Below are 46,214 nucleotides of genomic sequence, written 5' to 3'. Positions count from 1 at the left end.
ATCCCAGCTGCTGCTCGAGGACCTCGCCCTTGAGCCAGTTCCTCTGCCAATGGGCGTAATCGGCGTACTGGATTTCCAGTTCGGGCAAGGGATCGGGTTTGTCCTGGCTGAAAGCGCTGTAGAGGGCCGAGACTTCCCTGACCAATATCCCGATGGACCAGCCATCGGAAACGATGTGATGCTGCGTTACCAGCAGGACATGCTCGTGCTCCGCCAGCTTGAGCAAGGCGCCACGGATGAGCGGACCCGTGCCCAGGTCGAACGGACGGCTTCGCTCTTCTTCGCCCAGCCGCACCACCTGTTCCTCCTGCTGCGCCTTGTCCAGCGCGGTCAGATCGATCCGCGCAAGGGCAAAGCCCACGGATGGCGCAGCGATCCGTTGCACCGCTTGTCCATCGAGTTCGACAAAGGTCGTGCGCAGGCTCTCGTGGCGGGCGACGATGCGGTCCAGCGTCGCCTGCAGCGCTTGCGTATCGAGCTTGCCGGTCAGTCTCACCGCTTCTGGAAGATGGTAGGCGGCGCTGGCCGAGGGATCGAGCTGTGCCAGGAACCACAGGCGTTGCTGGGCAAAAGATGCGAATTTAACTTTATCGTTAACTCGACCAACCTTCTTTATGTGAGATTCGCTCCGTGCACTTTTTGCGATTCTGTCAGCCATCTGACTTATCGTTGGACACTCAAAGACGAACCGGATGTCAACTTCGATTTCAAAAATAGTTGAGATTCTTTCTACAATTTGGCTTGCAGCAAGAGAATGTCCGCCGAAGGAGAAAAAATCGCCATCTAAAGAGATATCTTTAACACCTAAAACTTCTACCCATATAGAAAATACTATCTCAGAAATAGAAATGAGTTTTTCCGAAAAGTCACGGTCCGCATACTTCTTATTTTCTACCCCAGTTGTTTCTTTTTTCCATTGCCAAACAAACTTGAACTCGTTTGACAAGAAGAGCTCTCGGCATTTCAAGCGCTGAATTTTTCCGCTAGAGGTTCTTGGAAGATGCCCGCCCTTCAGGAAAGTTATAGCGCCTAAATGCAAGCCAGGATATGACTCAGCGAGCATTATGCTGACTTCGGTTTTTGCCAAATAAAAGTCAGAGGAAAAATCTACATCTATTTCTTGGAAGACGGCTACCTCACAATTTTCTTCGTCCCCAATAAGAACAACAGCGCACCCATTGGCCTTGAAGCCACGGTTTAAATTTTCAACATCAACTTCGACGTCTTGAGGGTAAATATTCGCGCCATTTACTATTATTAATTCTTTAATTCGCCCTGATATAAATAACTCGCCCTCATATAAAAACCCAAGGTCTCCAGTTCGCAAGTAGAATCCCGTGGGACTACGGCTGTCTTCCACAAATGCGTCGGAATGTTTCTTCCCCCAATAACCAGTACTTACCGATTCTCCTGCCAGCCAAATTTCGCCTACCGAAGCCTCAGAGCATTCCATTAGCGTTTTAGGCTCTATAATCTTCAAACCCATACCCGCGGGCACATGCCCAACCGAAACATGCGATAAAGAATCACTATTAGACGACAAGCGAATAGTATTCTTTCCAAATGCTTCCTTATCCACCCTAATTATCTTAGGAGGTACATCGCCACGAGCCATCGTGCTTGCAGTAACAAGTAAGGTATTCTCTGCCAATCCATAAGCAGGAGTAATTGAGGCGCAGCGCAAGCCATACGGAGCGAAAGCTTTCAAAAAAGATCTGATAGTCTCTTCGCGAATACGCTCAGCACCATTTACTACAATATCAAGCGAATCAAGTTGTAGGGCAGAAGCTTCACTCAAACTTACACGCTTTGCGCATAACTCATACGCAAAATTTGGAGCTCCAGTCATTCGGGCTTTATATCTGGATATAAGCTCGAGCCATCGAACAGGGGATCTTAAAAAGACAGATGCGGGAAAGAGGATTGAGTGCGCGCCCACAAAAACGGGAACGATAATACCTCCGATTAGGCCAAAGTCGTGGTGAGGAGGTAGCCAAGAGACTATGCGATCATTGGTACGCAGACCATAAACCTCTTTGCACATCTGCACATTCGCTAAAATGTTTTTGTGCCGGACAATTACACCACGAGGGTTCGTGGTGGATCCAGAGGTATATTGCAAAAAACAGGGGTCATTCTCATCCACGTCTGGATCTTGCCACATGCAGTTACCACTAATAAGTGATTCCATTGAAACCCACTTGCATGTGAGATTGCCCAAACTCTCCTCGACGCCTAGATCCCTAACTTTTTTCAGGTCGCGAGACGACAAAACGGCAACTTTTGCATCAGAATCATCAATTATGTGCGCAAACCTAGAGAGAGCGCGCTTGTTATTAACCGGAGGAGATGGGACAGCAATCAATCCAGCATAAATGCAGCCAAAAAAAGCCGTAACATAATCAAGCCCCATAGGAAGGGCCAGTGCAACCCTGTCACCTTTACTACATATAGTTTGCAAATTCCCTGCTATAACTTTGGCGCGGCTGTGTAATTCGGCGAACGTAAGCTCATCGCTAACACTACGTCCGTCAGAGAGAAAAGTGAATGCGAGGGAGCCGCTAAGACCCGATTCCGCAGATGCCTGATAAAAAAGCAACTCCACCAGCGTGCCAAATTCAGAATTTACCATATGTATACCGCTCTATTTAACTGTTTTGCCGAATTTTCTTACAGCGTATGTTTTAAGTGCAAATGAGGAAAAAAGTAACTCGATACTCACATTCTGTTTTATTGATATAGATGAGATTCAAATCTGGCAGCGCAGTGTAACAATCAATAAAAGCCAAACGATTTCGCTGCTCGAAGGCTTTCTGCTGCATTTCCCAAATACTCACAAAAATTCAAAACTTCGCACAAACGCTCACGGACGACCGCAAATCTCAACCACTCTAAGCATTTAAGTGCGCTGATCCATCACCAAAATTATAGTTTAACACCTATAATAGAATATTTGTTCAAAATCTAAAAACAAAAGGCGGTAATTATACCGTGTTGATGCCAAAAACGCAAGTTTTCCTACCTAGTACAAATTTGGCTCACAGTTTTTGCAGTGCGCACGAACTCGCGGGTGTTTTTTGTTGACTAAGCGAGGAAAATCCACATATCATTTTTCCCTGCGAAAATTATCATCAGTCTTGGAGTTACTATCGCAGGTGAACTTCTACTTACAAGATGGTCGATGAGCCTTTTAGAAAAGTCCGCCGTCATTCTCTTAACAATAATGCCCGTTATGGTCTCGAATCAAGAAAATAAATTCATGAATTTCGATTAACACTTAATATGGTTTGTGCATTGGTGTGGTTATAACGTATGAACATCGCTCATTGTATTCGACAGCAAGAAAACTAACCTGATGCGAGTGACGGGGCTTACGCTCCTTTTGTCCGCTATTAATCGCTCGCCGACTTGCCATAACTAGTTGCTCTCCTTGTGTCCCTAGTAAAGTTCTGCCCTTTCGTCACAACAAAGCACCTGATTATGTTCTTGCTTCAGAACTCTGCCGCTCCTGCTGAGTCAAACCTTCAAGATGGCTGAGTTACTGAGGAGACGGTGATGGCAATCAACGGAATTCAGTTTCAAAAAGGACTGTCCCTGGCGGCATTCCTGAAGGACTACGGCACCGAGGACCAGTGCGAGACGGCGTTCATCAAGGCGCGCTGGCCGCACGGGTTTATTTGCCCGTGCTGCAGCCATACGGCTGCTTACGAATTCAGGCGGCAGGAACGGCGCTACTGGCAGTGTGGCGCCTGTCGGCATCAAACCAGCCTGCGCTCGGGAACGGTGATGGAGCATGGCCACCTGCCGTTGACGAAATTGTATCTGGCGATCTACCTGATGACGCAGTCGAAGACGAACATCGCAGCACTTGCCCTGATGCGCCAGTTGGGCATTTCCTGGAAAGCTGCGTGGTTGCTCAAGCACAAGCTGATGGAGGTAATGGCCCAGCGCGAGGCCGATCATCCGCTGGAGGGAGATGTCAGTGTCGATGACGCCTACCTGGGCGGTGAACGCACCGGCGGTGGGCCAGGACGCGGATCGTCGAACAAGGTGGCCTTTGTCGCGGCCGTGGAAATGCGAGAGGGACGTCCCCAGCGCGTGCGTTTCGATCCGGTAGCAGGCTTCTCGTTCGCAGCCCTGACGCCTTGGGCGCGGTTGGCTGTGGCGCCAGGCAGTTGCGTGGTGTCCGACGGACTGTTGGGTTTTGAAGTGCTCGAGCGGCTAGGCTACACGCACAAGGTGGTATTGGCTCCGCGCGGCAAAGCGGGAACGGAGATCGAGCCATTCAAATGGCTCAATGTCTTGCTGGGGAACCTCAAGACGAGCTTGTCTGGAACTCATCACGCGTTCAAGTTTGCGAAGTACGCCCGGCGCTACCTCGCCGAGGTGCAATACCGCTTCAACCGACGCGCCGACATGGCTGCCATGGTGCCGCGGTTAGCAGTCGCGGTAGCACAGACCAGGCCGTGTCCGAAAAGGATGGTCTTGGGAAAGGCTGAAGTACGAACATAATCAGGACAAAGCATGTTTGCTCACGCATTGTAAATAATGCCTGAACTAGGAAAGGAGCCAAATTTATTATTAGCTTACGTTAGGATTGGTGGGTAGAAGCAATCCTAGCTGGGCCTAAAGTTCGATACACTCGTTTCAATTGTAATTGTAATTGTAATTGTAATTGTATTAAAGCAATGAGATCCGATGAGAAACAGTCGCGGGTCGCGGTCGGCCAGGGTGTGACATTTTGTAAAAGTCCAGTACTGGAAGTATACCTACCAAGTCGGCGCTCGCGAGTTATGCTGTTCATTGTTTTTTTGGCTTTGTCGCACCGACCTGTTGCCCACTTTGGGTGCAAGTGGTCGAACAGCAATTCTTGCAGAAGTAGGGGGCCAATCACTATTAACGTACTCCGGAACTGTCTGTAATCGATGGCAAGATGTTCGACCGCAGCGGCTTGGTGCTGCCGTCATCAATGCCAGCGAAAGCCGTCTGGGCGATTCCTGAAGACTTTAAGCGGGCATCGCCCGATACGTTGCACGCGCTGGCTGGTCTGCTCGAGATGCCGCGATCCGAGCTGCTCAAGAAACTCGACTCCGACCGTAATTTCGTCTATCTGAAGTGCCAGGTCGAGATGGAGACTGTGTACAAGATCGAAAAGCTTGGGATATAGGGTTTGGACACTCGCAAAGAATATAAGCGTTATTACCCGTAGGGTGAAGTTATCGCACACCTCGTCGGTTTTACGAACGTGGAGGACGTCGGCTAGGAAGGCATCAAGTTGGCACAGCAAAAAATAATGACTGGTCGGGCCGTTGAGCGGCGCGTTATTAAGGTTTAATCTTAGACAGTCGCATTGCACTGCATAAAAATAAATGGTCCGGTCACAAATATTTCAACTATAGTTGAAGCGAAACATACCTCGAATTAGCATTATTCTTATGCTAAATTTCCTTCAAAAAGCTGTACGCTTGCGTGACTAAATCTCATGTGCGACAGCAATCACAAAAACAATTGCAATTTCCCTTTTTATCACTCTTTGTTGAAAGGTCTCGGGCGGCTAGTTATTTGCAGCTATATGGGCTAGCATATCCAAGAAAATTTTATTTTGAATCTCAAAATTTTTAGGCCAAAGATTGTTCGTTTATTCCTCCTATTAAGTGCATTTGGCATTATTGTCTTAGGATTGCAATACGACAATATCAGGATGTATCAACCTATAGCGGAATCCACGTGTTTAAAACCTGATCTATGTATCAAAATAGACAATTATGGTGTTCCCGAGATAAATGCAGGCTCCGATAAGGACGTATTCTTGGCGATGGGCTATTTACATGCGAAAGATCGGCTTTGGCAACTTGAGATCATGCAACGTACTGCCAGCGGGAGCTTGAGTGAGTTGCTTGGTGAAGATGCCTTATCATCGGATATATGGATGCGCTCACTACAGCTTTACAACTCCGCCAACTCTGCGTTTTCCAGTTTGAGCCCTGATGCGAAGAGCTCTTTAGAAGCCTATGCGGAAGGCGTAAATACTTGGATCAACGAGAAGCACCTTCTACCGCCAGAATTTAAAATCTTCGGAATATCTCCTCATAAATGGACGGCCATTGATTCTTTAGCGTGGATGAAGATATTCGCTTTGAATTTAAGCCACAATTTCAATGATGAAATTACACAGGCATATGCGGCAGAAATTATGTCTAGCGAGCAATTTAAAGCAATATTCGGAAAAACAAAGCCGTCATTGAAGGCTGACGCTATTGGAAATAATTACGACGGCAGCCCCAAAAAAAGCTTTTCGTCAATTGACTTTAGCGGCATCAGCTCATTGACTCCAGGCTTGAATGTCGCGGGCAGCAACGCATTTACTGTTGCCGGGCGCTTAACCAAAGATGGAGCGTCAATTCTTGCAAATGATCCACACCTCGAACTTCAAATGCCGTCGATATGGTACGTAGTGAAACAACGTGGAAAAGTGTTGCGCTCCGTAGGAATGAGTTTAGTTGGCCTACCAGTGGTCGTGTTTGGGCGAAACAACTCAATCGCATGGGGTGGTACAAGCATGATAGCAGACGTCCAGGACTTATTCGTTGAAAGTCCAAAACCTGATGACCCTAATTTATATAAGTTTGGGGAGCACTGGGAGCGATTCCAGAAACGAGTGGAGAAGATTATCGTTAAGCCTCGAATGCCCGCAATACTTCGCGACGAATATCCACCGGTCATGCTTAGCTTACGAACTACCAGACATGGTCCTGTCATCACCGATACGCAAACGAATAATGACCAAGTCCTTTCCCTCAGTTGGGTGGGGTTGCAGGGCGGCGATACCACATATGAAGCGCTATTTAATGTGAACTACGCTAAAGACTGGAGGACATTTCGCGCAGCGTTGTCACAGTTTGTTACGCCGGCTATTAATTTTGTTTTTATCGATAAAGATGGCAATATAGGTTTCCAAGGTGCTGGAAAGATTCCCGTTAGGTCGGGCTATCGCGGTGATTTTCCTGTGCAAGGAAGTGATGCAACCTTAGGCTGGCATAGGTATATCCCTTACGATAAAATGCCTTACGAATTCAACCCGCCACGGGGGTATATCGTATCGGCAAACAATCGGAATGTACCGGAGGATTACCCATACTTAATATCAAATAAATTTGCCTCTCCTGCTCGCGCTCAAAGAATCTCCGAGTTAATAGAGGATACGAAACGTAGATATGGCTATGTTTCAATCGAGGCAATCAAGCAGATACAAAATGATTTAACGAGTTTGCCCGCACGACGATTGTTGCCTTTGTTATTGAATTTGCCTCCTCAGACGCAACAACAGAGCGCAGCAATTAACATGTTAAAAAAATGGGACGGACGAATGACTAAAGACAGTTCCGCTGCCTCAATTTTCAATGTATGGATGCGTCACTTTGTGGAGACGGCTTTTGTGCGGCCAATCCAATTTCATTGGAACAAAAAAAATGCAAATGAAAAAGTAATCACGATGGTCAAATCTATGTCCAATGACCAGATATTCGACATCCTTACTAAGAATCCGAGCGTTTTTTGCCTGGATAAGACATCCCAAATAAAATTGCCATGTCATGAAGAACTTTTGAGTTCGTTAAACGATGCGTTAGAAGAACTTGAAAAGCTTCGTGGATCGAAAATGGATGAATGGACATGGGGTAGCATCCATTCTGCCACCTTTTCTAGTGTGCCATTTAGTGCGTTCAACGGAATTAAGGAGGTTTATCAACGTAAGATTTCGACTGGTGGAACTCCTGATACAGTTAATGTAGCCAATTATGATTTTCATCAGTCGGTTGGTTATGTACAAAGCTTTGGTCCGACGTTTCGTCAGATAGTTAAGTTGAGAGGCCAAGGTATCACGCATCTTTATATAAATTCGACAGGACAATCGGGAAGCCCGTTTTATAGGCATTATGATGACATGCTTCCGTTGTATGAAAACGGAAGTTATTTAAGTTTAAGCATCGATCATATCGACGTTCCTTCAAATTTGAACGCCAGAGCGAAATGAAATTTTTCTTTAAAATATTTTATAGATCTCCAAAAACAATCATTTTCTCAACAATTCTGGGAATTTTAGCTGGTTTTATTTATTCTTTGTTAATACCGTTGGTTACTAGTTCCCTCGATAATTTCGAAGGTACGGTGAAACATCATGAAGTGAGCTATTACAAAATACTGGGACTTAGTGTCAGTAACCCAAAGTTTGCAGCAACATTCGTCTGTATGTGTATATTCGTTTTGCTCGCGAAAACCTCTGCTCGAGCCTTACTTGCAAGAGTCGCTACTCGTGCCGCTAGCGACATTAGACAAGAGTTGTATCAGAAGATTTCTATGACGCCGATTTCGGATATGGATCGTATCGGGGCCAATCGTGTCCATACGGTATTAACAGACGATGTGGCCCGTGTGGTCTCGAGTGCACAGCGGGTGCCCGACTTGATCACCGCTGTCGTGTCACTTATATCGATGCTGTTATACATAGCTTATCTTAATACCCAAGCGTTTCAAATAATCATAAAAGCCCTGCTCGTTGGTGCGCTAACTTACGGAGTACTGCTGAGATACACTTACAAGGAGGCATCCAGACCGAGAGCAGCAATCGATGGCCTGTACGATGCGATACGCGGCTTAGTGCGGGGTGCTAAAGAATTGAAGCTCAACGCAATTAAGCGCAATATGTATTTAAATTTGACGCTGAAGGAGCGGGAGGATGAGTTTAGACGCAGTTACAATAGATTGGTTTCGATTAGCGCAGCTGCTGAGAATTACGGCGATTTGCTCGCTTTTTTTACTATAGGTTATATCGCATTCGCGTTTACGAGTGATCACTTAATAAGTAAGCAGGATTTAATCTTACTTATTATGGTTCTACTTTACATTACTGCCCCTGCAGCTATGATTTTCAGTGCTGCGAATCAGTTTTCTTCAGCAAATGTATCGATGTCCAGAATCAAGTGGCTGATGTATGATTTGCCATCTGAGATTTTATCCGAAGGCATTGAGAACGTCCCTAGATGGAATGAAATACATCTTTCTAATCTAGTATTTTCATACGATGCGGTCGGAGGATATTCTGTTGGACCGATAAACTTAACTATCCGTAAAGGAGAACTTATTTTTATAGTGGGTGGGAATGGTTCAGGTAAGTCAACCTTAGGAAAGATACTGGCGCTTCATTATCACCATGATGGTGGTGACTTTAGATTTGGAGATACATTTTTGTTAGATTCAAATCGGGATGACTTTAGGCGGCAAATATCGGCGATATTCCCCGACTATTATCTATTCGATAACTTGCCAGCGATATTTAATAGGGGTAATTACAGTATTGCGAAGAACCTGTTGACGGAATTTGGTTTATCGCCAGCAGTTGACATCAAAGCTGACGGAGCATTTTCTACACTGGATTTGTCTGAGGGACAAAAAAAGAGGCTGGCTCTACTAATGGCCCTAATGGAAGATAAAAGCTTATACATTTTCGATGAGTGGGCGGCTGAACAAGATCCGGAGTTTCGGGAGTATTTCTATACAACGATACTTGCACGGTTGCGTTCGCAGAATAAGTCGGTGATCGTAATCAGTCACGACGACCGTTATTTTCATTTAGCAGATCGTGTGTTTAGGATGAAGAAAGGTTTAATCTTTGAGGTTTAAAAAAAATATTTTTCAGCGAAATTTGACGCAGGGTGATGAGTTCTTGGACGTTTGGGTATATTCGATAGAAGAATTCCATGACGTGCAGTACATTTGTCAAGTCGGTGCCATATTATCGGCTGATGAGCGAGAAGCTGCAGGCCGGTATCGTTTTGAATCTGATCGAGTCCGATATGTTTTTACTCGTGCGCTTGCTCGCGAAATCCTCGGGGCCTACTTAAAGAGAGAGCCTGCCAGCTTAACCTTCGAGTTTGGCCCATACGGAAAGCCATACTTGAAATTATTGGAACGAGATAAAAAGATACAATTTAATATTTCACACACTGATACAACGATTGTTATAGCGGTCGCAGAGGGAAATGAGGTTGGAATTGACATTGAGAAATATTCAAGCCCAACCTTGAAATATGTTGAACTGCTCGACATGTTTATGCTACAAGAGCGTGAGTATATTATTGGCGAAGCCGGTAGCGTTGCTAGTGAACGATTCGCAAGAATATGGTCACTTAAAGAAGCGTATCTAAAAGCTTACGGGGTAGGATTGTCTCGTCCGCTCAGGAGTTTCGGATTTCAAATTAGGGAACATATTCATATATTGGAGACTGATCCGGCTTTTCAAGCGTCCCCTTTACCCCAGTGTTGGCAGTTGTGCTTCGATCCTAAATCCATAATTTCCATTTGTAAGATAGGTGGTCATCGCAATAATCCTTTGAGAATATTCGATATCGGTCAAGAAAGTGGAATCTCGATACGGAATAGTCTGGAACATTCTAACGAGTTAAATATATTGAAGTCGTGAGATGTCGCTCGAAGTACTCGAGCTCCTTCACGATCTCGGCACCGTCCCGGCGCCCAACGAAAACCAGAGCGTTCCTCGTCCAGTTTCCCCTGCAGTATGAAGTCCCAGACCTGGGCCGCAGTCATGCACTCGTCATCCGAATAGTGCTCGAAAGCTTTGAGGAACAGCGCAGCGGACTCTAGGTCGTTCATGTCCATTAGCAAAAAGCTAAGACCTTTCTATACCACTGCGCTTTCTGATGCGCACCGAGCGGCGCCAGGTCTTTGCGAACGGCTGTGAGATGGGCGAGCGCATGGCGGTACCTCCTCGCCGTCAGCAGGTCGTCGGTGTGGTCCAGGTGCTCTGTCTAGGCTGCTAGCGCTCGCTTTCTGGATGCGTAACCCGGACTACCTTGCCGGCGAACTGATTTACCTTTACGAAAAAACCGGACAGTAAGAGTGGCTGACCGCTGCTACAGCAATCTTTCAGGCGGAAGAGCCAAATCTTCGATGAATACCAAAGGTCCGTTATTTCTTTGGTGCTTATGTGTTTAGTATCGTGCGATCACATTCCTCGCCGGAGCTGGCCTTTGTTTCGTGCAAAAGCTATGCTGGGCGACTTGATTGCTGGGTTCACCAGTCCCGGCATTTAGAGCCGCTAACACAAGTCATCTACGAATCGTGAAGTTATGATCGCAGCTGCGATTGATAGCAGCGCTTTGTGGATGTCGAGCCTGCGCTCGAAACGGATTCGTAATTTCCCAAAGCCAGCGAACCAGGAATGTGTCCGCTCCACGACCCAGCGGTGCCGACCCAGGCGTTCTTTGCTTTCGATACCTTTGCGAGCGATACGCGCCGTGATGCCGCGTTTTCGCTAATAACGTCGGCATCGAGCATAGTCATAGCCCTTGTCGGCGTGTAGCTTGCCGGGGCGTTTCCTCGGCCGCCTGTCCAGTCCCGGCATGGCCGCAATAGCATCCAGTGTGCTTTCGAATGCTATCGAATCGTGTCGGTTCGCCCCCGTAATCGTGATTGCAAGCGGAACGCCCCTCGCGTCGACGACGATGTGCCGTTTGCTGCCTAGTTTTCCGCGGTCGGTTGGGCTTGGGCCAGTTTCCTGGCCCCCCGGGGGCTGGCCACGCTGGCCCCGTCGATAGCTGGTACGTGACGATGTACAGGATCGCTCGCACCGCGCTCACACGCTGCATACGACCTTGAGCCAAGGCCAGGAGGCCATTGTCCTGGCACTGCGTCAGTCGCTTTACCTGCCGCTCGACGACCTGCTGTTCATTACCAAGCAGTAAATCAATCTGGCCGTGTCGCGCGCGGGCATTGCGCGCCTGCTAAAGCGTGAAGGGATGTCGCGCCTGACGGGACTTGATTGCGACGACCGAGGGGGAGAAGATCACGCCGAAGAAGACCTTCAAGGGCTACGAACCGCGCTTCATCCACATCGATATCAAGTACCTGCCGCAGATGCCGGACAAGACCTCGCGACCTACCCGTTTGTCGCCATCGACCGTGTGACGCGCTGGGTTTTCATGCATATCTACGGCGATATGACTGAGGCGAGCAGTGTCGATTTCCTGCGTCGGCTCAAGCTGGCTTCGCCCATCAAGATCAACAAGATCCTCACCGACAACGGCTCGCAATTTACCGACCGTTTCGCCACCAAAGACAAGAAGCCCAGCGGCAAGCATGCCTTCGAAGTCGCCTGCGCAGCTCTGCCTGCCGAACATCGCCTCGCACCGCCGCGCCACCCGCAAACCAATGGCATGGTTGAGCGCTTCAATGGGCGCATAAATGAATTGCTGCAGCAGACCCGTTTCGATAGCCGGGCCGACCTGCAGGCCACTTTGCCGAACTATCTGAAGCTGTACAACCACTACATTCCACAACGCGCCATCGGCAGTAAAACATCTATCCTCGCACTTAAGGAATGGCAACAGAAGCGGCCGCAGTTATTCGTTAAACGCGTTTTATGATCAAACGGGACTCGACACCTGGGCAAGGGCAGGCACGCGTTTCCGATCATTTCCAATACAGGAGATTTAACTTGTGCACCCAAAAGCTATCCCGTTTTCGTTAGTCAGAACCTGCAGAGAAATTAGCGTGCAAAGGCGCGCAGATAAAGATGGCCCTGGCCATGCACTCTTGCCTTCATACGGGTGTCAAGCTGCGGCTCGGACGGGATCGCCCATCATGACGAAGACGCGGCGCGCCCCTTTGTACGGCTGGCGGCCGTGCGCCACGAGCATATTGTCTGCGATCAGGATGTCGCCCCGATGCCATTCGAAGACCGAAGTACTGCGTGCATAAGCGTCATGAATGTGGGACACGGTGTCAGGCGCGATCGGCGCGCCGTTTCCGTAGTAGGAGTTGCGAGGCAAGTCTTCTGGGTTGAACAAGCTGAGGAGGGCGGCGCGGGTGTCCGCATCCAAGCTGCCTATATTGAAGAGATGAGCTTGGTTGAACCAAAGCTCTTGACCGGTCTGCTGGTGATTGGCAAAGGCGGGGCGCAATTGGCGTGTGCGTAACTGTTGTGGACTAGTCCATTCCCATTTAATATCGTTCTCGTAACAATACTGCTCGACCTCGCGCCGATCGGAGGTCTGGAAAACGGTCTCCCAAGGTAGGTCAATGCCGGAGCCATAGTTACGCAAGTAGAGTACACCTTCTTGGCGGAAACGAGACTGCACTGCCTGGTCAATCAGACTCGTCGCGCGTTCCACATCCGCCAATGGTGTGGCCCCGCCTTGTTGGGCTGCAGTCTTGCAGTAGAAGAAAATCTTGCTAGGCCAACTGCGTTGATAGGCGTTCTCGCAGTGGACTGGAATATGCTCAGTGGCGGGGAACTCGGTTGCCGTGTAGAGCTTATTGCCAACGTTCGTGCGCGGCGTAGAGCGGTACATGTAGTCGAGTGGTGTGGTGACGCGGCGGACGAAAATTTCAAAAGTTTGCTCTTCGGCCGGCGCACAGCCACGAAATACCAGCGCCCGATGGGTCAGCAAGGCTGTGTTCAAGGCTTCGCGGTGTGCTTCAGCCCAGCCAGGTAAATCGATGCTCTGGCGCTTTGGTTGCAGCAGTAAATACGGAGTGCTATCTCCGCACAATGGCGTCGCAATGAAGTCTTCGAACATCTAATCTCCTAAATGGGCTGGCCTGCACCCGCCTCGTTGAACGGCGCGTTCTCGTAAAAATACACGGTCTATAAAATCGCCATCCTGCCACCCCTCCGGATTTTTCTTGAGTGGCGACACGGCGCACGCTGTGCGGTGGGCGCGGCCAGCATAGTATATGCGAAAAGGATTTAGTTATTGAAGGGAATTCACCCCGCTGGATGAGATTAATTCGGCGGACGTAAACGGCTTTAATGGAATGGACGCATCCTTCCTAACGCGGCATTTAGGTGCCAAAGTGCATGTGTAATTTGTCCACGACAAGAAAGGAGCGTCCGAGATGAAGCTGAGTGCATGCGGCATTGATCTGGCAAAGGCGGTTTTTCAGGTACATGGTGTCGATCTTCATGGCAAGCCCTGTCTGCGCAAGCAGCTCAGGCGTGGCGAGATGTTGACATTTTTCGTGAAGCTCGAGCCTTGCCTGATAGGTATGGAAGCCTGCGGCAGCGCTCACTATTGGGTACGCAAGCTGAGCGAGATGGGGCATACCGTGAAGCTCATGGCCCCGCAGTTCGTGAAGCCCTACGCGAAGACGAACAAGAACGACGCAGCCGATGCCGAAGCCATCTGTGAAGCGGTCACCCGGCCCAATATGCGTTTCGTGGCGATCAAGACAGAGCAGCAGCAGGCGTTGCTGGCGATCCACCGAGCACGACAAGGGTTCGTCAAGGCAAGGACTGCCCAGGCCAATCAGATCCGTGGCCTGCTGGCTGAATTCGGGATCGTCATGCCACAGGGACTTTGCAATCTCGGCCCGAGGTTGGCATCGCTGTCTGATGAGTCTACCGGACAGCTACCCGGCAGTTTCTGTAGTCTGCTGCAGCGGCTCGCCGAGAATCTGAAGGAGTTGGATCGCCAGGTTCGGGACCTGGAAAAAGAGATCCAGCTCTGGCACGCGCAGAATCAAGCCAGCCGCCGACTGGCCGAGATCCCAGGAATTGGCCCGATTACCGCAAGCGCGTTGGTCGCTTCGATTGGCAATGCGCGCTGCTTCAGGAATGGCCGGCAGTTGGCTGCCTGGATGGGATTGGTGCCCAGGCAGCACTCGAGCGGAGGTAAGCAGGTTTTACTGGGCATCAGCAAACGGGGCGATGGCTACCTGCGCGCGCTGCTGATCCATGGTGCGCGGGCTGTGCTTCGACACGCCGAGCACAAGTTGGAGACTGCCACCAGTTGGCTCGGGCACTTGCTGTCGCGGCGAAACAAGAATATCGCGGCTGTCGCGCTGGCCAACAAGAACGCGCGTCGGGTATGGGCACTTCTCATGCATGACGAAAGGCGGTTCCGTGCGGATTACGTCCCCGCTGGCCTAGGCACGTAATCCGCACGGCGAGGTTACTTCTCAACCGAATTCAAGGAGGATTGGTAAGCCATCGTTCTCATAGCAAACCTCGCTTGTACAGGAGAGGTGGGAGGCGTCCATTACATTCAGGTATTTCAACGAGCGAAGCTTCGTTAAGTCAGGAAGCCATACCTGCTCTTAAAGTTCACGAACGGCCCGGTGGGAAGCTGCGTAACCGTCTAGCGTAATAGTCTGGGGTGATCGGCGATGGAAGCGCACAGCCTTGCGAAAGAACGCTTTGGCTGAAGCGACGTTGCGCCTCGGGCTCAGCCTGAAGCCGACCGTCTTGCCTGACGCATCCACTGCACGGTAGAGATATGCCCATCGGCCACGGATCCTTACGTAGATCTCATCCACTCGCCAGGACGTGCCAGCCGACGTCGCGAAGCGACTCCAGCGTTTGTTGAACTCCGGTGCATACTGCTGAACCAGCGAAGAATTGTCGTGTGAGCGATCGGCAGACGTCGCTCGGCCATTATCTCGACCAGGTCCCGATACGACAGCTTGTACCGCAGGTACCAGCGCACGCACAGAACGATGATCTCTTGCTCAAAGTGCCGACCCTTGAAGAGGTCGCTCTTGCTTGAGTGGGGACGCATGTTGGGCAAAGACCACCATTCTAGCCGAGCGGGACGTTTGCACTACAGCCTTTTATTGTAGGTAATCTCAAGGCAGGTGTCGTATCACCAATTTAAAGAAAGATAGGCGGTTCAGCATGTGGAAAGCAACCGTCATATGACCGCTTTCCACCAGGTTCTTCGTAATGATGCGCGATTGAAATTTGTAAGTCTTTGAATAATAAGGTTGTTCTAGTAGAACAATCAGCTTTTGCCCGACTTGAGATGTTCCGCCCGGCTCCACAACACCTCCGCAATGGCGCTTTCGATCACCTGCGCCTCTTCCGCCGACTTGAACTCAAGACGCAATACCTTGTCGGCGCGGCGCATCGCACAATAGACTGCTTTACCGACTTTAATCGTCGTCGGGTCCGGCTTGCTGCTCCTTGGCCGTTCCATGGGCGGCGATGCAAATTTCACGGCCCGGATTTGGTCTACCTCGCCGGCGATAAGTTTCACGATCGCTTCGATCACCTGCTCTTCCCGCCCTTGCCGTGCCAACTGAGCTAGTTCTTGTGCCGCATTGGCTCCCAGGGCGTGGACATGCACGCGCAGTCGATCGTGGGCCGCTTCGGGTAGTCCAGCGAAAGCCATGAGTTTGGTGATCTGTGACCGCGAAACTCCCGCCATGTCCGCGATCTGTTCGTGCGACAGGCCGGGGCGCTGACGCTGGATCATGCAAAAGCCTAGGTATTTCTCGTAGTCGGGAAGATTGGGTTGCAGCAGGTTCGCATAGAATGCATGGAGGTCCGCCTGCTCGGCTTCTGTATCACGTACTACGGCCGGAATGGTTGCTCGTTCCAGCTCACGGTATACTGCCACCCGGTTGTTGCCGGAGATGATCTCATATTCGCCCTCGGCAAGGCGACGCACGACAATCGGCGTTACCAATTCGTTCTGCTTCAGGTTTTTGCGCAACTCGGCGAATTCATCGTCGGATAGCTGGCGCCGGCGTCCTGGTACCTCATGCAACTGATCGAGAGGCAGTTCAAGACTCGTGATCTGGGCTTCGGCGGTACGCAGCTTGGCTTCCAACTCCTCAACCTTTTGTTCGGCCGCGTCCATGCGCTGCGCTGCGTCGAGGAACATCGCCGGAGCGGTCCGCGGTGATTTATCAGCGACGCGTTCGACGGTGCGCGCCTTGATGCCGGCGGTCTTGGCGCCGAGTTTGTCGTAGATGCTCATGCTGCGCTCCATGCCAGTGCGAGTTGTTCGATCACATAATCCGCGAGACGGTCCAGTGGCTCCTTGTAGCGCCTGTAGGCTTCGGTACTGCCGTCGGGCTTGCTCAAGTCGTAGATGGTCTTGAGCTGGGCGGATGCCGTGCGCGCCGCCGTCGATTCCGGAATCTCGATGCCGTTGACATGCGTGCCGTAGGCCTGGGTCATCCAAGTCTTGACTAGGCGCGAGATTTCGTTGGCCTGCACCTTTGTATAGACGATGGAGATGAAGTCATAGTGCTTTTCCTTGGCGCATGGGAGGCTGTCCGTCAGCTCTGAGAAAATGCCCCAGAACTGTACGCTCGACGCGAAATCCAACGCGTCCGGCGGGCAGGGCATGATCAGCGCATCAGCTGCAATCATCGCGTTTACCGTCAGGTGCGACAGGGAAGGGGAAGTATCGATCAGGATCAGGTCGAATGTTTCGCGCAGCGGCTCGACGCCGGTTTTTAAGACTTCCCAGAATCGGAAGCCCCGCTGCGCCATTGCCTTAGCTGGTAGCGCGAATTCCGCAGCCAAGAGACCACTGGATGCCGGGATCACGGACAGCGCATGCCAATACGTTTCCTGCACCGCATAGCGCAGGTCCTCTTGGTCCCCATGAATAAAGGGCATGATCGTGTGCTCTATCTCGACATCCTGCTCAGGGCTCAGGCCCGCCAGCTGCGTTGCGCTACCCTGGCCGTCGCAATCAATGATCAACACCTTGAGGCCACGGAGCGTTGCTGCCTGTGCGATGGCAACCGTCGTGCTCGTCTTGGCTACGCCGCCTTTATAGTTGCAGACCGCAATTACCTTGCCCGACTGTCCGCCGGGACGAGTCGGGCGCTGCCCGATGGCTTTAACCCAAGTGATTGCGTCTTCAAGGCTATACTCCTTGGCCTTGGAGCCATCGATCTTGCGCCCGGTCGGCAGATCATGCTTGAGCGCCAAGTACTTCATCTGCGTTCTTTCGATACCGCACATTTCGGCGATCGCGGCACTGCTGAAGGTCGGGGCTTCCTTGCGGGGGTGCGGCTCCATCATCGCGTCGCGCACTTGGGACAAGACATCCGCTGCCGTAACCGCCAGCGTGTCGAGATCGTGCATGCTTATCTTTTTCATGTAATTCCGAATTCCATATTTGACGTGGTGTTCTGCATTTTGTTAGTTCTTCTCGATAATGCAGAATTTTAACCAATTAGAAAGATTTCTGGAAGGGCCCAGCTTGATTGATGGACATTTGAGCCCGTCGGATGCCGGATCGGTTCGGGTAGACGAACCAGCACTAGGCGTTCGTGGAAGAGCCGCAACCGTTGGCTATACATGCGAGGACCGAACGGCTGGAGGCGCAATAAATCACCGTTGCAATCTATGGCTTCGACCATGAACTGGCCCTTGCGGACTATCTGTATGAGCTCGACGCCGGCGCGCACGCGGCCCGTAGACCGAAAGGCCTTAAGTAGAGCGTTGGCTTGGTCACCCGCATGAAAACTCGGTGGGCCCATTCCACTATGTGGTTCAGATACTTTATCTGGTGCACACTGATCAGGACGACCGTGCTGCCATTGATCTAATCGATGGCAGTCTTGTTGGCGCTACTCTTGTTCATCGAGACCTTTTCTGGCGCGACGTTCCCACGGATGGCCTTATCGAAGAACCGTTTTGCAGCAGCTGGATCGAGGTGAGCCGTCAGAAGAAAATCGACTGTCTTTCCTTGCTTGTCGGCCGCAGGGTAGAGATACTTCCAGGTGCCCTTGACCTTGATGTACGTCTCGTCCATCCGCCAGCTGGCATTGATATGGCACTTGTTGAGCAGATCAAATCGTCAAGGGTTCAAGCGGTACAGTCTACTCGATTGGGTAGCCTCATCGCTAAGGCCACATAACGCCTTTAGCGTGCGGTTTTGTGAGAATCGTGAGTTGGAGTGGTACTGAAAAAGGGGACGGAAAGGGAGGCGCGGCCAAGGTTGTTTTGTTGGGTACTAGATGGCATTCCCAAAGGGGAAACTCAACGATGACAGCCCTCTTGCTGAGCTCTTCGGCGCTCGGTTCACGGTCATTTGGCTAACGCAGCTTGTGCCTGCTTTGTCGCCTTGACTGCTTTCTGGAAGCGGCCGGCGACGAACATCCCAAAGCTGCTTCGAACTCGTGGTTCGGACAGGTGCTCGCGAAGCTCGGACAGCTCGACGTTGATGGCGCGGGCAAGCAGTTTCGCTATTGGAGCCTGGCAGAATTCCGACAGGGCATCAGCCTGTTCGGATGGTGTCAGCTTCTCGTATGCGTCCCACCCCAAGTCTGCCATCCGTTGATCTCGATCTGTCACAGCGTCATGCGCACGTGTCTCCCTTTCGGTCGCATCCTTGTTTGCGGCGGCTGCCGCGTTGCTCGCATTGGCAATACGAGAGTGAATTTGCTTGTCCAGGGTGCCGAGCAGGTAACCTTCCCGAAGAGCCTTCATGAGATAGCCGCCAGCGCGCAGTTTGATCTTGCCGAGGTTTGCATTATGCCGCGTGTAATCGATTGCCTGCTGGATGCGTTCGTCCGTGTACAACTCCCGGTTTGTGATGATTTCGTTGAATTCTGCCTGGGTCAGGGCAAACTCGGTGCTGAGGGTTTCGTACTGGGAACGTAAAACAATGAATTCGAGTTTTTGTTCATTCTTCGAGTGCGCTTGCACTTGGGAGAGCCGAAATCTGACCTGGCCAATCCGCTTTGAGCCAGGAACGTTCATCGTCTGCATCTCGATCTCCAGCTTGGTGACTTCGCGGATTTCGGAAATCGCGGGGTCAAGCACCTTGCTGCGGAAGTGCTTGAATAGGTCGTATGTTTTCTTGTCGCACTCGAGCCATTCGCGCAACGCCCTAAGGTCGAGCCAGGGAGTCACCCCTTCTTCGATGTATTCTTGTAGGCGGTCGTACAAGACCTTCGAGTGGATGGACTTGAAGACGTAGCGCAGGCTCAGGAAGTGGAAGGTCGTCGGGTTCTTTATGGCAACCTGCAGCCGTTCTGAGAGTTCGAACTGGAATTCGCCATTACGTACAAAGGCCGGGCCCATCAGCGGCACAGCGCCGTACCAGTCCCGTGATGAGTCTTCGAGGTCGATCTCGTTGAGTTCGATCGCCGCCTTCTGGGCTTCCCGGATAATTTTCTGGAGGTGCCGGGAATTGCGGCTAGTCGTTCCAAGCAGCCAGCGAAACAGGCCAAGATCCACCCGGTATTCCTTGTGCAGTTCTGTATCCTCGGCCGCGAGAAAATATGCTACGTCGATGAGTCGGCGGCCAGCCAAGCTCAGGTCGACAATCTTGACCAATGCATTGTTGCGGCGGAATCCCAGATCCATCGGCGCTTCGACGACTCCTCTGTCAGAGAGCGAGAAATCGGAAAACAACGCTAGGGCCAGTTGTCGTGACGGGTTGCTCATGCATTTCCTCCTTTTGCCGTGAGAATGACAGCGAAAGGTCGAACTGTCAAAACAAATCTGGTGACTTTGCTTCCACATTTTGCAGATCTAGGGTCATGCCAACAGTGCTTAGGGACTGTTGCAGTGTCTTGTCGTGCTGTGTCAGCGCGTAGGCGCACATTTTTTGTGACTTTGCTTGGTTATGTTGTAGATTTGTCACTATAAGTGCAGTGGACTTTACATGACTTGTCCACAGAACCTTTAGCGGTAGTAGGTTTTTTTTATAAACAAAACACTACAAACAGGCGAAACGAATACTTAACAAATTCAATGGGTTAGGTAGGCTAAGCTACAAAAAGGTGACTCAAGGTCGCCGCGGATGTGCGGTAAGGTCATGTTTTTCCGTCACAAAGTAACTGAATTTGTGTTTTGTTTGCGGGTCCGTGGATTGGTTTAGCCACGAAGGTCACAACAATTGTGCTAAAGGTTACTGAAATTGTGTTGGATCCGCTGGGAGCCACGAAGCATGGGGGATCCGGCCGTTTTTGAACGCGAAAGGTCACAATAATTGTGCCGATGCTCCTTCATTCAAACTGACTTTAGCTCTGGCCCCATCTGACGATGCAATGGTCGGGAAAAGTCACAACTATTGTGCAATTCATCAGGCTCTTGGTATGGCAAGGTCACTGTATTTGTGCAAAAAACCGGAATTTCCGCATCAAAGTCACATAAATTGTGCTGAGCTGTCAGCTGGGTTGTATAAAAAGTTGACGTACGTTACCAAGGGGCGCCGAATCTGCACCTAAGGTCACCGGAAATGTGCAGAAAACGTCAAGTCGGCCGCCGCGCGGATAGAAGATTCTAATGCTGTGCCGGGCAGTCTAAAGTCAAAGTCACAAAGATTGTGCTGAACTTGGGAGACGCACGTCATCTGAAGCCAAATGTCTAGACCGAGCCATCTTAGCCGTAGCAAAGTCACCAGGAATGTGCAGGAAGAGCCGCATTGGCTAATGATCTGGCCACGAAAATACTGGAAGACACCCATACAGCTTAAGCAAAGTCACCCGGATTGTGCTGACAGGATTATGCCAACGGCGGGGCAGCACTCAACCCTTGGACAGCCACAGCACAAGGGCAAAGTCACTAGAATTGTGCCACTTGAACCCAAAAAGGCCGAGAACCGTCGCCCTTTCCAGTACTTCAAGCTGCAGATAAGCCACTAAAGTCACAAAATTTGTGCAGGAAGGCTGTCTGGCCGTACGAGAGGGCTGATTTCGGTCCTGACTGCACCTGCCGAAGGGCGGGGTAGCCGGAAGTCGGTTCTTACCTTGCACATATATTGTGACCTTACCTTCGGTGCCATGCATCGGTTGCACAATTGGCGGTGACCTTTCCCGCTAAGCATACTTTGGCCCCCTTGGCCTTGGCAGCATGCATATTCGTCCAGTGGCATGAGTCATCGACCAAGCAGGAGGCCCGCTAACCTGCCGTACCGCTGCTTTACTACGAAGGTGGTGCAGAGCGTGTTGCTGCTGCCGGCGCATGACGAGGCCTCCGCTTGAAAGTGGCGCGTCCTGCGGTATATGGTCGCCTTGTCGAGCTGGTTGCTCCTACATTTGCCAAGGTTGACGGGGATGTGCAGGCCCGCGCGTGTTTCGAGCCAAGCTACGAACACCGCGACGCTGGGTGTCGCGAGCACCGTCTTATGGTCGCAGCTGATTCGACGCTTGCGAACCGGGTGATGTTTAGGATGACGGTACCATCTAACTCCCGGCCGACCTCGTCCAGCGGCAAGCCGACGGTTTCGGCACCTTCTGTCTTCCGAGTGCCATCATGACGTGCATGGCGGGTTCCCGCCGTCGCCTCCACGCACTTGGCTCGTTATTTCCTGGCCCCGCATAGGGGAAGGGAAGGAGGAATCGCTCGAGTTCCTCGTAGGTGAGCCCGTCCATGCCGGCGTTCGACGATATATGGCCGCGGTTCATGCCGCATAACGCCACCTGCGCGGGATTCTCTCCTATGCCGAGATGGTCGAAGCCCCGTTCCAGAAGCCGCAGGCAGCGGTAGGCGATCTTACCGTTACGCGGGCGCTAACCAACGTCCGTGCGGGCAATGAAACGCATCAGATTGGTCTCATGCAGCGTCGACATCGGCTTCTATTTTGCCTGCACACACGCTGCGAAATTGCTAAACATGGCCCGGTACACGATCGCTGACTCTTCCGAGAGTTCCGGTTTGCAATGACGACTGGTGAGAAAACGCTCAATCTAATAGCCATAACAAAGGTACCCCAGTGCACTGCCGCAATTGGATCGCGATTAGCGGCACGTCATTGAGGCCATGCGCTCAACCATCGAATGAATATCGTCGATCCGTAGGTGAGGTTCGTTAAGCAGCAGCTGCTTGTAGAGCAATGACACCATGGAAATTGCATCTACAGGTCTCACTGGCACCGAAATAGCGGCTCGGCCACGCTGGATTAGTCGAAAAAAGTAATGGGAGTCCTGAAATTCCATCTGCAAGGACTTGTCGTGCTCACGACCGTGGCCGTCGAAGCGAAGAGACTTTGTCTTGTTTTCCAGTAGGGCCAGTACCTGATAAGCTTCCTGCACGGTCAGCTGGACGACGATCTTATTCGGCCAGTCGAATACTTTGCGAGCACTGTCGCCGGCGAGCACTACCGCGCCCTCAATGTTAATCGTGTGCCTGCGATCCGCCTTGGTTATGGCCTCCGCGATGCACAGCGCAGCCGAAGCACCGAAAATCTTGAAGCTGTAATAGGGTGGCTCGACCGGCGCAACCGGTGCCGGCGCCGCTGTCGCGCCCTTGCTCATCAACTGCAGTCCAGCGCCCTGGAGGTAGACGACAACCCGGGCCCGGTTGCCGGGGTTCGCATTCGCAGCCTTAATCGTGTCGATGCCTGCCGACCCGTCGAGCTTGGCCGCGGCGATGATCGCCGATAGGTCAAAGCGGAAGCCCAACTGCTCGACCGTGCGGCGTACGCCTGGCGCCAGCGCGTGCACAACCGCAGCTAAGTGCTCGCGGCGCCGGGTTTCGCCAGCAGCATACCACCTCAGGTCGTTCGCGAACGCCTTACCTTCGGCGGTGCCGACAAGCTGCTTCAGCTGCTTGCTGGTCACGGACGGCAGGCGCGCGGCGGCGAGAGTTTCGAGGATGATGGACAGCTTCATTTCAGGTCGTCTTTGATTCGCGTGAACTTGTAGTCGGCGGCTGAACGCTCGAGCGCGAGGCCAAGCACATCTTTCAGTTCGTCCGGCCTGGCGCCGCTGTCCAATTGTCCCTTCGCGAACGTGTTGCGCAAGGTTCGGCCGCCAGATCGAGAGGTGTCCAGGTCTGCGCGCTCGAACGTTGCGCGGATCTGTTTGTAGACTGTTTTCTTGGTCATTTTCCCGCCTTCGAGATTGGCCGGGAAGACGAAGTCGCCAGGCAGCGCCAGCTCGTTCACCATTCGCGACCGCTCGTCCAGCCATGACCGCAGCTCGGCGACGCCTTCGCGGGGCAGGGGAGCGATGTGCTCATAGCTGGTGTCGTGCTTTTCAGCAGGCGTAATGGTCAGGTTGATCGAGCCATCCAGTGCGACCTGATTGCCGATTTCATGGACGAGAAGCCCGATCGACTCGGCTACGCGCAGGCCGGCCAGCGCCATCACGACCTGCATGGCCCGATCGCGCCTGCGCTTCCAGCCATCGAACGGGGTCACGCGCCGCCGCCTCGGTGGATCTGCCGGTAGGGCGTCGAAGAACCGCTGCAGCTGCTCTGGCGAGAGCGCACGGCCGGCGTCGTCTTTCGGCAGTTCAGTTCGGTCGGTGGCGAGGATCGCCTGCTTCGCTGGATTGGGTACAACGCCCAGGTGTTCGTAGCATCGTTCGAGCAGGCGCAGGTAACGGTACCCGATCTTGCTGTTGAGGACCGGCTTACCGCCGTCGACGCGGTTGACGAAGCGCACCAGGTCGCGATGCGTCACAGTCGAGAGCGTCTTGCCCTGGCCAGCGATCCAGGTGGCCACGTTGGCAAACATGAAGATGTACGTTTTGGCCGATTCCTTCGACACGGACTTGAACGTGCCGTCGGCGCGCAAGCGCCGACCTGTCTTGGCGAAATCGTGGGTGGTGACAAATTCCTTGAAGGCCTGGATCGGGTCTGCGTCCCAGGAAGTCAGGTTTTTCATGAGCTGAAAGGAAAGTGGAATTACAGCCAAGTATACCATAAAAGGTAACTAACCCACATACCCTAACCATTACCCCAAGATATGCAACTGCCACGAACTCTGGCGAAACCGGGGACCTCTCTCTGCTCTCTTTTTGCTCTTTTCTCTCTCTTGGCTCTTTTAGCACTGGGGCCGGTGAGTCGCCAGGGACGTGCGGACGTTGAGTAGCTTGTGGCGTATCTGGAGAGTAGGGGTGGATTCTGATCCGTTAGTTAGTTACCTTTTATGCGCTTGATGAGTTGCTCACTGCAAAGATAGGGCGAATATCGCTCTGCAGCGCAGATCGCTGTAATGACAGAAGTGTTACGAATTCACTACGAATTAGGGACTGATACAACATTGATTGAATCGATAACAGACGTCTTTGTGAAGGAAGAAAGGTATCTTGAACCGATACGTGATCGTGCAACGAGAAACTGCATCTCATCAATGACAAATGGTTTCCTATTAAGCAACAATCGGACACCGTGTCCAAACATCTGGTGTTTTGTATAGGCCGCAGCAGGACACTGTGTCCCATCAAAGGTTTGTCATGAGACGATCTACAACACGATTTACCTGCACACGCGCGGAGAACTCAAGCGCAAATTAATTGCCTGCCTGCCTGCGCCATCATAACCAGATGCGCAAGCCGCGCAGCCGTGGTGTCGAACGCCGCGGCGTGATCAAGGATATGTAAAACACGCACATCCGGCCACCCGAGATAGAGGACCGTCTCATCCCTGGTCACTGGGAGCGCAACCTAATCAAAGGCGAAGCGAATCGCTCATCGGTCGTTACGTTGGTCGAGCGTACCACCCGTTTCGTGGTGCTGGTCAAAACGGACACCGTCGGCACCCGCTCAGTGGTCGACAGCTTCTCAGACGTGCTCAACCGCCAACCTGCGGCAATGCGCAAGTCCATGATCTACGACCAGGGTCGCGAAATGCATGACCACAAAGCCTCACTGAACGCACTGTCGTGCAGATCTACTTTGCCGATCCGTACAGTCCCTGGCAACGTCGCTTGAATGAAAATACGAACGGTCTGCTACGCCAATACATGCCCAAAGGCTCGGACCTGTCGATCTACTCGCAGGAAGACCTCGACGCCATCGCGCTATCGCTTAATACCCGGCCTCGAGAAACGCTCGTGTGGAAAACACCCGTCGTGGTCTATACCAAGCACATTGCCCGTCTACAATTACAAGCCGATTCGGTTCATTAATCCGCCGTTACACTTCGTTCTTGAGAACGCCCAAATAGCAAGCGACGAGGGCGGCGCAGTCCACACCGTCAGAAAATCATTTGAGCTGCTTCTCGACGTGCTTGAGCAGTTTTTGCCGCAACGACGGTTCGAGGGTCGGGATAGCACGCATGTACGCACGCCCTATAGAAGCATCGTGAACCCACGAAAAGCTGAAGTTGCAGACGATCGACGTCAAACCGGCCGCGACGAAGATGCCCAAAACGGCTCCGGCGAGCACGCCGCGCCAGCCTCGTGGCGGACCTACTTGGCTGGACTCAACACGTCCCGCCTCACGTATGGCTTTTCTCAAGCATATGTCAACCGCATTGATGTGTGCCTTCTGCTCAGCCGCAGTTTGCCGTGCAAGAGCACTGGCATCAGCTACTACCTTACGCGCATCATCTAAGGCAACCTTCACGGCCTTTCCTGCCTCGGCAATCTGCCCAGCTGCTTCCCGGGTTGCCTCGCGCATGATATGGGCTTGGAAGAAAGCAGCTACGACGATAGGATCGTCCTCGTCCATTTTTTTACCGGTCACGGCGAATACATCGGCCGTAATAGCACGCATCTGAGCGGCGTCGTACATTTCAGACCGTGATTGTGTCAAGTTGTTCATAGAGGTCCCGGCGTACTTCGGCAAAGCGCTGCCTTTGTGAAAGTTTGAATTTATGATCGCCGACCTCGTCAAACGTAAGTTTATTTCGCAGGAGATTCGAGAAGTCGACTCCGAATGTATCGGCGGCACGCGTTTTGATATTCACGATTCCTAGCACACGATTCTCAAATTTCTTGTATAGCTGTGTTTCAGTAATAGGCTTCCCGTTCAACTCGACAACCCCAAAGTTTCCATTTAGCCAAATAACCACCTCGACATCGGTCCACTTCAATATGCTTTCCAAGGCCAAAAGTGTTTCTGTAACCGCAGAGCCCCCGACGATGGGCACATGGATGACAACCCGAACGCCTTCTTCTCTTAACATACTGAAGGTAGACGCCTCGGTAACATAACTCATAAGGGGGAAAAATGTTGTCGAGCCAGTATCGATAACGCTATATCCTTCGTGCTCGGCGACGTTGTCGACCAAATCATCGAACCGTGCACGATCGATCTGCATCTCATCGTTCGCGATATCGATATAATGGACCTGCAAGGCCTTATATCTGGCAAATGTCGGGTTGCCCGGGTCTGTATCAGCGCAATAGATATTGTAGCCCTTGAACTTGCCATATTGGGCTAAAATCCATGCAATAAAGGACTTACCAACACCACCTTTACTCGTAAGAACGAGGTTGCAAAGCTTCATATGTCCACCTTTTAAAATTTAGAAAAGTCTCTGGTCAGTACATCATGCCCCTTCCATCGGAACGGTTTAGGTTCCTCTGACTCAGTCACGATAGTACCTATGGCGTCGAGACATCCTTCAGCAAATGCGCTATTAAGATCGAGCGCATTTGCAGCGCTACCTTGCTGCGCTTGTGGTTCCGGCGTCTTCTCCCGCGTCGGAGTCAGTCCAAACCCTGCAAGCCGGCGCTCGGCTCGAAGCTTGTGCAGCACGCGGTGGTAATACGGCAGACTGATGTTGATTCCCAGCACAGGCAGCTCGGCATGCATTGCGGCATGCGAATAACCTTTAGCAAGACCATCCTCGATCTGCGGTAGCAGATCTTCGATCCGCCGAAGAACTGACCTTTTATCCGCTGGGATGCCTTTTGTTAACATGTTGACCATAATTCTCCTGAGGCTGCTTCTGGTATAAGCAGAAATATCAGCGATGTGCAAAAAATGTACATTCGGTGTACACGGCGAGTTTATTTCGGATATATGTGATGCGAAAATGACTGTGCCATGTGTATTCAGTGTATGAAGAACGTATAGGCGTTGTACATTTCGTATATATAAAGAAGGATAGATGAATGGCGCGCGCTGTCACGAGCGAATGCCGCACAAAAAAATGAACGATTTAATTTGACGCGCTAGTAACCTTGCCCTAATATAACTTCGCCACCCTGTGGCACGTTGTCAATCAAGTTCTTTAGTTCATTGGAAGAAAATTTCTTCAAACTTGCTGCATCGCGGCACTCGCACGTCCACTAGCTCGCTGGTGTACAGTCGCGTCTCAAGTAACATCTTTATCGCCATCTAACCTTTCATTTTCCCCGGAAATGAAAGGGTTTCTTAGCTGCCGCATTTGCGGCACCCTCCCAAGTTCGCCTGTTCACCGGCGCAACGCGTTCTCGAAATTAGTTTTCAGAAGCCATGTGGGCTAATTTTTTTCGCATACTTCCATCACAGTTCAACACAGAGTGTCGAGCAAACCCAGCATCCATGCGGGTTTGCGGACGTTTCTCAACACCGAAAAGCCCCAGAATTGAATGTGGAATGCTTTGGCAAACCGCTTTGATATAGGGCATCACCAATGCGTTCGGAATAAAGAGCATCTCCGTCACAATTAATGGGAACAAAGAGCGGACCTCCGGTACCACCGGACGCAGGATGCGCTGGCCATAGGCCGGGCTACTGCTGACCTCCGCGACGCTTTACGGCGGGAGAGAAACCACTGGGTGCTAGCGCCACCCAAAACTTGCCTGCGGGCGAGAAGCGCTACGCGAGAAACTGCGTAAATGTTCCGGGCCCGACAGTAGTCCGTTTGGCGATCGGTTACCGCAAGGTGGCGACATGTTGTCGAAGAGCCATGAAGGCGACAGCGTGAAATGAGTGTACTTAAGTTAGGGCCCTTCACCCTGGCATATATCTCGTGGCAGCACGGTATCTCCCTATGCATGGTCTTCCGTGCATAGTGAAAGGTCGTGGCATGCGCCACTTAACTTGGAGCTTGATATGGACCTGCTGATGAAATCGTTAGACGTTTACCTTGATAAATACGCAGGCAAGCGCGTGAACGGGAACGTTGCTTCCTATGAAACAGCCACTAGGCACGGAGAAGCCCTACGGGGGTCTTTCCGGCGTCTCTATACGCTGAATTACAAACTGATGCACATAAACAATATTGGCGACCGACACATTCAGGTCCTATGTCAGGACTACCATGATCGGAAGCTCGCTCCCCATACGATCTCGGGTTACCTTTCTCATCTTCGGATTTTCTGCAATCGAATTGGAAAAAAGGGCTTGGTAAAAAGTATCTATTACTATCTGCCGCACGTGCCGAAAGAGGAGCTACGAGTAGAAACCGTTGCGAAAAAAAGCAAAAGCTGGTCGGAGGCCGGCATAAACCTACCTGAGAAAATACTTGAGGCTTACACCATTGATCCACGTTTCGCCGTCATGATCATGCTCCAAGTGTCGTTCGGTTTACGTCGAAAAGAAGTTTTACAGCTAAAGCCATGGGTAGTGGATCGAGAGGACAAATTAGCGCTCACTGAAACGAAGAACGGCAGGCCGCGAAGCATCTATATCGATACACCAGAACAACGGTGGGTTCTGGACCAGGCAAAGGCACTAACTAAAGGAAAAAACGACGCATTTGGCTGGCGAGAGCGTCTGGATGGGAAGCCCATGGAGGGTAAAGATAAAAAAAGTGCGTCATTTAAGTATTCCACAAACCACTACAACTATCTTATGAGCAAGCTCGGTATTTCGAAAGCGGTGTCGGATTGCACAGGCCATGGCCTGCGTGCCCAATTTGCAGAAAACTCGACGTTATTACGCGGTCTGGTCCCGCCAACTTTAGGTGGTACCGGTGGCCAGATGCCGGCAGGCGATCGAGACGTAATTCGACTACAACTCAGCGAGTCGATGGGTCATTCGCGGCTTTCCATCACAGGCCCTTACGTGGGCAGTTTTGGCCGTGATGTCAGCCCTGATGCTCCGGACACTTTGAGGGAGGCGATTGAAAAAGGACTCAATGCAATTCGACCAGATCAGCTGCAGCCTATTTCACCGGAACGTAACATTGACTGCGCGTGTTTGTCCGCCGAACTTACCGCGATAGTGATTTACGCCGATCCACGAAAAATTCAGCTTCTCTGGGAAAATCATAGCCAGCGTCATGGGTTCGAATGGGTTTCGCCACGCAATGGTTCGAACCTTGCCGCCCTCCAAGCGGCCGCTATCTCCATCACGCGGGTGGACGACGATCCGCTAGGCCAGGCGCAGGAATAAAAAGAAGCGCTCGTGGGAGATGTCTCGCACGGGGGCTATTCGATGATAGCTGAATTACTTATGCTGGGCATTCTCTAAAACCAAGCCCAACTCTCTTTCCGGCAGAGTGCTGCCATGCCGAGTATCTATACCCATCTGACGACACAGAAGCGTGCTGTCGTGACCACGATGCGCGACGACCAGAACAGTATTCGATCCATTGCCGGACGCCTTATCGTGCGCCCAACTCGATCCGCCATGAACTACGCCGGGCACCTGCATCGGCTACCTATAATGCCAATCTTGCTCATTAGCAGAGTTATGTCCGGCGCATTGCACCGCAGCGTACACCCAAGCTTGACGTCAATGGTACGCTGTTCGAAGTCGTACGGCATTATCCGAAGCTACTCTAGTCGCCGCAGCAAATTGCGGACATACATCCAAGCCATGTCGCCTGACGACTCAGAAAAAACGGTCGTTTACGAGACGATTTACGAAGCAATCTACCTACACCCACGTGACGAACTCAAGCGCGAATTGACCGGGTGCTTTCGCCATCACACCCAGGTGCGCAAGGCGCGTAGCCGAGGCAGTGATCGCCGCAGTCAAATTAAGGACATGCAAAGCATCTACATCTGCCCTCCCGAACTAGAGGACTGTCTAATCTCTGGCCACTAGAAAAGTGACCTGAGCAAGGACGAAGGCAACCGCTCCTCGGTTAACACGTTGCCCGAGCGCACGACCCGATTCGTGGTGCTGGCCAAAATAGACAATACCGGCACGCGCCCGATGAGCAACTGTTTTCGGCCGTGCTGAAACGGTAGCCTGCGGCGTTACGCAAGTCGATGACCTACGATCAAGAGCGTGAAATGCATGGCCACAAAATTCTGACCGAACGCACTGGTGTACAGATCTACTTCGCCGATCCGTACAGTCCTTGGTAGCATCACTCGAACGAAGCATGAACGACCTACTGCACGAATACATGTCCAAAGGTCAAACCTGTCGATCTAGTCCCAGGAATACCCCAACATCATGGTGCTCTTGCTCAACACCTGCTACCGAGAAACACTTAGTTAAAACTCTGCGCGCTGTTATACCAAACACATGGCGCAACTACAATTGCAGGCCGATTTGATCCATTAATTCCGTTGTTGCATTTGATTCCTGAGACCGCCCACCAAAAACTTAATGGCTAAAAATCTCACCAGCAGCTGAATCATCGGTATCGATATTCTCCATTAAATGTACATGCTTTATGATTGCCTTCAAGACGATCGTATCGATGATTTCTGCAATAAAAAGTGCATTTGCGTAACCTTCGAGATAAGCGGGAGCTATGTCAGTGCCACAGCGGTCAACAAGCTCAGCAAGTCTCTGCACCGCGGGGTCCTTCAACGGGTCATAGTAATTACCGTCGGAAGCAATATTTTCGATGGCAACATCAGAGTTTGCGTCACGAATATGCTGAGCGAGCTTAATTATCCAATTCTGCTCATCGTCTTCATCATGATCAATTGTATTAACAAGGTTACTCATATTTTCCTTAAGTGGCTTTGGATAAAAATAATTTAATCTTAAAATTTAATTTAACATGGAACCGGATCGTTATTTCAGATAACTAGCCAGCTAAGCATAAAGCCCTTTTCCTTGCAGGCAATTCCAACGAACAACGCCTCGTATATCGTAAAACACGTTATCAATCCCCCCAGAAGCGTAATGTGTTTTTAAAGCTTCGGATGCTATTGGTTGTACTTAGCTTTGTTTTTTCCGTGATTGTGTACCGAAACATTTAATCCATTTTTCATCGGCTCCGCATTCCCAAATAATTACATTATCGAAAAAGCGCGCATGGATTAGAAAACATACGCTCGACGTATTTGACCACGCTGCTTCCTTTCAGCATCTCAAACGACGCCTCCCCATTTTTCAAGACTTTATCCAATAGAATGCTGGTTATCCAAGATTCTTTTGTCAGCGAAGGACGGCGCCAAGGGTGGATCTCTTCGTCTTTAGCGAGGCGGTACTCCGCACAGCGTCGAATAGTTCCAGGGATCATGTTATAGATATGCTGCCGGGTGTATTTGCCCTCTTGTGCGAGCGCTGCAAGATTTTTGATTGAGTAGTGGATAATATTCCACATCTGCCCAATTGAGCAGCGGTCCAGATAATGGCGGATAGATGTATCAACATTTGAAGAATATATACTGGGATGAATAAACCGGAATCGTTCACATTGGCTGATGAAATATCTCTTGCATTCTTCTACTGCTACCAAATACCAAAGTTCCTCTACAGCTTTCGGATCAGGTTGATCGAGACGCTGGAACAGCGCTAATAAAATCTCGTCAATTGACCTGCCTGTGACATCATGGGGAAGCATCCAGGCGCATGTTCGGATGTTGAACGTCAAGGCACCAGTTTCTTTCTCAAGGCTTATCGCATCTGGATTGGAAGACCAGTAAGGCAGCAAGATTCTGTCCATATAAAGGCGGACATAGATGTCGTTTGTTAGCTCTGCAGAGGGAGCGAGTGCTTCCGACTGTGATTGGAGCGGTGGAATTACACGGTTGTCCGGTCCCGCGTTTGCTGCGACGAGCGCAGAATAAAGAAAAAATGACTGCACATAGTTTAACTTCGAAAAGTCCAGTGGCCGAGCACTTTCATGCAGCTGCTTCAAGGCTGCGTTTACACGATCACGGTGTTGTAGTACTTGGAAGAAATGCGCAGCCAGATCGTCTACACGCGCTGCCTTATCACAAGCCGAACAAAGTGGCGGACGTAATCGCTTTCCGAACTTTATGAGAGATCCTGTCCGGGGAGAATAATTACTACGAGAACCTACCTCAAGAGGATTTCTGCAGAGGCCACATCGCAGGTGAGGAAGGTACGCACGGCATGCGGACTTGAGTAATGTCGTCATTTCCCATTTGCTGAGTCCGGAATCTGCCAAAAGATTGTCGAAAGGCTCGCTCCACGCCCTGGCCACATCCAATGCCCAATACCTCAGACAAAAAGCGCTGTCAGTTTCGTTGTCAGTCAAGAGACATACGAATGGTGCAAAGTCTTCGATCATCGCGATACTGCTGGTGCAAGATATAAGTTATGATGAGTTGCTTTTTAAGAAACTAAATTTGCTCAAAGCAACTAGCTCGAGTGGCCAAACCAAAATGATGACTATAGTCCGAAGACGTAATAGTAACCGAGATACATCATTTCTCCCACATAACGGGAGGAATTTTTGGATCCAGGGCTGGCGTTTGGAAAAGTATTACGGGCGGTTCGAAAGGAAGTCGGCCTCACCCAGGAGGAGCTCGCACTTGCTGCAGAGATTGACCGAACCTTCGTCAGTTTGATTGAACGCGGCGAGCGGCAGCCGACAGTACGGGTAATTTTTAGGATTGCAGCCGCATTACGTGTATCGCCGTCCCATTTAATTCTGCTTACGGAACAGAGCGTAGACAACGGTGGCAGTTACGATGGGTAGCTGGTTCGGGCTTTGCGCAAATCAGGCCCGGTCAGGGCTCTGATGCAAGCCTGCAACTAGACTAAAATGACGGCCTTTGCCCAGCATGCGCAACCGCCCGAGCAAGAGCGACCTCTTCAAAGGTCGACACTTTGAACAAGCGATCATCATCCTGTGCCTGCGCTGGTATCTGCGCTACAAGCTGTCATATCGTGACCTGGTCGAGATAATGGCAGAGCGAGACCTGTCGATCGCTCACACGACAATCCTTCGCTGGGTCCAGCGTTATGCACCGGAGTTCGACAAGCGTTGGAGTCCCTTTTCATTCCAGGCAGGTACGTCTTGGCGAGTGAACGAGACCTACGTAAGGATCCGTGGCCGATGGGCTTATCTGTACCGAGCTGTCGATGCATCAGGCAAGACCATCCGATTCCGGCTAGATCCGAGGGGCAACGTCGCCTCGGCAAAAGCATTCTTTCGCAAGGCTGTGCGCTTCCGGCACCGATCACCCGAGACTATTACCCTGGACATTTACGCAGCGTCCCACCGAGCCGTTCGAGAACTTCAAGAGCAGGGATGGCTTCCTGACTTGACGAAACTTCGACGGCGTGAAGCGGCCGAAGCTCGATAGTCAGGAATAGAAAACTGCGCCCCTCGGCGCACCGATACGGCCGGTTTGCCAATGAAAGAGATGTGATGGGACAAGCAAAACAACGTGGCAGTCGAGACGAGCGCATAGCACAGGCAGCGAAAAATGCCCTTAAAACCGACGGCGAGACGCTCCCGCGCGCAACCATGATTACAAACCTGGTTGAGCAAAAGGAAATTGCGGAGTTTGATAGCGAGATCACCAACAAGTTTGATATGCCCGTGAGCTCCATGGAAGACATACGGGCTGAGCGCATGCAGGTTGGAATCCGAAACAGCAAAGGCGAAATTTACCGCGCCATCGGGATTACCGGTTTGGGCGAATTCCTCAGCCTCGTCCAACACTTAGCGGACATTGGGCTGGTGGACGAGCTTGCGGCCGCAACTAAGGCGCGCGGAGGGTACGACGCGATCTTTAGCGCTTGAGGTCAAGGAAAAACGTCGTGATTCTAGACAGAAACCTCACCCGCTTAGCCTGTGCCTAGCCCGCACAGTTCGAGGCGCAGTTACATCGGTACCGTTAGTTGAAGGTGAATCTAGCGTAGAAGCGGTCCTAACCCGTTTTCACGTCGCGACAGATCACCCTATGGGAAAGGCCATCATGCTGGCAGTAATGCTTGACCTGGGTGAGTCTGGAGAAAGCCAGCTCGATGCGTCAACCCGTGAAAGTGCAGCGCAACTTTTGAAGAGATCTTCCGGGGCATGGCTGGCACCTGAACGCAAAGGAAAAGGGACTCAAGAATGAACAAAAAGATGCTCAGAGTCAGTCTTCGGACGAGCAGTTCCTCAAGCAGTGGGCTGACCTGAACCCGGCAGACCAGGCAATAATTTTACTTATCGCGCGCGGTGAAAACGACTTACACAGCGCGGCGGGGCTGGAACGCCTGACTCAAATGCTTGGCACCAAAGCCAACAAGAGCACTGCAGCCCATGCGCTGCGCCGGCTGCAGGCCGAGAATATGGTCACGCGCTTGGCCATCGGAGAGTACCGGGTCGAGGACGAGGCGTTCGCCGAATGGCTCAGGCGCCGCGCAGCGCGGCTGTGCTGAGTTGCCGATTCGAATCGAAAGGACGTAGCGACCGGACTCAATCCTGCCGATCCCAAATGGGCGAGGAGATCGTCCGCGTCGCTTCCGTTAGTGACATGTGCACATGGCATGCGTCGGCCGCACAGCGGGAATGTGCAGAATCGAGGTCCTAAACCTTGCGACCATGCAGCCGTAAGCGCAATTTACGTTCCTGCTGGCGCAGCCGCCCTTACATGATAATCCGTATTATCACTGAAGGCCTTGCAGCAAGCGCCGACCTGGGTGGTTGCCCAATTATCGGGCAACCACCAGAGAGCCGCATGAACGCTAGTTCTTACGACGTTATCAGTAAGGTTATCCACGAAAAATGTGGATAGCCATGCCATGCACTGAGCAGTACCCGGCCGCTCAAAGTGTAGCGATACGCCTTGTGGCAGCAGGGGAGAACCGATAGTTAGATTTTGAAATCGTCGAGCGACTTTCCACCAGCCAATCCCTCAGCAATCCACTTTGGCTGTCGGCCGCGACCGGTCCACGTCTGCGCATTGTCAGCTGGGTTCTGATACTGGGCTTGCACCTTTTTGCTGCTGCCTTTCGATTTTGCGCCACTATTCGCAAGCAGCTCTTCAACCGATACACCCAAACTCTGAGCAATAGCAAGAATCTGCTCGCGTGCTTTAGTGACTTCCTGTTGTTGGCGGGCTTTGATTTCTTTTTCAATCTCCGCCTGCAGTCCTTTGAGCTCGCTGAGGTTATAGTCTGACAGATCTACTTTTGCCATATTTCATCCTTCTTGGTTAAGTTGTTTGTGAATTGATGCCACAAGCGATTCTACTATGCGCATGCGGATCAAACGTGTTCGCGACCGTTTCCAGAGAGGGAAGAGCGCTACGGCTGTCCGCTAGCGAAAGTGGGCTTCTCTAGATAAAAGCGGTCGCTTGGCCATTAACGACCGCCGTCCTATCACTTTTCCGAGGACCTCAGCAACCGGGCCGTGCTATGCTCGAAAAAGAGCCTGCATGGTTCTCCCTCTGAACCCGTTCTCAATCCATCCTGTTCAGAGGCTAGCATGGCCCAAGCCACCACACTCCAGCCGGGCCAAATCCGTCATCTTCTGCGCGTCACCGCGGCTACCAGTCGACATCCCGAGCGCGACTGTCTGGTCCTGCTACTAGGTATAACAGCAGGGATGCGGGTAACCGAAATTGCACAGATCGAAGTTCAGGACGTGCTGTTTCCGTCAGGTGCTCTACGCGACGAGATTAGCCGTCGCGCGGCAATCACAAAAGGATGCCGGCAGCGCTGCGTGTACTTCAGCCACGCAAAGGTCATCGAGGCACTTGACCAATACCTGAACTACCGGATAACGCGGCGCCTACGAACGACTGGCGAGCCTGGACGCTATCGGGCTCTGGAACCAACGAGCATGCTGATCTTGACCCACAAAGGCTATAAATTCCACCTCAACACCAAGCGCCGTGTGAGCTTTGCCGGCGAGCGCGTCGATTATTTGGCATGCGACAGCTTGCAATCCCACATTACCAAGCTATATCGCGACGCCGGCATCAAAGGCGGTTCATCGCATAGCGGCCGACGCACGATGGCGTCGAGGTTGATCGCCCAAGGGCACTCTGTCGAGACCGTCCAGCAGCTACTTGGCCACGCCGAGCTGGACCACGTCCGTCCGTACTTGCAGGTGTCACCAAATAGGCTCGAAGAGATGTTCACGAACATCCTTTAGCTCGATGGAAAGCGAGGTGGCACTCTTGCCGATCGCTACGCGAGCTGGTTACGATCTCAACGTGCGATTTCGTTAAGTTCTCGTGGACCCAGTAAGATTGGAGATATAGAATTGCCAGGGTGAAATCTACCATTATTGGCTTGGTTATGGCACCGATGCAGACGCTGTAAACCCAATGCTCTGCAAGACGGTCTCAGGAATTGTTGCGACGAGCGCGGTGCCGGCGAACCAAGGAAAGGGACCAGCAGCATCGAACGCCCCGCTCGACGGGGCTAAGGCATTGAGAGGGTCGGCGCGGTGCCAGTCCCAGCTTTACAAAAAAGAACATGACGAATCCCATATTCCATAGCGCCTTGCGCATCACTACCGATGGGTTCAAATGCGAACAGTGCGGCGTCAAAGCAGCCGCGTCGCCGGGTGCCATCATGAGTGCCTACATGCGTGAGGTAATCACTTTCGAAGACGCGCATAAGGCTTGTGCGGTGACGGCTGGACGCGAAAGCGCATCAGGCTGAACAGGGCGGAAAAGCCCAGCAGTACCGATGCCGCGCTCGACGCGGCTGGGGCATTGAGAGAATAGCGTGATGCGTCACGCGAACACAGGGTCGGAAACGGCATCCCAATCCGGCGCGAGTCGAGAATAACGAAAGTGAGTTCAAAATGAAAAAACAACCCGGCATTCATATCAGCAGCGAGACTGTGCATGATGCGCGCCATCCTACAGTCGGCAATGGTGAGGTATTCAAAGAAAGCGTCGGCGCGCTGATCGATGCTGGTCACGCCATCGCGGTCGAATACGGCGAGTCTGAAATTGCATTCGAGGACTCGCAAAAATTCAAGGACTGGTTCGACGGCCTGCCTCAAGTCGTACTCGTCGAAGATCCACCAAAGAAGCCACTCTAACCGAGAAAAAGCGCCGCGTGCGCCCGACAGCCACCCGCCAGCAGGCGGATGAATATAGGGATGACGATGAAACAAGAACTGCCCGAAAACTGGGAACGCGAAGCGGACCTGTACTACGCCTACGCACGGCACTAATCCAGCGGAAAATCCGCACAGCAGCATCCACGGCCCGCATGACGGGCATGGTGCATTGAGAGAGCTGGCACGATGCCGGCGAAAGAGGAAAAAATTATGTACGACCCACTCAAAGAACAGGCAGATCAAGTCCAGGACGCTGTTGCAGAAATTGCCAAAGCAGTCTCGCTGATTCGATCCGAGTTTGCGATCGCAGACGAGGCCTCCGTCGTTGCCTTCGTTAGGACTAGATTCGAGCAAATTAATCGTAGTTCTCACGAATTCTTCCGCGCTGAGGACGTTGCCGCAGAATATCGCAATCGCATGTTGCGGAAGTGATCAAGCTGACTACGGAAAACGCTATGGATGAGGATTTAGTCTTGTACGTCTACAAGTGCGCTGAGTGTGGTCGCAACGGGAGCGCTCATATTGCCGGCGACACGCACGACGGCGAAAAAGCGAAGTGCAAGTTTTGCGGCGCTAAAGTGTCGCTGGAATGGGACGGTGGAGTGACTTTCGACGTTGGGCCGCATCAGACGAACTGATCGAGGAAAACACCCAGCAGTACCCATGCCGCGCTTGACGCGGCCGTGGCATTGGAAGGGATGGCACATTGCCACTCCAATGAGGAATAACACTATGGCGAAGCGCCCTGTCAAATCTTTCAACGTCCAAGTCGTGGGGAACCAAGTAGAAGTCGAGATTGTTACGGATCGACAAAAGCCGTATCAATACATTCTCTCTCAAGACGTCAACCATCCTGATGCACACGAGATCGCGCGCCACTTGCAGGCAGGTTTGGCACAAGCGGTAGCGACGTTCGATAAGGTCGAGGTGGTGGAGTTCCTGGAACGGAACTACGTCTCGATTGGTGTCCCGATCAAATATCACACCGACCGTTATACGGCTCGTAAGCGATAAGCGAACGCACATCCCGGAAAAGGCTGAACAACTGGACCCGAACGGTCGCCTTAAAAATATGGGCAACGGCCCGAGCGGCGCCTCGCGTAAACAGGGGCACTGAACGAGAAAACGAATGCGTCTCATCATTGCTTTGATCCTGCCCTGGCTGACTTTCTTCACCATCGGTCGCCCGATCGCTGGAATCATCTGCTTGATTCTGCAACTGACCGTCGTCGGCTGGCTTCCCGCAACCATCTGGGCTGTTTATGCGCTCAGCCAATACAAGACCGATCAGAAGATCGAGCGAGCACTCGGCCGTCGAGCCTAGTCTGGTCGAGGGGCAACCCATGAGAAAAAAAGTTAGTTTCGCTGTCATTGCACTCGGCCTAGCAGGGAACTCGAGCGCTCTCACAAACGAAGAGTTCGCAACGCAAGTGCAACGCCAAGAGCGGATTTTGGCAGCGGACAAAAAAGCGCTTTATGAAGCAGAGAAATTCTGCACCTTGCTATCGGAGCAGCGAAGGGGAGACGAACCGCGCTGTGTAGCAATGCAAAGGGTGAACTCGAAGGACTTGCATAGTGGCTCGTCGATAGTCAAGAGTCAGAAGCGGGTCTGGTAGGACGGAAAAGCACGAGCAGCACCGACGGCCCGCACGACGGGCCTGGAGCATTGAGTGAGCGGCACGGTGCCGGTCAAATAAGAGAACGTGATGAAAGTCCGATGCAACAACAAGCCGTGCGATTGGAAAGGTCAGGACGTGGAAGCACTAACGGCTCCGCATCCGTTTAGGCCAGAAGAAGAGATTGACGGTTGCCCTGCCTGTCTAGAGGTCAACACCGTTGTGGCTGTTTGCGATACGCCTGGCTGCTGGGAGCCGACAGCAGGTGAATGCGGCCGTGGTGTGCAATTCCTTTTGGCGTGCGCCCAACATTGGCCGAAGCAGTAGGAAAACCATGACGGACATCGAGGCAGCAAAGCAATGGCGTGAGCGGTTCGGCTATGTCGGCCGCGCCGGGGTCATCGTCGTCTACGACGGTGAGGGCCAAAGCTGGGTGAACGAGCTGCGCAACCCAGAGCACTGGCGACCTGGTTGCGTCGCGGTCGATGAAGCCGGCAATACCTGGACCGCGGTCGCCGGCGATGAACAGAATGGCGCCTCAATGTGGATGCCGAACGACGCGAACACCTGGACTGCCAAAAAGTCCATGAGGACGAGCTAGCCCAACGGAAAAGAACATGCAAAAGTTACCTTATCTCATTGCCGCAGTTGCAACACTATCGGCACCAATCGTGGCACACTCAGCGACGAAAACCGCTCCCCTTTCGCCGGCCGAAGAACGCCAGTGGATCAACTCCGTCAAGGCGCATAAGACGGCTGATGGGCGCACGGTCGTGGAGGCGCTTGCATTGGTCGAGAAACGTGCTCACGGTCGATTTAAGGTTGCCTCTTATGATGTTATGTACGACTGGAAAGGGCAGCCAAGTTCGGTTTCCATATCTTATTGGATCGGCACGAAGCGTGCCCGAGATTTGACGTTCTCGGACCTGGACTACCCAATGAATCGAAACGGAACGATCGCAAAACTTTCGTTCGCCGACCGGCCAACCTTGTCGTCGCTGGAAAAGGGCGCCGACGCAATGCTGGCAGAGGTAGAAGAACACTACCGGCTGGACTGTCCGGCAGACATGCCATCGGATCACTGCTGACCAAGGAAAAATGACAGGCATCCTCAAATATGCAGAACGACTCATGGCTCGCGAGCCGTCGCTCACGAGAGACCAAGCGGTCGAGCGAGCAGTCTTGGTTCTCACGGGCCGGACAACGATCCCGGTTGAACTGATGTCTCCAGCCCAGCGCGCAACTGCTGAAGCGGCAAAGAAGGCGAAGAAGGACGCGAAAAACAGGGTTCCTGAGCATGTCCACCGAAATATTTCCCGAGTGCGAGCCGCGAAAGTTGATCGCCAAAAGACAGGAGGCACTTTGCCGACAGCTACGTTTGTAAGTGGCGGTAAGGTGTCACCGAAGTAAAAGGTCTACACCCAAGGAAAAGACCGCCATTATGGCCGAGCCCACAGACAAACCAAGTCCTCGTCTATGCCGCATTTTTTGAGCCCAGGGTGAGCCAGAAGGCGCTGCGGGACCGGCCAGACAGTCTGCCACCGGCACCCAAAGTCGAAAATTTCTCTGTCGATGTGTCAGGTCGCTGTCGTTCCGTCAGCGAAACAAGTAGTATGCTGTCATCTTGTCATAAGCCAATTTTTTTGGTTGCCGATCTTCGTCCGTAGCCTTGTGAAAGCGATCGCCCACTTCAGAAAAATTCCTGGTAGCCCGAGCTATGTCCACTACTTGAAGTTGCAGGTACGCGTAGCAGGGGACATTTCTTCCATACTGGACGATGCGAGCGTTATGCGACGCCCAGGCCCCAAGCACGTGCTCGAGATGCGGCGCTGGCTAGGCGACGAATCGGAAATCGCAGCTGCGCTTCGCTGGATCCTACGTGGTTTTTCCGCCAATATGGCGATCCGAAAGGTGATCGCAGACACCCAGGAGCGAGAATTGCGAACGGACGCAGTACTCCGGCGCCGGCCGCCTCGTATACTTACCGCCGCGCGAGGTGGCGTTCCTTTTCGTGAGAACGGCGCCTACCTAGCACGCATATGGCAGGGTTAGGTGAACGCATGTGTCTCCGGGAAACCGGAGAATACTACCGCTCCCTGATGCGGACGTTCGGCGATATTGGCAAGCAGTAGGGTTGCAGGCGCAGTTGTTTCCAATTTCGTTACGTCAGTCTATAGTCGAGGTTTCGTCCGAGCCTGATGTCCTTGGATTAAATGCAGTGTACCTTGAATAGAGACAGAATGACCATAATCGAACTGATTCGACAACTTTTGCCTAACGGAACCGACGCGTTCGCGGTCGGCGAGGAGCCGGCGGCCCAACACGATGCCGTCGATTACACCAAGTGCCCGACATGGCCTCCCGACCTATTCGCGGTTATCGGGTCGATCATCGACCGGTCGGGATGCTATACGTTAGCGAGTCCGGACCGAGAAGCACTCGCGGCGCATCAGGAACGTCTCGACGAGATCTCAACCTGCACACAGGCCTGGAACCATACCATCAGCGTCATTCCCGAGATTGTTCAAGTGCTATGGGCGGAAACGGCCACGACCTATGCGGACGTGCGACTCGCCGCGGTGAGCAAGAACGCGACACTTGTCAACATCCTCTTGATTTTGTTCGCGGCGGCCGACGAAGCAAGCGTCGGCATGGGTTGGGACGTCGATCCAGGGGAAGCGATGCGCCGAAAGTTTGCCTCGGTTGCGTTTGCCGCTCTGACCCGTGGCGACGCCGAGGTTTCCTTGCCGTATGAATCGCGGTCCCTGTGTGTTATGGTGCCTGCCGAACAGGCGATTGTGTTACCGAAGTCGATCACCTCGTCGGTTGGTTGTACGATTCGCTCGCTGAGTCACCATCTTGCGTTGTTGCCGCCCGTGTCTGTACTCGAACCGCGGTGGATTTTGTCCAGTAAAAAAGCGCAGAAGGACGCTGACGCGGATCCTGCGGCCCCTTATCCGCTCCGGTTGCTGCTTGTTCCGTTCCCGTTCACGATCCACGCGAGCAGCTTTAAACTCAGTTCACGCCGACAAAAGCTGGGGACGAGTGAGAACCACGTGCCGGCATATTTCGAACTGCTCCAGAACTGGCTAGAGCCTAGTGGTGAGACATTGACAGCCGAGCGCCTGGCGACCCAGCTGATACTAAAGCTTATCGATCAGGCACGGGACGAGACCGGCGCTGCGCCACACGGCGTGATTCTCCCAGAGTGCGCGCTGTCGACTGAATTGGCCGGGCGGCTAGCAGAAGCGCTTGCGGGGTCCGGCATCGATTTCCTCATCACGGGCAGCCTCGACACGATAGACGGCAAACATCGAAACCGTGCGCTTACGTTCGTGTATCAGGAGGACGGCCGGATCACGATGGACGATCAAAACAAGCATCACCGTTGGCGCTTGGACCGTAGTCAAACCGAGCGCTACGCGCTTGACTTCGACGACGACCACGAGAACAACCAGTGGTGGGAGGATATCGACGTCAACGAGCGCAAACTGCCGTTTTTCGGGCTGCGCAAGGACATGTCGCTTGCCACCTTAATCTGCGAAGACCTGGCCCGGACCGACCCGGCCATGACCGCAATCCGGGCAGTGGGACCGAACCTAGTGGTCGCGCTGTTGATGGATGGTCCCCAGCTTGCCGTTCGTTGGCCTGGCAGGTATGCCACCGTTCTCGCGGAAGATCCCGGCTCGGCGGTGTTGTCGTTCACGTGCGCGGCGATGGTCGACCGCTCCAATTGGGTGGAGGCCAAGCCGGCCAGGTCGATCGGATTGTGGCGCGACGGCGGCGGCCGCACGCAGGAGATCGGGTTGCCGGAGGATGCGCTGGGAGTCATGTTGACCTTGCAATCCAAGCAAAAACATCAAAATACGTTGGACAACCGTTCAGACAATTCGCTGTCGCGTCAACTGACCCTGCGCACCGTCGTGCCGCTTTTTCTTGCGGACCGCCCGACTTGGATATAGACTGGATTCATCATGGAAGACAAAAAACCTACTTTTCATAGCGGCAGCAGAAAGCCATTCCCCGAGGAAAAGCCGGTCATGGACGTCGTACGCCATGCAAAAGACTCTGTCGCGCAGCGTCATGGCGGGCGTGTCGTTCGGGGTGCCGCGCTTTTCAAGTCGTTTGCGCAGACCTCTGCCGCTGCGACGGTTACTCCGCGAGCTATCGATATCGTCAATGCCGCCGTAGGCAACGCAGTGGCCGGTGGATTTACCGCACGCATTGTCTCGGACGCGACAGGCGGTAACGAAGCGGCGCCGAGACGTTCTGGAATCTCCCAAGCGCAGGGCGAAGTGGCCGCGTCGCTGCGCCGGCTCGGCGTTCTAAGGTAATCTGTAGATGTCAAACGGCCGCAAGGCCGTTTTTTCTGGGTGATCCCTTCCGTGATAATTGTTATTATCAGTCAAGCATTTTTGCGTTGTCTCGATTATCAGCCTTCTAAGCTGAGGGGCGCCGGTTCGAACCCACCTGAGCAAGCCATGAAAGTCTCTTAAAATCAATTGCTTGAAAATTCCAGTGAGCCTGCATGCCTTCGGTCCTACCGCTCAGATAATCGATAAGTAAGCGGTTTGAACCGGCGTTACGTCTAGCATGTTGGCGAAGAACTGTCGTGGCAACTACCTACATAGAGATAAGTTTGATAAGCGCTGCTCGACCACCTTCGGTTACCCAAAGCAACTCTCTATCGTTGCTACAAGACACGTACTCCATCTTTTCAGCCTGATCAAGAGCGTGATCGAAGAACAGTTTCGACTTTTGCATCGCTTGGCGTACCCACTCAACGCGAAGACCGCCGCTTTCGTCTGATCGATCGTAGACCTTAGCCAAAGTTTCCATAAACTGAGATACGGGAGTTGGGGCAGTTGGCTGCACAGTTCCAGTTACGACTTTAAATGGGTCTGATCCAAGTGGCGGCTTGGTAAAAAGCGGCGCACCGAGAAGTTCCCTTAGCAGTTGATCGATGCCAGACTCGAACTTGTCTTCGGTCGAGAGATCAATATACATCTTCGTGCCAAGAAAAGTTGGCAGCTGGACTACTCCAGTCTGACGAACGATAGGTATGACCCTGTTCGAACCGATCCTCTTGAGCAGGTCGCCAGTGACAATCATCTTTTCGTATCCGACGCCGCCTACTCCTTCATTCGCTTTTTCAACATACCGCTCAGTGCAGATCATTAGGACTCGGGAAGCACGAGCTAGGTTCTGTTCCATGAACTGAGCTAGGTCGCTTCCGGGGCCAAGTTCCCACTGATCAAGAATTGCGTCAATGCCGCTTGATCGCAACCGTGTTGCTAGGTCTAGTACCCACGCTTATGTTCTTGCGTGTCATGCGAATAGGAAATAAATACGACTGGTGGGGTCATGCCGGCTCCGAGCTTTAGATGTGCCTATGATAGCGTTTTTACGCGGCTGTGAACGCTGCCTCATCAGGGCATACTGGGCGGGGGAGGGCGCGAAAAGCTTGCAGCCGAAAATGGCTCAGAAAATTTTCCCGGAAAAGCGTGATGGAAGCGAAAGACCTTGCTGAGCAGGCTAAGCGAACCTGGGGCGCGGTAGATGCCCAAGCGGCAGACAGGTTCATGAAGCTGGTCTCGAAGAATAATCCGGTCCCGGACGCATGCTCGGATTTACCGATGACGCTGCCGCCCGATGGCCAAGCAATCTGGTAGGAAAAGAGAAAATGCTGAATTCAAATGTCGTTCAGATCATCCTTGTAGGCAGTGATTACCCAGAGGTTTGCAACTTGTTAGAGAAGCGCGCGGTACTGCTTAGTCAACTACAGCATGACCGGCATAAAACGCTCGGAGCTAAGCATCCGAACTCGGAAGAGCTGAACCAAATCGATGCTCGTATCGTCGAAATCGTTGGTCGGACGGCTCTGTGTGGTTGGACGCAATCCTAAGACTTAGGAAAACGGGCAGGATCGATGGGAATGAGGATTAAGTCTCAAACGGGCTTTATAACGCCTGAGCAGTTTGACGAACTGTGGAACCAGTTCGAGGCAAAGACCAGGCTTGTTGATCCTGATGCCTTCCATGTTGAAGGCGGTGAAGAGCGATATACAGCTTCCGTCGAAAGCCTGGAAGGTTGCTTCGCGACGTATTAGTCCGACGCAAAACAAGATCATAAACTGACGAAGTAGACCAAGGAAAATTATGGATATCCCAAACATCGATACGTACGAAGGATGGTGCGGCGAGGTCGTCAAACATATTATCAAACTGGGAGTGCCCGCCAAACAGGTGCGCGACGATATGGAAGGCGACGCTGAATGGTATAGCGAGCTGTTCGAGGACGGGATGTTCCCGGAACAGGCCGCAAAGCTGGCCAGCGACCACCTTCTATAGTCGCGGAAAAGCGCGATGAAATACCTGGTCAGTGGTTATTGCCTAGTGCCGATGAAGGCCGAGATTGAAGTGGAAGCGGATTCGCCAGCGCACGCGACGAAGGTCGCGAAAGCGGAGTGGAAACGCGACCATCGCAGGCTGCTCGTTTCCAATAGTGCCGACGAGGGGTCAGCATGCGAGTGGCGTCCAACGGCCGAGCCGCTAGCGCACTGAAGAGAACGGAAAAGGGCTTTGTTGAGCAAATCGAGCGAAGGCCGAGCTGACGCTATTTGTAGCTAGTTTTATAACGCTGGAACCGTAACCGGCCTACCCAGTCGAGTAAAGCGGTTGAGCACAGCGGCTCGCACTTGCAGCTCGGCGACTTGACGGTCGAAGTCGCGTGCCATGACGCGTTCACCCAGCAGCTTGAAGCAGCGCATCTTGGTTTCTACAAGGCTGCGTTGATGATAGCCACTCCACTTTTTCCAGATCGCCCGGCCCAGCCAACCCGTTGTCTGCAGGATGTCGTTGCGTGCATCCGCACCGCGGCGATTCGTCTTCCAGGGTTTGGCGTTCTTGCGGGTCCGGATGATGGCATCTGCGGCGCGAGAAGCGATGGCTTCATGGCAGTCTTTCGTGTCGTATGCGCCGTCGCCAGTGACGCTGGCAATGCGCTCGTCGGCAGGAATCTGATCCAGCAGTCCTGGCAGG

At 52.4% G+C, this 46,214-nt stretch carries 38 protein-coding genes and 6 pseudogenes (1 of these 44 only partly in view); 26 read left to right on the top strand and 18 right to left on the bottom strand.

Going from position 1 to position 46,214, the window contains the following annotated elements:
- The coding region (locus tag U1H99_RS28225; RefSeq protein ID WP_323144934.1) for an AMP-binding protein at positions 1-2,632 on the bottom strand (2,632 nt) is incomplete at its 3' end.
- Between the two features lie 923 nt (positions 2,633-3,555).
- Here U1H99_RS28225 and U1H99_RS28220 point away from each other — a divergent pair.
- The 5 genes from U1H99_RS28220 to U1H99_RS28200 all read left to right on the top strand — a co-directional run bounded on the left by U1H99_RS28220 (position 3,556) and on the right by U1H99_RS28200 (position 10,477).
- Positions 3,556-4,512 (top strand): IS1595 family transposase, encoded by a 957-nt coding sequence (locus U1H99_RS28220; RefSeq protein WP_323144933.1) that lies wholly within the window; start codon positions 3,556-3,558, stop codon positions 4,510-4,512.
- Positions 4,513-4,933: 421 nt separating this feature from the next.
- Positions 4,934-5,167 carry a hypothetical protein gene (locus tag U1H99_RS28215; RefSeq protein ID WP_323144932.1) on the top strand — a complete coding sequence of 78 codons (234 nt, stop codon included), beginning with the start codon at positions 4,934-4,936 and terminating at the stop codon, positions 5,165-5,167.
- A 435-nt stretch (positions 5,168-5,602) separates the two neighbouring features.
- Positions 5,603-8,032 (top strand): penicillin acylase family protein, encoded by a 2,430-nt coding sequence (locus U1H99_RS28210; protein ID WP_323144931.1) that lies wholly within the window; start codon positions 5,603-5,605, stop codon positions 8,030-8,032.
- Positions 8,029-9,678 (top strand): cyclic peptide export ABC transporter, encoded by a 1,650-nt coding sequence (locus U1H99_RS28205; RefSeq protein ID WP_323144930.1) that lies wholly within the window; start codon positions 8,029-8,031, stop codon positions 9,676-9,678. The genes U1H99_RS28210 and U1H99_RS28205 overlap by 4 nt, the downstream gene beginning before the upstream one ends.
- A complete protein-coding gene (locus tag U1H99_RS28200; RefSeq protein ID WP_323144929.1) occupies positions 9,668-10,477 on the top strand; it encodes a 4'-phosphopantetheinyl transferase family protein in 810 nt (269 codons plus the stop codon). The genes U1H99_RS28205 and U1H99_RS28200 overlap by 11 nt, the downstream gene beginning before the upstream one ends.
- A 636-nt stretch (positions 10,478-11,113) precedes the next feature.
- On the opposite strand, the pseudogene U1H99_RS28195 reads toward U1H99_RS28200, so the two are convergent.
- Positions 11,114-11,613 (bottom strand): annotated as a pseudogene (locus U1H99_RS28195) (IS5 family transposase); the annotation flags it as partial.
- Between the two features lie 5 nt (positions 11,614-11,618).
- Here U1H99_RS28195 and U1H99_RS28190 point away from each other — a divergent pair.
- A pseudogene (locus tag U1H99_RS28190) lies at positions 11,619-12,510 on the top strand (integrase core domain-containing protein); the annotation flags it as partial.
- 116 nt (positions 12,511-12,626) lie between these two features.
- On the opposite strand, the gene U1H99_RS28185 reads toward U1H99_RS28190, so the two are convergent.
- Positions 12,627-13,595: a TauD/TfdA family dioxygenase gene (locus tag U1H99_RS28185; protein ID WP_323144928.1), complete on the bottom strand. Its 969-nt coding sequence runs from the start codon at positions 13,593-13,595 to the stop codon at positions 12,627-12,629.
- Positions 13,596-13,914: 319 nt separating this feature from the next.
- Here U1H99_RS28185 and U1H99_RS28180 point away from each other — a divergent pair, with 319 nt between their 5' ends.
- Positions 13,915-14,955 (top strand): IS110 family RNA-guided transposase, encoded by a 1,041-nt coding sequence (locus U1H99_RS28180; RefSeq protein WP_323144927.1) that lies wholly within the window; start codon positions 13,915-13,917, stop codon positions 14,953-14,955.
- A gap of 66 nt (positions 14,956-15,021) precedes the next feature.
- Here U1H99_RS28180 and U1H99_RS28175 read toward each other — a convergent pair.
- The 7 genes and pseudogenes from U1H99_RS28175 to U1H99_RS28145 all read right to left on the bottom strand — a co-directional run.
- Positions 15,022-15,575, bottom strand: a pseudogene (locus tag U1H99_RS28175) (IS6 family transposase); the annotation flags it as partial.
- 222 nt (positions 15,576-15,797) lie between these two features.
- Positions 15,798-16,778: a ParB/RepB/Spo0J family partition protein gene (locus U1H99_RS28170; RefSeq protein WP_323144926.1), complete on the bottom strand. Its 981-nt coding sequence runs from the start codon at positions 16,776-16,778 to the stop codon at positions 15,798-15,800.
- Positions 16,775-17,902, bottom strand: a complete 1,128-nt coding sequence (locus U1H99_RS28165) for a ParA family protein (RefSeq protein ID WP_323144925.1) — start codon at positions 17,900-17,902, stop codon at positions 16,775-16,777. The genes U1H99_RS28170 and U1H99_RS28165 overlap by 4 nt, the downstream gene beginning before the upstream one ends.
- Before the next feature lie 463 nt (positions 17,903-18,365).
- Entirely contained in the window at positions 18,366-18,575 is a 210-nt protein-coding gene (locus U1H99_RS28160; protein WP_323144924.1) for a DDE-type integrase/transposase/recombinase, read from the bottom strand.
- Positions 18,576-18,850: 275 nt separating this feature from the next.
- Positions 18,851-20,215, bottom strand: coding sequence for a replication initiation protein (locus tag U1H99_RS28155; RefSeq protein ID WP_323144923.1), 1,365 nt, complete (start codon positions 20,213-20,215; stop codon positions 18,851-18,853).
- 2,297 nt (positions 20,216-22,512) lie between these two features.
- Positions 22,513-23,385 (bottom strand): hypothetical protein, encoded by an 873-nt coding sequence (locus U1H99_RS28150; protein ID WP_323144922.1) that lies wholly within the window; start codon positions 23,383-23,385, stop codon positions 22,513-22,515.
- Positions 23,382-24,383 carry a site-specific integrase gene (locus tag U1H99_RS28145; RefSeq protein WP_323144921.1) on the bottom strand — a complete coding sequence of 334 codons (1,002 nt, stop codon included), beginning with the start codon at positions 24,381-24,383 and terminating at the stop codon, positions 23,382-23,384. The genes U1H99_RS28150 and U1H99_RS28145 overlap by 4 nt, the downstream gene beginning before the upstream one ends.
- Positions 24,384-25,110: 727 nt before the next feature.
- Here U1H99_RS28145 and U1H99_RS28140 point away from each other — a divergent pair.
- Positions 25,111-25,628, top strand: a pseudogene (locus U1H99_RS28140) (IS30 family transposase).
- A gap of 76 nt (positions 25,629-25,704) precedes the next feature.
- Here U1H99_RS28140 and U1H99_RS28135 read toward each other — a convergent pair.
- The 3 genes from U1H99_RS28135 to U1H99_RS28125 are packed head-to-tail and all read right to left on the bottom strand — an operon-like array spanning position 25,705 to position 27,378.
- Entirely contained in the window at positions 25,705-26,265 is a 561-nt protein-coding gene (locus U1H99_RS28135) for a hypothetical protein (protein ID WP_323144920.1), read from the bottom strand.
- Positions 26,237-26,953, bottom strand: coding sequence for a nucleotide-binding protein (locus U1H99_RS28130; RefSeq protein WP_323144919.1), 717 nt, complete (start codon positions 26,951-26,953; stop codon positions 26,237-26,239). Before U1H99_RS28130 ends, U1H99_RS28135 begins: the two co-directional genes overlap by 29 nt.
- A gap of 11 nt (positions 26,954-26,964) precedes the next feature.
- Positions 26,965-27,378 carry a hypothetical protein gene (locus tag U1H99_RS28125; RefSeq protein ID WP_323144918.1) on the bottom strand — a complete coding sequence of 138 codons (414 nt, stop codon included), beginning with the start codon at positions 27,376-27,378 and terminating at the stop codon, positions 26,965-26,967.
- A 1,110-nt stretch (positions 27,379-28,488) separates the two neighbouring features.
- On the opposite strand from U1H99_RS28125, the gene U1H99_RS28120 reads away from it, so the two are divergent.
- Both U1H99_RS28120 and U1H99_RS30245 read left to right on the top strand, forming a co-directional pair.
- Positions 28,489-29,772 (top strand): tyrosine-type recombinase/integrase, encoded by a 1,284-nt coding sequence (locus U1H99_RS28120; protein ID WP_323144917.1) that lies wholly within the window; start codon positions 28,489-28,491, stop codon positions 29,770-29,772.
- 114 nt (positions 29,773-29,886) lie between these two features.
- A pseudogene (locus tag U1H99_RS30245) lies at positions 29,887-30,897 on the top strand (IS30 family transposase).
- Positions 30,898-30,939: 42 nt separating this feature from the next.
- Here the strand turns inward: U1H99_RS30245 and U1H99_RS28115 are convergent.
- Positions 30,940-31,290, bottom strand: coding sequence for a hypothetical protein (locus U1H99_RS28115; protein ID WP_323144916.1), 351 nt, complete (start codon positions 31,288-31,290; stop codon positions 30,940-30,942).
- A gap of 295 nt (positions 31,291-31,585) precedes the next feature.
- On the bottom strand, positions 31,586-32,827 hold the full coding sequence (locus tag U1H99_RS28110; RefSeq protein WP_323144915.1) for a hypothetical protein: 1,242 nt from the start codon (positions 32,825-32,827) through the stop codon (positions 31,586-31,588).
- 165 nt (positions 32,828-32,992) lie between these two features.
- On the opposite strand from U1H99_RS28110, the gene U1H99_RS28105 reads away from it, so the two are divergent.
- The 4 genes from U1H99_RS28105 (at position 32,993) to U1H99_RS28090 (ending at position 34,914) form a co-directional block, all read left to right on the top strand.
- A complete protein-coding gene (locus U1H99_RS28105) occupies positions 32,993-33,238 on the top strand; it encodes a helix-turn-helix domain-containing protein (RefSeq protein ID WP_323144914.1) in 246 nt (81 codons plus the stop codon).
- 85 nt (positions 33,239-33,323) lie between these two features.
- The gene (locus U1H99_RS28100) at positions 33,324-33,848 is read left to right on the top strand and encodes an IS6 family transposase (protein ID WP_323144913.1); all 525 of its coding nucleotides are present in this window, start codon (positions 33,324-33,326) and stop codon (positions 33,846-33,848) included.
- Between the two features lie 65 nt (positions 33,849-33,913).
- Positions 33,914-34,291 (top strand): hypothetical protein, encoded by a 378-nt coding sequence (locus tag U1H99_RS28095; RefSeq protein ID WP_323144912.1) that lies wholly within the window; start codon positions 33,914-33,916, stop codon positions 34,289-34,291.
- Between the two features lie 467 nt (positions 34,292-34,758).
- Positions 34,759-34,914 (top strand): hypothetical protein, encoded by a 156-nt coding sequence (locus tag U1H99_RS28090; protein WP_323144911.1) that lies wholly within the window; start codon positions 34,759-34,761, stop codon positions 34,912-34,914.
- A gap of 433 nt (positions 34,915-35,347) precedes the next feature.
- Here the strand turns inward: U1H99_RS28090 and U1H99_RS28085 are convergent, their stop codons facing one another.
- On the bottom strand, positions 35,348-35,674 hold the full coding sequence (locus tag U1H99_RS28085) for an H-NS histone family protein (RefSeq protein WP_323144910.1): 327 nt from the start codon (positions 35,672-35,674) through the stop codon (positions 35,348-35,350).
- A gap of 288 nt (positions 35,675-35,962) precedes the next feature.
- Here U1H99_RS28085 and U1H99_RS28080 point away from each other — a divergent pair, with 288 nt between their 5' ends.
- The 9 genes from U1H99_RS28080 to U1H99_RS28040 all read left to right on the top strand — a co-directional run bounded on the left by U1H99_RS28080 (position 35,963) and on the right by U1H99_RS28040 (position 43,508).
- Positions 35,963-36,634 (top strand): tyrosine-type recombinase/integrase, encoded by a 672-nt coding sequence (locus U1H99_RS28080; RefSeq protein ID WP_323144909.1) that lies wholly within the window; start codon positions 35,963-35,965, stop codon positions 36,632-36,634.
- A gap of 660 nt (positions 36,635-37,294) precedes the next feature.
- On the top strand, positions 37,295-37,537 hold the full coding sequence (locus U1H99_RS28075; protein WP_323144908.1) for a hypothetical protein: 243 nt from the start codon (positions 37,295-37,297) through the stop codon (positions 37,535-37,537).
- A 231-nt stretch (positions 37,538-37,768) separates the two neighbouring features.
- Complete coding sequence (locus U1H99_RS28070; protein WP_323144907.1) at positions 37,769-37,990, top strand: hypothetical protein; 222 nt, start codon at positions 37,769-37,771, stop codon at positions 37,988-37,990.
- Positions 37,991-38,290: 300 nt separating this feature from the next.
- Positions 38,291-38,572: a hypothetical protein gene (locus U1H99_RS28065; protein WP_323144906.1), complete on the top strand. Its 282-nt coding sequence runs from the start codon at positions 38,291-38,293 to the stop codon at positions 38,570-38,572.
- Positions 38,573-38,687: 115 nt separating this feature from the next.
- The gene (locus U1H99_RS28060; RefSeq protein WP_323144905.1) at positions 38,688-38,882 is read left to right on the top strand and encodes a YqaE/Pmp3 family membrane protein; all 195 of its coding nucleotides are present in this window, start codon (positions 38,688-38,690) and stop codon (positions 38,880-38,882) included.
- A 626-nt stretch (positions 38,883-39,508) separates the two neighbouring features.
- Positions 39,509-39,775: a hypothetical protein gene (locus tag U1H99_RS28055; RefSeq protein WP_323144904.1), complete on the top strand. Its 267-nt coding sequence runs from the start codon at positions 39,509-39,511 to the stop codon at positions 39,773-39,775.
- A 16-nt stretch (positions 39,776-39,791) separates the two neighbouring features.
- Positions 39,792-40,262: a hypothetical protein gene (locus U1H99_RS28050; protein WP_323144903.1), complete on the top strand. Its 471-nt coding sequence runs from the start codon at positions 39,792-39,794 to the stop codon at positions 40,260-40,262.
- A 1,152-nt stretch (positions 40,263-41,414) separates the two neighbouring features.
- On the top strand, positions 41,415-43,136 hold the full coding sequence (locus tag U1H99_RS28045) for a hypothetical protein (protein WP_323144902.1): 1,722 nt from the start codon (positions 41,415-41,417) through the stop codon (positions 43,134-43,136).
- 12 nt (positions 43,137-43,148) lie between these two features.
- The gene (locus U1H99_RS28040) at positions 43,149-43,508 is read left to right on the top strand and encodes a hypothetical protein (RefSeq protein ID WP_323144901.1); all 360 of its coding nucleotides are present in this window, start codon (positions 43,149-43,151) and stop codon (positions 43,506-43,508) included.
- A 289-nt stretch (positions 43,509-43,797) separates the two neighbouring features.
- On the opposite strand, the pseudogene U1H99_RS28035 reads toward U1H99_RS28040, so the two are convergent.
- A pseudogene (locus tag U1H99_RS28035) lies at positions 43,798-44,475 on the bottom strand (toll/interleukin-1 receptor domain-containing protein); the annotation flags it as partial.
- Positions 44,476-44,681: 206 nt separating this feature from the next.
- Here U1H99_RS28035 and U1H99_RS28030 point away from each other — a divergent pair.
- From U1H99_RS28030 to U1H99_RS28020, 3 genes are all read left to right on the top strand, one after another.
- Positions 44,682-44,846: a hypothetical protein gene (locus U1H99_RS28030; RefSeq protein WP_323144899.1), complete on the top strand. Its 165-nt coding sequence runs from the start codon at positions 44,682-44,684 to the stop codon at positions 44,844-44,846.
- Between the two features lie 486 nt (positions 44,847-45,332).
- Positions 45,333-45,524, top strand: a complete 192-nt coding sequence (locus tag U1H99_RS28025) for a hypothetical protein (protein ID WP_323144898.1) — start codon at positions 45,333-45,335, stop codon at positions 45,522-45,524.
- Positions 45,525-45,539: 15 nt separating this feature from the next.
- The gene (locus U1H99_RS28020) at positions 45,540-45,737 is read left to right on the top strand and encodes a hypothetical protein (RefSeq protein WP_323144897.1); all 198 of its coding nucleotides are present in this window, start codon (positions 45,540-45,542) and stop codon (positions 45,735-45,737) included.
- Between the two features lie 68 nt (positions 45,738-45,805).
- Here the strand turns inward: U1H99_RS28020 and U1H99_RS28015 are convergent, their stop codons facing one another.
- On the bottom strand, positions 45,806-46,214 hold the 3' end of the coding sequence (locus U1H99_RS28015) for an IS5 family transposase (RefSeq protein ID WP_323144896.1). 521 nt of this gene lie beyond the right edge of the window; the window shows 409 of its 930 coding nt (coding positions 522-930); its start codon lies off the right edge, out of view; its stop codon occupies positions 45,806-45,808.

The sequence above is a fragment of the Massilia phyllosphaerae genome, from assembly GCF_034659755.1.
Classification (GTDB): Bacteria; Pseudomonadota; Gammaproteobacteria; order Burkholderiales; family Burkholderiaceae_D; genus Telluria; species Telluria phyllosphaerae.
This window is presented reverse-complemented; position numbering and strand designations above follow the sequence as displayed.

Excerpts from the sequence above, each read along its gene's own strand:
- U1H99_RS28220 (WP_323144933.1), top strand. The coding sequence starts at position 3,556 with ATGGCAATCAACGGAATTCAGTTTCAAAAAGGACTGTCCCTGGCGGCA.
- U1H99_RS28215 (WP_323144932.1), top strand. The coding sequence starts at position 4,934 with ATGTTCGACCGCAGCGGCTTGGTGCTGCCGTCATCAATGCCAGCGAAA.
- U1H99_RS28205 (WP_323144930.1), top strand. The coding sequence starts at position 8,029 with ATGAAATTTTTCTTTAAAATATTTTATAGATCTCCAAAAACAATCATT.
- U1H99_RS28185 (WP_323144928.1), bottom strand. The coding sequence starts at position 13,595 with ATGTTCGAAGACTTCATTGCGACGCCATTGTGCGGAGATAGCACTCCG.
- U1H99_RS28180 (WP_323144927.1), top strand. The coding sequence starts at position 13,915 with ATGAAGCTGAGTGCATGCGGCATTGATCTGGCAAAGGCGGTTTTTCAG.
- U1H99_RS28170 (WP_323144926.1), bottom strand. The coding sequence starts at position 16,778 with ATGAGCATCTACGACAAACTCGGCGCCAAGACCGCCGGCATCAAGGCG.
- U1H99_RS28165 (WP_323144925.1), bottom strand. The coding sequence starts at position 17,902 with ATGCACGATCTCGACACGCTGGCGGTTACGGCAGCGGATGTCTTGTCC.
- U1H99_RS28160 (WP_323144924.1), bottom strand. The coding sequence starts at position 18,575 with ATGGACGAGACGTACATCAAGGTCAAGGGCACCTGGAAGTATCTCTAC.
- U1H99_RS28155 (WP_323144923.1), bottom strand. The coding sequence starts at position 20,215 with ATGAGCAACCCGTCACGACAACTGGCCCTAGCGTTGTTTTCCGATTTC.
- U1H99_RS28150 (WP_323144922.1), bottom strand. The coding sequence starts at position 23,385 with ATGAAGCTGTCCATCATCCTCGAAACTCTCGCCGCCGCGCGCCTGCCG.
- U1H99_RS28145 (WP_323144921.1), bottom strand. The coding sequence starts at position 24,383 with ATGAAAAACCTGACTTCCTGGGACGCAGACCCGATCCAGGCCTTCAAG.
- U1H99_RS28135 (WP_323144920.1), bottom strand. The coding sequence starts at position 26,265 with ATGAACAACTTGACACAATCACGGTCTGAAATGTACGACGCCGCTCAG.
- U1H99_RS28130 (WP_323144919.1), bottom strand. The coding sequence starts at position 26,953 with ATGAAGCTTTGCAACCTCGTTCTTACGAGTAAAGGTGGTGTTGGTAAG.
- U1H99_RS28125 (WP_323144918.1), bottom strand. The coding sequence starts at position 27,378 with ATGGTCAACATGTTAACAAAAGGCATCCCAGCGGATAAAAGGTCAGTT.
- U1H99_RS28120 (WP_323144917.1), top strand. The coding sequence starts at position 28,489 with ATGGACCTGCTGATGAAATCGTTAGACGTTTACCTTGATAAATACGCA.
- U1H99_RS28115 (WP_323144916.1), bottom strand. The coding sequence starts at position 31,290 with ATGAGTAACCTTGTTAATACAATTGATCATGATGAAGACGATGAGCAG.
- U1H99_RS28110 (WP_323144915.1), bottom strand. The coding sequence starts at position 32,827 with ATGATCGAAGACTTTGCACCATTCGTATGTCTCTTGACTGACAACGAA.
- U1H99_RS28100 (WP_323144913.1), top strand. The coding sequence starts at position 33,324 with ATGCGCAACCGCCCGAGCAAGAGCGACCTCTTCAAAGGTCGACACTTT.
- U1H99_RS28095 (WP_323144912.1), top strand. The coding sequence starts at position 33,914 with ATGGGACAAGCAAAACAACGTGGCAGTCGAGACGAGCGCATAGCACAG.
- U1H99_RS28090 (WP_323144911.1), top strand. The coding sequence starts at position 34,759 with ATGCTTGGCACCAAAGCCAACAAGAGCACTGCAGCCCATGCGCTGCGC.
- U1H99_RS28085 (WP_323144910.1), bottom strand. The coding sequence starts at position 35,674 with ATGGCAAAAGTAGATCTGTCAGACTATAACCTCAGCGAGCTCAAAGGA.
- U1H99_RS28080 (WP_323144909.1), top strand. The coding sequence starts at position 35,963 with ATGGCCCAAGCCACCACACTCCAGCCGGGCCAAATCCGTCATCTTCTG.
- U1H99_RS28075 (WP_323144908.1), top strand. The coding sequence starts at position 37,295 with ATGAAAAAACAACCCGGCATTCATATCAGCAGCGAGACTGTGCATGAT.
- U1H99_RS28070 (WP_323144907.1), top strand. The coding sequence starts at position 37,769 with ATGTACGACCCACTCAAAGAACAGGCAGATCAAGTCCAGGACGCTGTT.
- U1H99_RS28065 (WP_323144906.1), top strand. The coding sequence starts at position 38,291 with ATGGCGAAGCGCCCTGTCAAATCTTTCAACGTCCAAGTCGTGGGGAAC.
- U1H99_RS28060 (WP_323144905.1), top strand. The coding sequence starts at position 38,688 with ATGCGTCTCATCATTGCTTTGATCCTGCCCTGGCTGACTTTCTTCACC.
- U1H99_RS28055 (WP_323144904.1), top strand. The coding sequence starts at position 39,509 with ATGACGGACATCGAGGCAGCAAAGCAATGGCGTGAGCGGTTCGGCTAT.
- U1H99_RS28050 (WP_323144903.1), top strand. The coding sequence starts at position 39,792 with ATGCAAAAGTTACCTTATCTCATTGCCGCAGTTGCAACACTATCGGCA.
- U1H99_RS28045 (WP_323144902.1), top strand. The coding sequence starts at position 41,415 with ATGACCATAATCGAACTGATTCGACAACTTTTGCCTAACGGAACCGAC.
- U1H99_RS28040 (WP_323144901.1), top strand. The coding sequence starts at position 43,149 with ATGGAAGACAAAAAACCTACTTTTCATAGCGGCAGCAGAAAGCCATTC.
- U1H99_RS28030 (WP_323144899.1), top strand. The coding sequence starts at position 44,682 with ATGGAAGCGAAAGACCTTGCTGAGCAGGCTAAGCGAACCTGGGGCGCG.
- U1H99_RS28025 (WP_323144898.1), top strand. The coding sequence starts at position 45,333 with ATGGATATCCCAAACATCGATACGTACGAAGGATGGTGCGGCGAGGTC.
- U1H99_RS28020 (WP_323144897.1), top strand. The coding sequence starts at position 45,540 with ATGAAATACCTGGTCAGTGGTTATTGCCTAGTGCCGATGAAGGCCGAG.